Below are 47,744 nucleotides of genomic sequence, written 5' to 3'. Positions count from 1 at the left end.
CGCCTACAGGTTCACTTTTTATGGCAATGAGAATGTCGCCGATTTAAATCATCCTGTATTTTCCGTCGAGTTGAATAATTCTGGTCTGGAAACGAAAACTTATACAGATTCACAACTGGTCGATATCTGGGACAGGATCACCAGAACGTTCAGGTATCGAACTGGCTCTGCTACGGGAAACACCAGGTAGTAGATGTATTTTTCCGGGATCCGCTCGCTGCTTGCTACCGACGTCGATCATAAAGGTGCCTATGCCGTCGGGGACGCCGGTAAGGAAAACGGCCTTTCTGTAGCGATGAAGTTCACGTTACGCTCAATTATCAAATTGGCCGGGGAGGTCGCCTGATGCGGGTAAGACATTTATGGCTGGGATTAATGGTTGTTGTATTTATTCTCTGTACAGTTTTCTGGTTACTCACCCGTCCGTGGCCGGTAGCCTCTTTAACGGCAAAGGAAAAACAAATGACGGATAAGCTTTTTGAACAGACCAGACCCCAGTGTCTTGGTCGCTATCTTTTTGATGTGCCCGTTTCATTTAACAATGCTGCGATGGGTCAGGTAAAGATTAATGAAATGAGAATTACCAGCAAGCGGTTGTCTCCTCCGGCGTTTGCGCAACGTATCCGGTTACGAGAACAGGAGTTAAACAATAGTCCTACGGGTAGGTCGATAGACCAGCCTTACCTGAAGCAGGTGTACCGGAGAAATGACAATATCGTCATTTTTGATCGTAATAAAAACGGCAGTGTTCCGGGCTTTGGGCGAATTCTGGAAGGCCATTTGTACAGTAACGGAGTAGCATTCATTATTACAAGTGAAATTACTGATTTATCCAATCCCAAATATAAAAAAGACAGATGGGATTATTTAAACAGCGGCTCGAAAGAAATCGATTTAAACGATAAGCCTCAGAAGCTTGCAGAAATGCAAAGCCTGCTGTCAAGGTTGAAGGGAAGGAAGGATGAGGAAGTCCCAACGCAGTCCGGCGTCTGTATACCAGAAGGTTTTATTACTGATACAAATACGACCTCGCAAGATGATATTACATTAATATATAAGCCAGTTGATTTTGAGATTATCGTTAACAGTAACAATACTCTTGGTAAAGATAACACATTACTGGAACGAGGTAATGAAATAAATGCCGCCCTCATCAGGGTTGGTGCTCATACCCTTAAGAAAGGCACTGTAAAGTTGCCAGGTATAGATGCTGAAGAGTGGCTGATGAAAGGTAATCAGGATATTTATCATCCTGAAGAGAAGCGAGTTCCTTACTATACGTTCCAGTTTTACGGTAACGAAAAAATGGGTGATTTGAAACATCCGGTATTTTCTGTTGAGTTACATAATTCTGGTAAGGAAACGAGAAACTATACAGATTCACAACTGGTCGATATCTGGGACAGGATCACCAGAACGTTCAGGTATCGAACTGGCTCAGCTACGGGAAACACCAGACAGTAAATGTAGGTTAGAAAAGAGGCAGGTCTAGACATATTTCTAATACTGGTTCTTATGTTGGGATAACCACCTGCTGCCCGTGCTGCTGAGTTACACGATCCCAAAAATTCAAACTGCACTCCCTGATGCTTAACTGGAGTGAAGAACAAGGGGTTGCACTGGAGTTTGACATGTCACAAGGAGTGAATTCATGAGCAACAATCTTAAGATAAGATTCAGCCATAACCACCACCAGCTGGCGGTGAAGGGGTGTGACGCAGAGCTCGATGTGCTGGCGTTTGAAGGCGATGAAGCCCTGAGCCGGCCGTTCAGCTGCCGTATTGAGTTCACCAGCGCTGACCATGCCATCAGCAAAGAGATAATGCTGATGAAAGCGGCCTCTCTAACGCTGCAGGCCCCGGTTGACCAGAGTTACGGCATCAAAATGCAGCAACCCTTGCGGGTGATCCAGGGAGTAGTGACCGGTTTTGAACGTCTGGGTACCTCTAAAGATGAAACTTGCTATGCCCTGACGCTATCACCGCGCTTGGCGCTGCTGCAGCACTGTTCCCATAACGCGATTTACTTGGATATGTCGGTGCCACAGATCGTCGAGAAAATTCTGCGGGAACGCCATGGTATGCGCGGTCAGGACTTCCTCTTTTCATTGAGCCGTGAGTATCCGCGCCGCGAGCAGGTCATGCAGTATGGCGAGGATGACCTGCATTTTATTAGTCGTCTGCTCGGCGAGACGGGGATCTGGTTCCGTTTTAGCGCGGATACACGGCTGCATATCGATGTCGTCGAATTTTGCGACAGCCGCCAACAGTACCAGCAAGCTATCACGTTGCCCTCGGTACCCCCTTCAGGACAGCATGCTAACGGGACCGATGCGGTATGGGCGATGCAATGCCGTCATCAAGTGGCGGTGCAACAGGTGTCTACCCGCGACTACAACTATCGGCAGGCCAACCAACCGTTAGACACTGTGGTCAATATTTCCGCGCAAGATCCCACCACCTATGGGGAGGCTTATCATTATGCCGATAACTTTCTGCAAGCGGGTGACCCCATCCCCAGAAAGCCTGTCACTGAAACGGGGGCCTTCTATGCCCGTCTGCGGCATGAACGTTATCTCAACTAGCAGACTTGCGTCTCAGCGCTCACCAGCAGCCCTGCCTTGAGTCCGGGACAGGTGCTGAAGGTGACCGGCGGCAATGAGGTAGACCCCGTATTTGCTGAAGGGACCCTGATCACGACACTCAGTTGCAGTGCCCGTCGAGACCGAGATTTCCAAGTCAGGTTAACTGGGATCCCTGACAGTATCTTGTACAGTTTTCGCCCTGTGCCTGGCGCACATCCGGTGATGGCGGGGACTTTGCCCGCCCGTATTACCAGTACCACTGTAAACGACCCCTATGGACATATCGATAAACAGGGACGCTACCGTATCAGCCTGCAGTTTGACCGTGAAGAGCGGCAGGCAGGTTTTGAGAGCCTGTGGGTGCGTCTTGCCAGACCTTATGCGGGCGATACCTTCGGTCTGCACCTGCCGCTATTGGCAGGCACCGAAGTGGCTATCGCTTTTGAGAACGGCCATCCGGACCGCCCCTATATCAGCAGTGTGCTCCACGATTCGGCCCATCAGGATCTGGTGACTATCCAAAACTATAAGCGCAACGTGTTACGCACCCCGGCGAATAACAAAATCCGCCTCGACGACGAGCGCGGGAAGGAGCATATCAAGGTCAGCACCGAGTACGGCGGCAAGAGTCAGCTGAATCTCGGTCATCTGGTGGATGCTGAAAAGCAGCAGCGCGGCGAGGGTTTTGAGCTCAGAACCGATAGCCACGGCACACTTCGCGCCCAGCAGGGGATTTTTATTACCGCCGACGGCCAACAGAACGCACAGGGAAAAGTGCTGGAGATGGCTCCAGCGATCAGCCTACTCAAAGGCGCAAATAATCAGAATATTGAGTGGGGGAAGATCAGTGCTACCCATCGCAACCCGGTACCGGATCCGCAGCCACTCGATCGATTGATCACGTCCGCAAGTGATCTTCAGGATCCGGTTTTACTGATGTCTGCGCCAAAAGGTATCGCCGCGGTGACCCCAGAAACAGTATTACTCAAAGGAGGGAACGGCGCTTTTGTGCAGAGTCTGGGGGAGCTAAATCTGAGTGCCGCTCAGCGTTGCTCCATTAACGCCCGTCAGGCCGTGTCGATATTGGCACAACAAGAAGGTCTGAGATTGATATCAGGGAAGGGGCCGCTAGCCGTGGAATCTCATGGTGACAGCTTAGCGCTAACATCACTCAATGATATTACCGTCCAATCTGCCCAAGGACACCTGCAGCTCACAGCAAAGAATGGGATCACCTTAGGGTGCGGAGGGGCTTATATCAGGATCACCCCACAAGGGGAGATTGAAATTCATGGGCCGAGGCTGCTCAGTCTCAAAGGCAATCACCGCTTCCAACAGCCAGCCAGTGAAATGTTTCCTCTTCCGGAACTTCCGTCATCAGTATGTCAAGAGTGCCTGAAAAAAGCCCAAGCATTGGCGCAGGGATTTGTTCCGAGGGGGAATGTATGACAGCACAATGGATTAAAGAGGTCACAGTGAGCTGCCGCGCCTCAGGAAATGATTATCTCGACCTCATTGTTGATCAGGCAGGTCTGGATTTTAGTGTGATCACCACTGTTAATGCTTTGTCTGTGCAATGGCAATCCCTATATCAAGGACTTCCGGAGCAGTTTATTGTCGATGATGCTCCGCTACTGGTGCGGATCAACGTGGAAGATCCGTTACAGGTTCAGTGGCTTCAGGAAATCAGTCAGCAGGTAACCGAGAGTGCCCCTCTACTACTGCTATGTTCGCTATGGTCGTTTTCCGGACTGGCAAACTGGCTGACGGCCTGTGTGGATATCCTCCATGAGGGGCGGGGCGGTATTTTTCGGTTTTATGATACTCGCCTGTTTCCGCTGCTGTTTACTCATATCCTCACTGATGAACAGCAGCACGCTTTATTGCAGCCGGTGCTATTTTGGGCATGGCGGGATATGGATGGCAACAGCGCAGGCATCAAAGGTATGGCAACTGCTCAGTTACGTGGCGCCCTACCTAAAAAAATAGAACTTAATGATGCACAGTTTGAGGACCTGATGTGCATCTGTGATGTGATGATGCTGCTCTCACATCGGTCACCTCCTGAAGGGAAGTACTCGTGCCGGCAGAGACTTTTTGCCGACTGTTATCAGGGCATGCTCGAGGCTACCAAGCAAGGGATTATCACAGGTGATGCCCGTGAAGCATGGGTAATAAAAAAATGGCAATCTGAAGATCCGTCGCAGTAAATGTTTTTAGGGTAAACAGAGTTCATACGGAAACGCTTGATGGAGGCGTGGTCAGGCCCTAGATGCTGCGGAAAGCTTGTTGCCGATATGGCTATGCTAACGCTTTAGGGTAAAGACGACTTCAATTTCCCTAAGCATTCACGGGGGGATAGGACAGATATCTTTCTTAAATTCTGTGGTGAGTTGCTCTCACAAGGAGTGTCAGATGCACTATTCACGACTATTCCCGCTGTTGGCGGGGCTACTGCTTATCAATATGGTTCCGAGGGTGCAGGCCGGTACCATTAGAGCAATTAATCATACCAAATGGGCGATTAACACTTTCAGCGTCGATGGTCAGCCTGGCTACGACATTATTGGTCCCTTTCAGGGCGGCGGCGGTTGCTGTTACAGCGGACCGGCTATCTGGAAACCGGGTATGACTGTTCGTATTGACTGGGAGACCGGTGAAGGAGGATCAAAAGGATTTCCAGGGTTTGCGGATTATAAAAAATACAAAGCTTGGGAAACAAAAATGAAAGCTAATAATCGTCAGCATAGCAAAAACGTTCCTGTGCCCGATTATAATGGAGAGGAGACCTGCGGGATCACCGTACATTTTCTGCCCTGTGATGAAGTGAAAGTTACTACCAGTTGCTGGTCTCCAAGAAATCCTAACTATCCGATAAAAGAGCCACTTAGGATGGAGGAGCCGCAAAGCTGCCCAACATAACCTCTCTTACTTCCCACACTTACATCTCACAAGGAGTGTCAGATGAGCTATTTACGACTATTCCCGCTGTTGGCGGGACTACTGCTTATCAATGTGGTACCGAGGGTGCAGGCCGGGACCATGGATGCGATTAATCACACTAAATGGGCGATTAACTCTTTCAGCGTTGATGGTCAGCCTGGCTACGACATTATTGGTCCCTTTCAGGGCGGCGGCGGCGGCTGTTGTTATAGCCCGCCTGCTGTTTGGAAACCGGGTATGACTGTTCGTATTGATTGGGAGACCGGTGTTGGAGATATGGAGGGTTTTCCGGGGTTTGATAAGAGAGCTGAATATCTCGCCTGGGTAAAGAAAATGGAAGCACAGAGCAGGCAGTTTAGTAAAAACGTTCCTGTACCCGATTACAACGGAGAGAAGACCTGCGGGATCACCGTGCATTTTCTGCCCTGTGATGAAGTGAAAGTCACCACCAGTTGTTACACCTATGGCAGCCCCTCTTACCCAATAAAAGAGCCGGTCAGGATGGAGGAGCCGCAAAGCTGCCCAACATAACCTCTCTTACTTCCCACACTTACATCTCACAAGGAGTGTCAGATGAGCTATTTACGACTACTCCCGCTGTTGGCGGGACTACTGCTTATCAATGTGGTACCGAGGGTGCAGGCCGGGACCATGGATGCGATTAATCATACCAAATGGGCGATTAACTCTTTCAGCGTCGATGGTCAGCCTGGCTACGATATTATCGGCCCCTTTCAGGGCGGCGGCGGCGGCTGTTGTTATAGCCCGCCTGCTATTTGGAAACCGGGTATGACTGTTCGTATTGATTGGGAGACCGGTGTTGGAGATATGGAAGGCTTTCCAGGTTTTGGCGATGATGAAAAATATCTTGCTTGGGCTAAAAAGATGAAGGCACAGAGCAGACAGTTTAGCAAAAATGTATCTGTACCCGATTACAATGGAGAGAAGACCTGCGGGATCACCGTGCATTTTCTGCCCTGCGATGAAGTGAAAGTCACCACCAGTTGTTACACCTATGGCAGCCCCTCTTACCCAATAAAAGAGCCGGTCAGGATGGAGGAGCCGCAAAGCTGCCCAACATAACCTCTCTTACTTCCCACACTTACATCTCACAAGGAGTGTCAGATGAACTCTTCACGACTATTCCCGCTACTGGCGGGGCTACTGCTTATCAATGTGGTACCGAGGGTGCAGGCCGGGACCATGGATGCGATTAATCATACTAAATGGGCGATTAACTCTTTCAGCGTCGATGGTCAGCCTGGCTACGATATTATCGGCCCCTTTCAGGGCGGCGGCGGCGGCTGTTGTTATAGCCCGCCAGCTGTTTGGAAACCGGGTATGACTGTTCGTATTGATTGGGAGACCGGTGAAGGAGGATCAAAAGGATTTCCAGGGTTTGCGGATTATAAAAAATACAAAGCTTGGGAAACAAAAATGAAAGCTAATAATCGCCAGCATAGCAAAAACGTTCCTGTACCCGATTACAACGGAGAGAAGACCTGCGGGATCACCGTGCATTTTCTGCCCTGCGATGCAGTGAAAGTCACCACCAGTTGTTACACCTATGGCAGCCCCGCTTACCCAATAAAAGAGCCGATCAGGATGGAGGAGCCGCAAAGCTGCCCAACATAGCCTCTTCTACTTCACACACTTACATCTCACAAGGAGTGTCAGATGAGCTATTTACGACTATTCCCGCTGTTGGCGGGACTACTGCTTATCAATGTGGTACCAAGGGTGCAGGCCGGGACCATGGATGCGATTAATCACACTAAATGGGCGATTAACTCTTTCAGCGTTGATGGTCAGCCTGGCTACGACATTATTGGTCCCTTTCAGGGCGGCGGCGGCTGTTGTTATAGCCCGCCTGCTATTTGGAAACCGGGTATGACTGTTCGTATTGATTGGGAAAGAGGGGTTGCTTTTGCCAGTGATATACCTGAAATGCCTGAACCTGTTTTTCCCGAATATAAAAATGGAGACAAAAAAATCTGGGCTAAAAAAGTTTCTGAATACGAAGTACAAAGAAGGGAATGGTATAAAAAGGTCAAATTATTAAGTCGGCAGTTAACTAAAAGCGTTCCTGTACCCGACTATAGCGGAGAGAAGACCTGCGGGATTACCGTGCATTTTCTGCCCTGTGATGAAGTGAAAGTCACCACCAGTTGTTACACCTATGGCAGCCCCTCTTACCCAATAAAAGAGCCGGTCAGGATGGAGGAGCCGAAACGCTGCCCAACATAACCTCTTCTACTTCCCATATTTACATCTCACAAGGAGTGTCAGATGAACTCTTCACGACTATTCCCGCTGTTGGCGGGACTACTGCTTCTCAGTGTGGTTCCGAGAGTACAGGCCGGTACCATTAGAGCAATTAATCATACTAAATGGGCAATCAACTCTTTCAGCGTTGATGGTCAGCCTGGCTACGACAGTATTGGTCCCTTTCAGGGCGGCGGCGGCGGTTGTTGTTACAGCGGACCGGCTATCTGGAAACCGGGTATGACCGTGCGTGTTGATTGGGAGACCGGTGTTGGATATTCGATGGATTTTCCGGGATATGGGGATAGGGAAAAATATCTTTTATGGAAACAGGGCATTGATGCTCAGAAGCGTCAGCACAGTATAAACGTATCCGTACCTGACTACAACGGTGAGGAGACCTGCGGGATCACCGTACATTTTCTACCCTGTGATGAAGTGAAAGTCACTACCAGTTGCTGGTCTCCAAGAAATCCTAACTATCCGATAAAAGAGCCTATTAGGATGGAGGAGCCGCAAAGCTGCCCAACATAACCTCTTCTACTTCCCACATTTACATCTCACAAGGAGTGTCAGATGAACTCTTCACGACTATTCCCGCTGTTGGCGGGGCTACTGCTTATTAGTGTGGTTCCGAGGGTGCAGGCCGGGACCATGGATGCAATTAATCACACTAAATGGGCGATTAACTCTTTCAGCGTCGATGGTCAGCCTGGCTACGATATTATCGGCCCCTTTCAGGGCGGCGGCGGCGGCTGTTGTTATAGCCCGCCAGCTGTTTGGAAACCGGGTATGACTGTTCGTATTGATTGGGAGACCGGTGTTGGGTATTCAATGGATTTTCCAGGATATGAGGATAGAGAAAAATATCTTTTATGGAAACAAGACATTGATGCTCAGAAGCGTCAGCACAGTAAAAACGTGCCCGTACCTGATTACAACGGAGAGAAGACCTGCGGGATCACCGTGCATTTTCTGCCCTGCGATGAAGTGAAAGTCACCACCAGTTGTTACACCTATGGCAGCCCCTCTTACCCAATAAAAGAGCCGGTCAGGATGGAGGAGCCGCAAAGCTGCCCAACATAACCTCTCTTACTTCCCACACTTACATCTCACAAGGAGTGTCAGATGAGCTATTTACGACTATTCCCGCTGTTGGCGGGACTACTGCTTATCAGTGTGGTACCGAGGGTGCAGGCCGGTACCATTAGAGCAATTAATCATACCAAATGGGCGATTAACTCTTTCAGCGTCGATGGTCAGCCTGGCTACGATATTATCGGCCCCTTTCAGGGCGGCGGCGGCGGTTGCTGTTACAGCGGACCGGCTGTCTGGAAACCGGGTATGACTGTTCGTATTGACTGGGAGACCGGTGAAGGAGGATCAAAAGGATTTCCAGGGTTTGCGGATTATAAAAAATACAAAGCTTGGGAAACAAAAATGAAAGCTAATAATCGTCAGCATAGCAAAAACGTTCCTGTGCCCGATTATAATGGAGAGGAGACCTGCGGGATCACCGTACATTTTCTGCCCTGTGATGAAGTGAAAGTTACTACCAGTTGCTGGTCTCCAAGAAATCCTAACTATCCAATAAAAGAGCCTATTAGGATGGAGGAGCCAAAAGTATGTCCAAAATAACAGAAATGGCTTCAGTTTGGCTGCCACCGACTTTTCCTCCACAAGGGAGATTACCCTCGGAGGCCGCAGTCAGGGAAAATTGCTATCAGCAAAGCAGTGATGAACGGCGTTATCATGATGAACTGTGCTTGGCAGCCGGACGTCGGGTGGGACCGCCTTGCTGTAAAACACTACATATCAGCTTGTTCTTCGACGGCACTGGCAATAACTTACATAACGACCAGTATCTCTCTGCGGTCAAACACCCAAGCAATATTGCTCGGCTGTTTAGGGCGGCTATCGGCAGCGGTACGGCCGGAGGAGTGCCGACTGCGGTGCAAGAGAGTCTGATGGATAACCCTACTGACGGTGAAGGCAAATATTTTAAGTTTTATATCCCTGGGGTCGGTACACCATTTCCGGAAGTCAACGACTTGGATTATTCGACGATGGGATTGGCCGCCGCTGCCAAAGGAGAAGAGCGGATTAACTGGGCACTGCTACGCATTATTGATGTGCTGATGCGTACCAGCAAAGACCCAGTAAATAACAGTATTAAGCTCTCAGAGGGAGAAAGTCGCACTTCGATTAAGGCGATGGCCACCCGTTGGAATTCGCTCTGGCAGGGTGGTAGTTGTCACCGTTTTGAGGAATTCCAACGTTTACTTAAACTCTTGGCATCATCATTAATGCCACTGCTGACCCAGCCAGAACCAGGTAAACCGCGGCTGCTGGGTATTCGTCTGTATATATACGGATTTTCCCGAGGGGCTGCCGCGGCCCGAACTTTTGTCCGTTGGCTCAGTGAACTGTTGCCACCGCCTTTGAAAGAAGGGGATATTCCCCCGCAGTATCTGGAGATTGGTGAACAGAAATTACAATTGCCGCTCAGTGTCGAGTTTTTGGGATTACTGGATACGGTGGCTTCGGTCGGTATTGCCCACACGCTCCCCTTGGCGAACGGTCATATGTCTTGGGCCAGTGATACCATGGAGTTGCCAGACGATACCCTCTATCCACAGCTAATAAAAAAATGTGTTCATTTAGTGGCTGCCCATGAACAGCGGCTGAGCTTTCCTCTGGATTCAGTGCGGCGAGGAGAGGGCAGCTACCCCGCTGGGACAACCGAGGTGATCTATCCGGGAATGCATTCAGATACCGGCGGTGGCTATCCACCGGCTGACCAAGGGAAAGGGAACGGCCCTGATGATAGTCTACTTCTGTCACAAATCACCTTGCATGATCTCTATGCTGCCGGATTTGCTGCAGGGGCTCCACTGAAAGTTCCACAGGATGTTCTTCCAGAATTTTCTAGAAACGATTGGCGAGTTATTCCCTTCGATCTGATTACACAATTTTTAGTGTCAGGTCTTCTCATAAACCGCTTTAACGCCTAGCGTGAACTGACCCTTAACCTAGCCACGGCCGACAAAATCAGTGCAGCGGAGGCTATGGATTATCTACCGCTGCGTGCTACCAGCCCCTTGGAAACGATAGTGGAGGAGCAGTTAGGCTGGATAACCGGCTGGCGTATTGAACGCTATGCAAATTGGTCGTTGCTGGAAGCGGGTTTCTACCAGCGAGCCACTAATACCGACGCTCAGCCAGCAGACCGGCAAGCAGCGAAAAAAGCACGCGATAAAAAACAACTTGAAATTGAAAGGTTACGCCGCCAACAACTGGCAGAAACACCGGCAGACAAAGTGAATGACCTGCTGCTGCTTCCCGGCGTCAAAGATTTCGACCCAGATATGGCGAAGACGCAGCTGTATGAGGCTGCCAAGGAGTTTGCACAGGACTACCACAACGGTTACCGCACTCCGGAAAACCTTATCCAGGTGCTGGATATAGTTCTGCAACAACTGGTTTTTCTCATTAACTCTGACGATGAACCAGAAGAATACCGGCGGATGAAGCGTGAGGGGGAACGGCGGGTCAAGACGCTGTTTCCTGAAGGCGGCGAGCAGAGTAACGCACAACAGGCATCTGGGCGAGTAAGGGCCCTTTTCGATGAACAGGTCCATGATTCACGGGCTTGGTTTATGTATGCAACGCTGAACTCTCGTGAGATGTGGACCGGCTATTTTCGCTACCGGATGATTTATTTTGCTGCCAATACCAATAAATCCCTGTCACCGGTCGTGATAGCCGGCGACCTGGTCGGCATCACCCCAGTCAGTAGCGAAGTGGTGCTGAGTTTTACCCAAAGAAACACACCAGTAGCTTTAGACGGTCTGGTGACGAGTCGGCTAGAGATGCAGGTACGGGACGCCGTTACCGGACAACTGTTGGCGGAGTGGCCGGGGAGTATGGAGCAGCGTGCATTTACCCACTCGCCGGGGCTGGTTGTTGCCGCACACAAACAGCAGAGGGCAGACCAGCAATTGAGACTTGCCCGTGCAGCTATTCCAGATAACTGGCTTGGACAGGATACCAAGCAATCTGTCTGATCAGGGAGGAGAAACCATGAAGAGTGTTATCCGTAAAGGGGACAGTTTACGTGAATACGGGGGGCGGGTATTAGCTGGCCATTATGACTGCTTCGGTAAAGGTATAGCCTGTAAGGGAGACCCGGTTAGCTGTAATCAACATGGTCTGACAACGATTGCTGAAGGCAGCTCATTAACCCTGATGGATGGTCAACCGGTGGCACTGCATGGTCACCGATGTGTGTGCGGCTGCACACTGGTCAGTTCATTTCCTGACTGTAGGATCGAACTGTGAGAGCCGAACCGCAATTCCCGCGCTACAAAACGGCTCGTCCTCCCAAAAAAACGTTCTGGTTGGCGGTCGGGATGGGTGTCATGTTGATAACCGGCAGCCTAATGGCCCTGCTCGCCGCAGGGCCTACGCCTGTGCTGGTACTGACGGCCGGAGTTCTGGCAGGTGTGATGGTGGCCGCTACAGGAGGGTTACTTCATCTGCTCTGGTATCGGGCAAGCACTCACAATGCTGAACTGCACTCGCATTTGGTGACCCGTAGCCAACAACAGTGGTGGCAGCAACATCAGCAATCTTTTGGCCTGCAAGCAGGGGTACTTTTGGGGCCAGCGGGTCGCTATCCGGCGGACTGGATCAGGGTCTTGAACCGAGAGATACCTCCTCAACAGGGAAATACTCAAGGGGAAAACAGGCTGATCGTGCCACTCGTGTCAGTGCCTGATATCCGTGTACGGGAAAGTCGTTTGGCTGAACTGCTGGTAAGTGAATGGTACGAACAATATCAGGCGCTGCCTTTGACTTCACCCCTTAGCTGTTATTGGGAAGGTACAGACAGTGCCTGGCAGGCATTCAGGGAGAAGATGCGGGCTCTTTTTCCTCAAGTGACTCTGCCCTTCCAGCCCGACCCTTGGCAAGGGGAAGTCAGTTTAGCAGAGATAAGCCATCAGCTTACCGAAGCCCGTCTCGGGGAAACGGTACTGATTGCTGGATGCTGCGTAGCGGATCACCCACCCGGGCAGAAACTCCCCGCGGGAGAGGCTGCCGTACTCTGGCAGGCTGGGCCTCAGGGTGTCGTACGATTGACCCGCGGTGAGACATTTTCCACGCAAATGGGAGACTCATTACCCGACGTCTCCGCCAGGCTTTTGAAACAGAATACACTGACGCAGCCTCCTGATATTTGCGCTCTGTTCAGCTTAGCTGGGCTTGAGAGCCTAGGGGAGTATGGATGGGATCTTCGCCCACATATACAGGATGTTTACTGGGGAGAGATTGGGGGTATGGAGGCCTTGGTCGCTCTGTCGCTGGCAGCATTCGGCGCAGAACACTTTCAACAGCCCTGTAGCTGGATTGCCCGCAACCCGACAACGACTTTTGCACTAGGGATAGTGAAACCTGATGGATACTCAATACAAACCTAAATCTGCTGAAATATCGGTAGCGGCTACCGCCATACTCTGTGTTGCTGTGACGACATTGCTGGTGGTTATGGGGACCTTAGCGTGGTGGTTTTGGGTCATGCAACACACCACAGAATGGTCCGCTGTACAGTCACTGATCATTGCTGGATGCATCGTCTGGCTGGCATTACTCAGTCTGTTGATCATGGGCTTTATCGCCTCCCGTTTGTTGATCAGAGATAAGCTGAATATTCCTTTATCTCGCCGAGGAAAATCTGTTCAACCTGCCGGAAAGAAAGCTGCCATTGTCTCGCTAAAAAAACATCTGCGTCGCCGCTATAACCTCATGTGGCGCAGGAAGGTGAAGTTGTTGCTGATCACCGGTGATGACAGCGCTATCGAACAACTGGTTCCCGGCCTCGCTGCCCAACAATGGCTGGAAGGTCAAGGCACGGTGTTGATTTACGGTGGCAGCCTGCAAGCAGAGCTTATCCGTGAAAAGTTTTTTGCTTTACGCAGATTACGCTCTGGGCGGCCACTGGATGGGATTGTGCGCGTACTTATGACCGGAGCCACGTATGACCAGCAAACCAGTGATCACGATTTACGCAGTTTGGAGAAGGTCAGCGAATGGCTGAGGTATTCGCCACCGGTCTGGCTGTGGCAGCTATGTCACAGTGACTGGGGGCAGGCGCAACGCAGTGAGCAGGCAGTCGGCGTAAGCTTTTCTCGCCGTGCTCAAGCGACGGAGATTAGCCAACAACTGCAACGTCTGTTACCGGGACTGTGCCGTCAGGGGATCTGTCAACTGGCGGAAAATAACCGTTATGATTTCCTGCTTCGCCTTGGACAACAGCTGAAAAATGACGGTGTTAGCCAATATGTCCGACAACTTACTCCGTGGCTATATGGGTCACAACCCCATATTTGGCTGCGAGGCTTAATGTTCAGTTTAGCCACACCCGCGGAGCGGGGGACTGAGGTCAGTGCCGGTCAGGAACAACCGTCATCCGATTTTCATCCCCATCCTCATCGCCTGGGTTTGTCCCCTGTCTGGCAGGGGATCATTGATGACTGCGGGCGGATTTCTGGCAAACCGCCGCTGACAGGGCGCAGGCAGGTGATGGCCGCCACAGTGTTCACCCTTGTTGGCATCTGGACACTGGGCATGTTGGTCTCCTTCGTCCTTAACCGTCATCTTATCGCTACCGTGGCACAACACGTTGGCGAGCTAAGCGCCCAGCCGCAGGTCTCGGACAGCCAGTTATCTGCGCTCTATGAGTTACGCAATGATGCTGGCCGGTTACACACTCAGATCACCCAAGGTACACCCTGGTATCAGCGTTTTGGCCTTAATCACCATCAGCCGCTACTTAATGCGATGCTCCCCTGGTATGCCGGCGCGGCAAATCGGCTGATCCGTGATCCCGCCAAACAGGCATTAGAACAACACCTCAGCGAGTTAGTGAATACTGAACCGGAGAGTGTACAGCGACAGCAACGGGTTAAGCTGGGATATGAACAACTCAAGGCATTACTGATGATGTCATCACCAGACAACGCCGATGCCGCTTTTTTTGCGCGCACCATGCTCAGCGTACAGCCACAGCGCCCAGGGATCTCTACCGGGTTATGGCAAAGCCTGGCACCCGATCTGTGGGCTTTCTATATGTCAGAGTTACCCCGTCAAGCTCAGTGGAAAATCCAAGCAGACAGCGCGCTGATCGCCCAAAGTCGGCAACTGCTATTGCAGCAAATGGGTCGGCGTAATGCAGAAGCCACGCTCTACCAGAGTCTACTCAAATCAGTCAGGCTTAATTTTGCGGACGTCTCTCTTGAAGATATAACTGCCGGGACCGATGCCCGTCGTTTGTTTACCACTGATCGGACCGTGCCGGGAATGTTCACTCGCCAAGCTTGGGAAGGGGGTGTGCAGCAGGCAATAGCAAAAGCGGCCAGTTCTCGGCGTGATCAAATAGACTGGGTGCTGAGTGACAACCGTCAGTCTGTTTCCGCAGAGTTATCACCGGAAACCCTTAAAGCTCGACTGACCGAGCGTTATTTTACCGACTTTGCCGCCAGTTGGCTGGAATTCCTCAACGGTCTGCGGTGGGTACCGGCTAATACTATCGCGGATGTCACTGACCAACTGACGCTGATGAGTGATAGTCGTCAGTCACCGTTGATAGCACTGATGAATACCGTTGCCTGGCAGGGGCAGAGCGGGCAGCAAGCAAAACGCTTGTCTGAATCGCTGGTAGACTCGGCGAAACAACTGGTGTCCCGTAATGATGAGATGATGATCGATCAGTCTGCTCAAGGTCCACAGGGCCCCTTGGACGAGACCTTCGGACCGCTACTGTCTCTGATGGGAAGAAATACGGCAGTCGCGGTGATGTCCGCAGACAGTAGCCTGAGTCTACAGACCTACCTGACCCGTATCACCCAGGTCCGGCTGCGGCTACAACAGGTTGCCGCTGCGGCCGATCCACGGCAAATGATGCAGACCTTGGCACAAACTGTTTTTCGCGGAAACAGCGTTGATCTCACCGATACCCGGCAGTACGGCAGCCTGATCGCTGCCAGCCTCGGGGAGGAGTGGAGTGGTTTTGGTGGTACGGTGTTTATCCAACCGCTGACCCAAGCATGGGAAACGGTGCTACAACCCTCCGCGGCCAGCCTCAACAATAAATGGAAACGTTCGGTGGTGGCGAACTGGCAAAGTGCCTTTGACGGTCGTTTCCCGTTTACGGCCAGTAATAGTGAGGTCTCACTGCCAATGCTGGCAGAGTTTATCCGTAAAGATAGCGGCCGGATCGAGCGCTTTTTGTCTACTGAGCTCGGCGGTGTTTTACAAAAAGAGGGCAGCCAGTGGGTCGTGGATAACGTCAACAGCCAAGGACTGACCTTTAATCCCGCCTTCTTACGGGCGATTAATCAACTGAGTCAGTTATCCGACATTTTATTTACCGACGGCAGTCAAGGGTTCAGCTTTGAACTACAACCGCGGGCGGTGGGCGGGGTGACAGAGACGCAGTTAGTGATCGACGGACAGACATTACGCTATTACAACCAGTTAGCAGAGTGGCAGTCGTTCCGCTGGCCAGGAGAAAGCTACAAACCGGGAACCATGCTGACTTGGACGACAACCCGCACCGGGACACGCCTGTTTGGCGACTATAACGGCAGTTGGGGCTTTATACGCTGGTTGGAACAGGGTAAACGACAACAGATCGATCGCAGTCAGTGGATGATGAGCTTTACCGCAGCGGATGGCAGCACACTGCAATGGGTGCTGAGAACCCAATTGGGGAACGGGCCACTGGCTTTACTGGGCTTGCGGGACTTCCGGCTACCGGACGCTATCTTCAGCGTTGACCTGCAGCCTCCTGAACCTGTGAGTAATAACCAAAATCTCGACATCGATGAGAGTTAACCAAGTAGGTTCCCTAACACCCTCACTGGCCGAGAAAAATGGCAGCGATAAGAGACGTGGCGGTGAAGCACCTTGAGTGTCTTCCTCGCCGCCGTTGCCCGGGGGCATTAGCCCAACGTCGTATAACGACTATCACGGTAACTGTAACTGAGAATTCTCCTCTGTCGTGACGTACCACAGCCTGTGGGCGATTACGGCTGAATGTTTGCCCAATATGCGTTTATCCCGTCAGAGACAGGACCCACTGACGTTCTTTCACTCAACTTTCCTACCGAGACATTATGGACGATTTAACCCTGCGTTATTATGACGCTGAAATGCGCTATCTGCTGGAAGCGGGCGAGGAATTTGCCCGTGCTCACCCTGAACAAGCGGCGATGCTTAATCTGGATAAACAAGATGCCCGTGACCCTTATGTTGAGCGGCTATTTGAGGGATTCGCCTTTCTGATGGGCAGGTTGCGGCAAAAGCTCGACGATGATCTTCCTGAACTCACGGAAGGGCTGGTCAGCCTATTATGGCCCCATTATCTGCGCACTATTCCATCGATGTCAGTGGTGGAGTTCACGGCAGATTGGCATGAAATGAAAGAGGCGATGTCGGTAGAAAAGGGGTTTGAAGTCCTATCACGGCCCATTGGTGAAGCTCAGACCCGCTGTTGTTACACCACAACGAAAGCTATTCCTCTTCACCCTCTGTCCTTGGCGCAGGCTGTCCTGACCACCGATCCCGAGGGCCGGTCAGTGATCAGATTACGTTTCAACTGCAGCCCACTGGCAGATTGGCGGCGTATCGATGTCAGCCATATCGCTTTCTATTTTAATGCCGATGCGCCGCTGGCGTGTGCGATGCATGAGGCCTTTACCCTGAATGTTGACCATATCAATCTGCGTCTGCCAGGGGAGGAAGACCGTCGTCCGCTGGATGGCTATTTTATGACCCGTGGATTTGATGACGATGACGGCCTGTGGCCGAAAGGCAGCAACAGTTTCAGTGGCTATCAGTTACTGCTCGAATACTTTACCTTCCGCGAAAAATTTATGTTTATCACCTTGCGCGGTCTCGAGACAGCTGATTTGCCTAGCCAACTGCCGTGGTTTGAGACAGAGATCGTACTCAAGCGGAGGTGGCAGCATGATTTCCGCTTTACGGAAAAACACCTACGACTTCATTGCGTCCCGGTGATCAATTTATTTCCGCTGGAATCTGACCCGCTGACCATTAATTCATTACAAACCGAATATCTGCTGCGACCGATGCGGGTTCAAGATGGGCATACTGAAATCTACTCGGTGAACTCGGTAACGTCTTCCGGTGGTCACCATTATGTGCCTTTTTCCAGTTTCCGCCATAAAGGGGGCATGCAGCGCCAAGATGCGCCGGATTATTATTATCACACCCGTGTCCGCCGTGGTCCTTCTGGCCTGTATAACAGCTGGCTTATCCTAGGCGGTGAAGCTTTTGATCAGCACCGGGTGCCGGCAGGCGAAAGCCTATCACTGACCCTCACCGGCACCCACGGGCAATTGCCGCGGCGTGCCCTACAAAGCACGGTACTCGATACAGTGATGAAAACCAGTTCAGTCAGCATCAGCGTTAAAAATCTTTGCGCACCGACCTTACCCTGTTACCCGCCGGATCAAGATCGTTTCCACTGGCGGGTGCTGAGCCACCTCGGCAGCGGTTTCTTATCAATGATGGATAATGCCGAAGTCCTGCGTGGGACCCTTGGTCTCTATGAGTGGACCCACAGTGAAATGAACCGGCGTCGCCTCGAGGCGATCATTGATGTGGCGCACAGTGAGACCGAAAGATTTGAGCAGGGGTTTCTGCTGCGAGGGGTGCAGATTGAGGTCACTTTGGACAGCCATGGGTTTGCCGGACGGGGGGATATCTGCCTGTTCGGAGAGATGCTCAGCCGCTTTTTTGCCCTCTATACCGATATTTATCTGTTTAATCGATTGATTATCATTCTGCAACCCACCGGAGAGCGCCTCGAATGGCAAGAGAAACACAATCGCCGTATCCCTGGTTAACCCCGCGTTTAGAGGCGGAACTGCCACAGATTAATTTCTACCGTTTTTGTCAGTTGCTGGAAAAACAGCGTCCGGCAGCGCCCGGTTTGGGTGCCACCAGCCATCCGGGGGATGATGCGGTGAGATTTGCTCCCCATCCGGGGATGGGCTTTCCGGTCAGCGAACTTAAAACTATTGAGCACCATGACATCGGCGCTGAAAACATCCCCGTGGTCCGCACCACTTTTCTGGGGTTGTATGGCGTCGATTCACCCCTACCAACTGCCTTTTTGGATGATATTTGCCAAGGTAGGGAAGGGCATGAAGCGATGCAGGGATTTCTGGATATTTTTAACCATCGGTTCCTCACTCAGTTTTATCGTATCTGGCGCAAATACTCTTATCCGGCCACCTTTGAAGCAGGTGGAAAAGATGCGATTTCCGGCGCACTGCTAGGACTGGTGGGTCTCGGCATTCCCGGCACCGCTGAACATATTGCCACCCCAGTGTCGCGTTTTCTGGCTCTGTTGGGAGTATTACGTCAGCCAGGGAAAACTCAGGAAGGTATTCAGGCCATTGTCACGCTGTTGGCACCCTTCACCCAAGTGGTTGTCAGCCCCTATTCATTACGTGCGGTGACACTCCGTCAGCCAGCGGGCTTTTATGGGGAACAGGGATTTCTGTTGGACAATAATACTCCGCTAGGTGATGAGTTATGGGAAGCGAACAGTCAGTTATTGATCGCACTACGCACCGAAGACCCACAGGAGATGATCGGCTGGAAACCGGAAGGGGACTTGTATCAGGATTTTCTGGTGATGGTGAGAGTCTACCTAGGCTGGCGTTTCCGTGCCCGCATAACATTGACCATAAGTACCGCATTACTGGCGCCTCCGCCTCTCGGAGAAGCCCCATTCTGGCTGGGGAGCATAGGCGTCCTTGACGCTGATTTAAACGATATCTGCACCACACTACCGCCCACCTTTACCACCGAGCTTGGTTATTACCGCGGGTTGGATCCCGCGACATCTACAGAAGGAAATGACTGTGTTACTTACCTCTTTGAATAAAGTTACCTACCGTCTTATCCCGTTATTGGCGCTTAGCTTAACGGGGTGTGGACTGACACAAACCGTCACCGAGGGCACTAAATCTACGTTTAATACACTGTTTTATAAGAATATTCGAGTACTGCGTTTGGATATGACTGCCAGGGAAGCCTTGAACACGGATAGCCGAGAGAATAATTCTCTGTCGGAATCGGTGGTCATCCGGGTCTGGCAATTACGGGATCGTAAAGCCTTCGATAAACTGGTCTACCAGCAGCTGATCAGCGAGGGTGAAAGTGCATTAAGCGGTGACCTGCTGGCCAGCCGCGACCTGGTGCTGAAACCTGGGGCAGATGTCAGCCTAACGATGCCCATGGAGGCGAACACAGAATATGTGGCGGTCATCGGGTTATTCCGTGACCCACAGATGAACACGAATCATTGGAAGCAGGTACTAAAACGTAATGAGTTGGAGCCGGACAGACCACGGGTCGTCGAAGCGGGGAACAATGGCTTGAACTTACTGCCCCTTAAAAATGCCTCCCAAGGCAGTGGTGGCTAGCTCAAGTTCACTGCCGCTGCCGAGAAACAGTGGCAGTGATTTTGTCGGTTAGGGGGGATTCGGCGGGGGGAGTGCAGTGCGGGTAGCGCCTATATACCGTGGCATCATTTTTGTATGCATAATTATTTTTTGAGGCCTTGGCACTCATTCTGCCCGTCTTCCCCATTCGCCCTTAAGAGACGTATCCTGAACTCGAGCGTTGTCAGTTTTTTATTTATCTCGACGATATTAGGGCCAAGCTGCTGTCGCGTTACAGGCTTGATAACGGCTAACTGTACTAATACTTGTTATAAAGTAGCTATTTACGCTACTATAGCCGCCAGCACCAGAGACTTTCCGGTGTCTAGGTCTCCTTAGTTAAACGGATATAACAAGCCCCTCCTAAGGGCTAGTTGCAGGTTCGATTCCTGCAGGGGACACCAGTGTGCCTTCCATCACCGTCCACTACCCTCCAAGGATTTCCCGTAATCACTGGCTTCATCATAAATAACTTTCCATAGCCATCCATACACGTCCGTTGACAGCCGCATACTTTCTTGGGTAAAAGTTGGGTAAAATTTTTTACTCGGAATATTTTACCCAATGTTGACCGTTAAGCAGATTGAATCGGCTAAGCCGAAAGAAAAACCTTACCGACTTCTCGATGCTGACGGCCTCTACCTTTACGTCCCAGTCTCAGGCAAGAAGGTTTGGCAGCTTCGCTATCATATGCTGGGTAAAGAAAAGGTCATGACCTTGGGTAAATACCCATTCATTACACTGCAGGATGCGAGAGTAAAAGCCTTTGAGGCGAAGAGAACGCTGGCGCTTGGAGATGATCCGATGCAGGCCGGTCGCCGCGGTCAGGCAGATAATTCCTTCGCCTCAATTTTTGATGAATGGTATAGCAATAAAAAGCAGGTGTGGTCTGAAGGATATGCCTCTGAGTTACTCGGCATGTTCAAAGATGACATATTGCCGATGATCGGAAGCAGGGATATCAATACGATTGAACCGATGGATATTCTTTCAGTGATCCGCCTTTTTGAAAATAGGGGCGCTCACGAACGCGCGAACAAAGCTCGCCGTCGGTGTGGGGAAGTATTCAAATACGCGATTGTTACTGGGCGCGCGAAGTACAACCCATCACCCGATCTGGCCGATGCTATGCGTGGGTACCGAAAGAAGAACTATCCCTACCTGACTGCAGAGCAGATACCGGGTTTCAACCGAGCACTTTCATCCCATACTGGCAGCCAGATCACCATCAGTGCCACTCGACTTCTGCAGTACACAGCGATGCGCACGCTTGAGATGAGGTCGATGCGTTGGAGTAACGTGGACTTTGACAACCGGATGATAACCATTGATGCCGAATTCATGAAAGGAAGGAAAGTCCACTTTGTGCCAATGAGCGATCAGGTTTACTGGCTGCTAAAAAATTTGCACCCAATTACTGAAGTTACTGGCTTGGTCTTTCCAGGTCGGAATGATCGCTCTAAGCCTATTAGTGAGGGCGCTGTCCTGCAGGTTATTAAGCGAATAGGGTATGAGGGTATTTCTTCTGGTCATGGTTTCCGTCATCAGTTCAGTACAATACTGCACGATAATGGCTGGCCGACAGAAGTGATTGAGAAGCAGCTTGCTCACTCTGATGGTAATGCCATCCGTGGCATATATAACCATGCGCAGTATAGTGAGAAAAGGCGAGAAATGATGCAGTGGTGGGCTGACTGGATAGATGACTGCTGCAGGGGTTAATGCTGAGTTGCTCCGTCCTGTAGATACTGCTGAAACTTCTGTACATCTTCGACGCGCCACAGGCTTTTGTGACCTCGCTTTAGTGGTGGCGCCAAATTACCTTTAGCGATCTGGCTATAAAGGTAGGATTTTTTATATCCGGTATTGGCCTCGATAAATTTCATCGTGACCAATGCCCCTGGTTCTACGTGCATAGCATTCTCCTTTACCCAACCCGCAGGCACGACGATGCCGCCGGTGACCGGTGCGGGAATAGGGTGGGTTGATTTATTGTTCGTGATGAACTCTTGATAGGTTCCTGCATCCGGTTATTACCGTTGCGGATATGGTTGTCTTTCTGGTGACTACTTCGATTTGATAATGCCGGTCACGGTAGCCGACTGAATACACGACATGGTGATACTTATTGCCAGTTCCGTACTTCAATCGGTGCTTATCAATTGCTTTACTGGCTACCACGATATGCACTGGCTCGGTATCACCGCGGATAACCTCGCGCATCATATACCCCTCTAATCACCCAAGTCAGGGGTTGGAGGTATTGCTTTTACTCCACGCAATTTTCTCGCGCCAGCCCACCAAACAACATGACGAAGGATAATCCCGAAAGCCTTCCTGCATCTAACCCCATCAATTTCTACCACCTCACAAAAGAAAGGGCCATTTGCTAACCATAGCTTGTGCCTATTTCGGTGGGCGCTATAGATTTTTCCATCACATCCATTTTCACGGGGAATCCACTCTCCATTTCTAATTTGGCCTATAACCAACTTGGTATTTTTCAGATACCTCATAAAACTAAACATCATGTATTCCTTCTTACTTCACCACACACAAGCTCATGCTTAGGCTGAATATCTTTCATAGCCTCTATCTGATGCTCGCATTGTGATTGGGTGGGGTAGATTGTTTCAGTGAGGGGAGTTGCCTGGTTACCGGAGATAATGAGGATGACGTATACGGCGAGTATCATGCGGGTGGCTCCTTGAGAAATATAATCCAGTGCGTTTTATCCCCTTTACCGGTGCGCTGCCAGATAGTCGGTACCTGGTCGGTTAGGGCGATGACTTGCTTCACAGGTACCTGTGTTTCATTCCATTTGAAAATCAGCGTTCCGTGTGGCCGCAACACCCGAAAAGCTTCGCGAAAACCATCAGTAATATCCTGCTGCCAGTTATCCTTATCCAGCGCCCCATATTTTTTCCGCATCCATCCATTTTCACCAGCCCGAACAAGGTGGGGTGGGTCAAAAACGACTTGAGCGAATGAATTATCAGGAAAAGGAAGGTTACGGAAATCGGCGATAATGTCAGGGGATATATTCAGTGCGCGTCCATCGCATAGGGTGTGTTGCTCGGCTCGGATGTCGCAAAATGTTGCCCGTGCATCAGATTTATTAAACCAGAACATTCGAGAGCCGCAGCACATATCCAGTACTGGCGTATCCATCACTTCCTCCTGTACGCATCCCACAGAGCAATGCGGAACGCTATTCGTTTAATGAAAGCAGGGTAGTTACCTGCCAGTATGCGAGAGGTTATCTGGGTCATGATTGTTCCAGTCCGTTGAGGCGCTTGATTTCCTCCCAATAGTGGTACCTTGCAAGGTCCGCGTTGATATCCAGAAGCCCATCGGGACTTACTTGGCTCCAGTCAGGCAACTTAATCACCGTCACTGGCGGGGCGGTGTAAAGCGGAATTGCCTCTTCGTGCTCAGCATCACATTGAATTAATGTTTCACCATCAGTGCCGAAAGGTCTTGCATACTTTGCTTCAGCCGTCAGGGATGCGAGGGCGATTTCAAACACACCCGGCGTCATTTTTTCTATGTCGAATTTGTTGGGATTAACAGGCTCATTTCCGCCCATAGATTCTTGCGCAGCTAGGATAAATTCAATCAATTCCTGGCGTTGTTCTTCGGTTATTGGTTTCACTTTCCCCTCCAATAAGTAACCCTCCGGATAGGGAGGGTGATTAATCGCCAAAGCCACCGCGGCCTTGAGTGTTTGCAGTCGGAATGATGATTCCCGGAATTCCACCGTTCTGTGCAGCCCTGTGCCACCCCTCGGCGACCTTTTCCCGCTTCTTGTCCACAATCCATTGTGGGGCCGGCGGTCGTATTGATGTCTCCAAATGCGCAATCCGTTGCAGTGTTCGAGGCACCATCTGATTAAGCTGTGGGTGCTCTTGCCCATTATTCGCAGCCTCGACCGCATCCATGCAGCCCATGACAATCCGTTGTCTGACCAGCCATTCCTTGCGTTCACGCTCTGCCATCCGGAGGACATTGCGAGTTTCGATGTCTCGATACCTTTCTGGCAGGCGTGACAATACCGCCGATTCTTCCGGTGACAGGTTCATGATGTGGCCTTATTTGGTTAGAGTGGGGAGGGGGATTACTGGCTTATGATATTTGTGCCACTGAACGTGGCAGGACTTGCATAACCACTTGACATCTAATGGCTTGCCGTAATCGCAATGATGCGCTTCGGGCCTGCATTTTTGTTTGCAGTTTTCACAACAATCAGGCCTAGATAATCTTCCAGACCTCAGGGCATTTCCGACTTTGATATGCGCCATTCGCTTATGCGGATTTCTGAGGACAAAATCCCTTTTTGCCTTATTTGAAGCCTTCATACCTGAAGTAGTCTTTTGGTAATCCATTCGGGCTTTTACTCTGTGTGGTAAGTTGGCCCGCAGACGATCGTATTTTTTTAAGCACTCCTTGCATGAGGCAGTCAGTCCGTCTTTGGAGGCGCTTCTTATCTGAAAGCCCTCAAGGGGCTTGTGCTCACCGCATCGCGTACAAGTTTTCATGCCTGCCTCCTTGATTAAAATGGAATGTCGAAATCGTCATCGAAGTCCATCGGAGGCTCGCTGCTAGGTGGCAGGTTATTTGTCTGCGCTCGGCTGCCTCCACTGGATTGCCGGTTAGTTGGTGGCTGGCTACGCCCAGACTGCTGATTTCCTGACGGTGCGCCTGAGTTATCCTGCCGACCTCCTAGCATCTGCATCGTACCGCCTACACCCACACGAATCTCTGTGGTGTACCGGTCAGCTCCTGATTGGTCCTGCCACTTTCGGGTTTGCAGCTTACCTTCCAGGTAAACCTCCGATCCCTTACGCAGATACTCTCCAGCCACTTCTGCCGGCTTCCCGCTGATAACTACGCGGTGCCATTCCGTTAGTTCCTTCTGCTCTCCGGTCTGCTTATCACGCCACTGCTCGGATGTTGCCACTGACAGGTTGGCGAAGCAGGTTCCGGATGGTGAGTAGCGTAATTCCGGGTCCTGACCCAGCCGGCCAACGAGTGTCATTCTGTTTATGCCTTTACTTGCCATTTATGCTGCCGCCTTAAAGTCTGATTTTCTGAGTTTGAAGATTTCGACAACCTTCTGCTGATGCTGCTTTGATTCACCAACCGCGGCCCAGGCGGTTCGATAAAGCTCGGTCAACTGTGCTTCATTGGTCGCGAGGGAGGCTTCATTGCTGAACGTGGACACAGCATCATCGGGGTTCATTGCTGTTGGGTGATGCACTTCACTATCCGCATCCACAGCCGTTTCCTCCGTGGGAATACAGAAAGTCTGGAATGCAGCATATTTGTAGGCGATCGACATGGCCTTGTTCGTTGCTTTGTCTCCGCTATCCATAGCTTCGCCATAAGTAGTCACCGTGTGAATGCTGCCATCCTCGACGCCAACGAAGTCGAACTCGGCCTTTACCACCACATAAAACAGCAGGCCTCCATTTTTAGTGGCTCGTTCGGTGACCGTTCTGTCAACGATGCGCGGCAGGATAAGCAGTCCATTCCGCACAAGGGCCGGAGCTAGAGCGTTATAGACTTGGTCGATACCCCGAAACATAAATCGTTGCTGCTGGTTTTCTCTGTCCTTACTGATGCCTTTCTCAGCCATTTCCTTGGCTACGGCGCTGATCGCTTTGTACACACTCATGAATAGTCCCCCGCAAATTCCTGCCAACTGATAGCCGGATTCTGGCGTTCCGTTGCCAAGTCGATTTGCTCCTGCTGGATGGCTTCCATTTCCTCGCCGACCAGCTCTTTCATTTCTGCTATGAAGTCCGTGTCATTGCTACGCCACATGGTCAAGCCTCCGCATTGAGTCCACATACTCAGCCAGAACGTCAAAATCCATCTGGCCACACAGTTCCGCCTGCTGCTCCCGGCTCAGCGTTTCAATCTGGCAATCCTCAAGAGAAACGCTGACCTTTCCGGGGCGCATGGCTCCGCGCGTCTGTGCGTCCGAGCATTCGATTTTTAGATTCAGGCTCATTTTGACCTCCGGAAGTCTCTGACCATTTCCACAAAGCCGGCTGGCGTATTTGGATAGAAGTGAACCGATCCGCTGAATGCGATTACCAGTTCGGCGCCCTGGATAATGTATTTCATGCGAAAGCCTCCGGCCCCGGACGGGCAGCATCGTTGACGAACTTCTGGATGCGCTCCAGTTGGGTAGTGGTGAATGATTTAACGTGGTTTAACAGGTTGGTAGCAGCGCCAATGACGCCGCCGATGGTGGTAGCCATTAGCGATACTCCGTTGTGATTAGTAGTTGACGTTCAGGTGCGGTATTTCACCGTCTTTAATAGCTCTAAATGCGCGGATAGCCTGTTCACGGCTAAGGCCAACGACACTTTCCAGTGCGCCAACCGATTCAGAGCCAATGCGCTTACGGTGGTTTTCATTTGCGGTGCGTCGGGCCAGTTCATCAGCCTTGCGCTTTTCTTCAGCTAGTCGCACCTGCTCAGCTTGGGCGGCTTTGCGGCGCTCGGCTTCGATAGCTTCCTGTTTGTCACGCTCAGCACGTTTCTGGTCGTCAATTCGTTGCTGCTCTGCACGTTGCTCCGCAGCGATACGTTCCTGCTTTTCCTTCTCGGCGGCGGCCTGTAAATCGAGCTTTTCACGCTCTACCTGCTCACGTTCACGCTGGGCCTTTTCCTCAGCTTCACGCTTCACGCGCTCTTCAGCTTCCCGGGCGATACGTTGCTCATGCTCAATGCGTTGCTGCTCTGCCAGTCGGGCGGCTTCTTCTCGTTTACGGTCGAAGTTGTCGTTCATCAGCAGGGCGATTTCATGATCGGACTCAAGCTTTTCAGCCGCTGCTTTATCGAATGCTTCGTTCATTTCCAGCGCTTCGGTGTGGGCGGCGACCAGTGCTTCCTCTGCCTTGATACGTTCCTGCTCAGCTTCCCAGTCGGTCACCGGCTGCCGAATTTCGATAGCCAGTTCATCCAGTGCCTCGCGGATTTTCCGGCGGCTGGCATCAACCAGGGCAGGGCGCTTCTTCATCTCAGCAACCAGTGTTTTACCGGCATCATCAATCGCTACCTTTGAGCTGCGAACGGTAGCCGCCATGCTGATGTAGGCTTTGCGACCTTTGGCGGTGTTGATGTCACCAACGACTGACTTTGCTTTTGCGCGGATTTCTTCAATCAGCCGGTCGGTGTAGTCATCACTGATAAACGCCGCTTCCAGTTCGCCGGCCGTCTTTGGCAGGCTGTACAGCTGTAACTCTGTGCTTTCCATAATCCTCTCCTGAATGTGGTCATATAACCGCCCACTCAGTGAATGAGCGCTGATATGACAGGCATAAAAAAGCCCCTGCATAAGCAGAGGCGAAATTTAATCAGAACAGGTCTTCCACTCCTGTTTATCGGGCAGTATTACCCACATAGCCCACTCTTAAATGAGCTATAGGGGGTTACTAATCCTCGAAGTATTCCATCACAGTATGAACAACGAGAATAACCATTGATAAGCAGGCCAGAATGCCAAGGCCTAAACAAATTTCCATGCTTCCCTAGCTTAGTTATTCAGTGACTCTATCTATTCAAAAAGCTATTCATGAATACTTTGCACACCTTGTGCCACAAGGGATAAGTGGCTGTTGGTATCTATTCATGGCAATAAAAAAGGCCGCGTTAGCGACCTGTCTTACTTCTTAACCATATGCAGTACGGGCCATCTTCAGTGTCATGAATCGAACCAATGAACCACCCTTCGCCATCTGGCCGTGTTGGAGTCCAGCCTGAAATATTCGCATCTAGATCACCATCAGCATATTTCTCTGCAAATTCTGATGCGTTGTGATCGTATTCGAGCCCAAGTACGAAAACCTCAAGTTTATTTTTAGCTAGCCATGCCTCAAACTCTCCCGGGGCGCCATATTCATTTCCGTTAGCCGGTTCAAAGAAATCAGGGTGCGTCCAAAAACCAAGATCATCGCGCTGCACATCTAAAGCATTCATACTCACCTCACACTAAAGGAATAGACCGGCCTCTGACCTTTTGACGACCGGTGCACGTTATCCGGTCACTCTTGGTGCGGTGGCCGGCTGAATAAATTGCTACGTCTGGCATACACTGAGATACCTGATCCGGACGGTTGCGCCAGTTCGGTGCTTTCAGTGCCCGCTCAATGCGATCAACTGGTTTAAGCTGCATTGCTTCGGCTGCCTTGCGGGCGTTGAACTCTGCCATTCTGCGTCTCTGTCTGTTCATTGTTCTCTCCAAATGAATGTTTTGGTGATGTGCTGGTTTCTTGCTTCATTCCGTGCTCAAGCGGCTTGGCGAGTCTTGCTTGCATCCGTCTTAATTAAGCGCACTTGCAGCGCTACTCAGGTGGCTTAGCTTGCTTCTCATGTCGCGCACCCAGCCACATCCCAAAACACTCATGCTCTGGCCTGTGTATTCACAGGAACCTTGTTTTTAAATAGCAGCCTGACTTCATGTCCGGCGCGGTAGGTAGTCCGTTTACCGCATCGATGTTTCGTTTCGATGACTTAAGAATACTTGTAGTATTTATTCATGTAAATACCTTGAGTATTCTTTTGTGGCGTGATTATCCTATCTATATGAATACTTTGAATATTTATTTTTCACTCGACCGGGTCGGTCATCAGGAGGGGAGGGCTTTGCGGATTACGGGCACAAAAAACCCGGCGCGGTGGCTGCTTATTTGCTATTTGTTATCTTTAGCTTCTTTAGCCGATGGAAATAAACCTCTGATAATACCTAGAAATGCCGCAAATATATTTAGTGTGACAGCAGTCGTGATCGCTATCATTACGTCATCGGGAAAGATGGTGTAACCAAATATGCGAGAGAACCCATAACAAAAAAGCAAGATTGACCAACCATAGAGGGTCTTCCTAACCACTTTATAGGCTTTATCTCCAAATTTTTCACGTAGAGCTCTATCTGCTTTTCTGTCCTCTACCGCCTCATTAAGCATCAGGTCTTTTTCGCTTGAGGTTTCCTCTCTACGTGCTTCTCCGGCCGGTGTTTCAGGGGGTTCTTCAATAGGGGATTTATCACCTTGAGGAAGGGCTGCATCTGGTGGCAGCCCTATTTGGCTCAAAATATCTTGATTTGGCAGATCGGACATTAAAGTACCTAATGCTTAGTTTTGCTTCTGAGGGTGGATATAGTTAGCCATTTCCTCAGCGGTAATGATTGAACCATTCCCGCCGCCACCAATATCCCAAGCAGCACCCTCCGCATGTGTCATTGCTGATAACTGAATTCCCGTGAACCCACCATAAACTTCAGTGATTTTATCAATCATGTCCACAGCGGTTTTGTCATTAGTATCAACATCCGGCGTAATCAATCTTACCCCTTTCCCATCAGGAGCGGGGACTGCGCGAGTAAGCTTACTGGTTACTGGGTGATACCCATAACTTTTCAACTCATGATAGAGCGACGTGATTACTGGGCCATGACGCCAGCGCGCAAAACTATCATCAATAATTGGCTTTCCGTCATACAACTTCAGAAACCATGATTGGGTATAAAAAAGTAATTTCTGGATTTTCATTGGGGTTAAATCAGGAATTTTTCCCTGTTTTGCCCGCTCGATAAAGGCATTAGCAACCGCATTTGCAGAATACGCCATTTAGTGCCTCCTTTACTTTAGGTAATCACTCAGTCGGCGTGACTGAATCTTTTTATAATGCGTGAAAATACTACTCTACATAAAGCATAAAGTACACAAGATTAACTGTACATAAATCAGTATGTGATTTATTAATCATTATAATACAATATGTTACGGGTAAAATCCTTTCGTTCACCCAAACCTCACTCTATCTCACATCATCCCAGCCTGAGCACACAGAACTGATGCCATAGACAGGGCATATCCTGCGTACAGGTATGCTTTCTTCTTACTGCCGGCCGCATACATCAGGCTGGTTATACCTGCGAAAGCTGATGGTATGGCTATCATAGTCAAAATGCTCATGTGGGCTCCTAAGAGAAACGCATCTTCGCTTCTACTGCTACGCCGATTATCTTGCAGTTCCCGTTGATAGGAATCATAGGCCACGCCGGATTCAAACCTTTCAGGTATTTCTGCCCGCCATCGATAATCAGCTTCTTGAACGTGGCTTCATTGGAGTCAACCAGCTTGGCGATCACCATACTGCCGTTGATAGCATCTTTGCCGGTATCAAACAGCACATACATGCCTTCAGGGACGCTCAGGCCGGTTGGCGCAGTCATAGAGTCACCTTCGACTTTCAGCCAGAACGCATCACCCTGAATGTGGGCATCTGATTCAAGCCATTCGCTGATCTCATTGATGGAGTAGGCTTCTATGGCCTCAGCCCAACAGCCAGCCTGTACTGAGCTGAGGACAGGGTAACTCTTGCCGGGGGCGTATGCAGTCAGGTTGCTGACGTTGCTCTCAAAAGCAGCAGCGTAGCGGCCAACTTCTTTAGCCAGCTTGGGGCTGATCTCTGAAACCTGAACCTGCAAAATCCTTGCAAAGTCAGTAACCACAGGAACGTTTAACGCAATTCGTCCGTTGATGTAATGACCGACGGCGCCCTGAGAGATGCCCATCTCATCAGCAATCGTGTATTGAGTAACTTTTAGTTGTTTCTTTTTTGACTCATACAAGGCCTTCAGACGCATTGCATCTTCAAGCTGTTCTGTCGTCAGGGTCTTTTTAGGTTCCATGATCGCATTGTAATACCAACAGTAATCAATAATGAAATACCTGGGATATTTACTTTAATGAATACTCATAGTATTCTTTTGGGGTATCCAAGGAGGTCTCTATGAACAAAATGACTTTAGAGGATTACGCCAAGATTCATGGTCAGGCTAAGACCGCGAAAGATTTTGGCGTTATCCAGTGCGCTATCAGTAAAGCGATTCGGACAGGACGAAATATTTTTGTGACCGTCCTGAACGATGGTTCAGTTAAAGCTGAAGAACTGAAGCCTTTCCCAAGCACCAGAAAGTAAGCATCACCCGCTCTTTAACAGCCTGCCACCCTCGGAATACCAGGGACCAATCTAAGTGACAGCATCCGCTGATCACTCAATCACACACAAGGATTATTTGATATGGAACATGCAAAAACACGCAATATGACTATCGCGTTTGTCAGCCGTCATCTGGTGGAATCAGCGCATCGGGCCTTGGTTAAGACCAAGCAGACGGTGGTGGCAAAACTTCTCGGAGTGGCCGACTCAACCGTTCTACGCCGCGCAGAAAAATACCCTGAACTGATGGAGCAGCTCGCAGCCTCTGGCGTCGAGGATTTTGTCATGAAGGGAGAAAAGAAAATCCCGCTGGAGCAGTACAGATGGTTACTGACTGTAGCGATGGAGTTCAGCAAGTATCAGCTTGAGATCACCGGAAATGAAAACGCCCCGAACTGCGCGAACAGTTTCGAGGCGTAAAGCGAATTACTGGATCAATTCACAGGAGTAATTATACATGAAGCCGATCGCATTACAACGATTTGAGCAGTTGAAAGAGGCCAGTAGAGCGGCCTTTTGTCGTACCTATACACCAACGGCGGCTGTGAAACTCCGCCAGGCGCTTAACAAAGCACTGAAACGGAGAAGCAGTCATGAGTAACGTTGCATACGCTAATTTTACGACTCGAAAGAGCCACAACGATCAACCGAATTCAGTCGGTAAGGGGTTTGCCTTGCTGCACCGGAAAATCATGGAGACACCATTCTACAAGGATGCTGAGGCCTCTCACTTATGGGTTCACTTATTGCTGCGGGCCAATTACGAGCCTGCAGTCATTCAGACTGAGTACGGCGATGTGATGTGTCAGCGTGGTGAGTTCCTGACGGGAAGAAATACCTTGGCAGAAGAAACGGGATTAACCTCAGATCGGGTCAAATCTCTACTGCGAAAGTTTAAAAATCTCGGGATGATTTCGACGAAATCTACCAACAGATTTACAGTAATTCAGGTCGTGAAATACGACGAATATCAGCAATTTTCATGTCCAGCAGATGTCCAGCAGATGTCCAAGCGGAACCCAGACGCAGCAAGGGCTGACGAGGAGAAGTGTCCAGCAGATGTCCAGCGATTGTCCACAGATAAAGAATATACTAATAAATCTAATACTAACGTATTAGATATGTCATCTGGAGATGACCAATCGCCTCGCAAGAAAGCTAAGCCGATCCCCTACCAGGCAATCATGGATGCCTACAACGAAGCAGTTGGTGACAGACTGCCAAATGCGGAAGCCATCAACGCCAAAAGACGCAATGCCATCAAGCGAATGCTTGGGGAGTTGAAAGAGCCAACCGTTCAGGCTGCTACGGCATATTTTCACGCTTTCATGGATTCTGCCGGCCGATTTTACTTTGGTGAGAATAACCGAGGCTGGCGGGCGTCATTCGACTACCTGCTGCAAAGCGACACAATCACTAAAACTCGGGAGGGCAGCCTGTGAGCAATGGAATTATGTTACCCCCGCACAGCAATGATGCTGAGCAGTCAGTCATTGGTGGGCTGATGCTTGATGGCGGCGAAGAGCGAACTCAAAAGGTTTTATCGCTACTCAAGCCAGAAAGTTTCTACAGCAAGATTCATGGAAACTTATTCGATGTTATCCGCGATCTGACCAAGCGTAACCAGCCAGCAGACCTAATTACCATTTCCGAGGAGCTGACAAAGCGCGGGCTACTGGACAGTTGCGGCGGTATCGGGTATCTCGCTGACATGTGCAAAAACACCCCATCGGCAGCCAATATCGTCAGCTACGCCATGGTTATCCGTGAGCACGCCATGGAGCGGTTTGCTATCCAGAAACTGGCGCAGGCTACAGAAATGCTTTATGCCCGAACCACTCAAAGCGCAGTCGAAAAGTTGGAGGCAGTCAGTAGCCTAGCAAGTCAGATCTCCGACTATGCAAAGACCGGCAACCGCCGTGGGCTGAGAACCTTCACAGACGTGATGGGCGATTGGGTAACTGACTTAGAGAAGCGTTTCGATCCTCAGGGAGAGCAGCGTGGCCTAAGCTCCGGCATCCCGTCCCTAGACCGGATGTTATCGCCGAAAGGTCTGGTTAAAGGGTCGCTATTCGTCATTGGTGCAAGGCCAAAAATGGGTAAAACAACGCTGTATTCCCAAATGGCGATTAACTGCGCCGTCAAGGAGCAGAAGCCCGCATTGATGTTCAGCCTTGAGATGCCATCAGATCAGATTCTGGAAAAGTTGGTCGGACAGAAATCCGGCGTTAACCCGAATATTTTCTACGTTCCGGCCAATGACGAAGATTCAGATTACGAAGGTGACTATGACGCCGATTTCGATAAGGCGCTGAAAACCGCTCACCGGCTGAGTGAGTTAGACCTGCTGTATATCGATGATACTCCGGGCCTGTCCCTTGCTCACATCGTTGCCGAATGCCGCAAAGTCAAACGCCAAAAGGGGGGGGTGGGCATGGTTTTGGTCGATTATTTGACGCTAATGACTGCTGAGAAAGCCGATCGTAACGACCTGGCTTACGGTTTGATCACCAAGGGGCTTAAAAATCTTGCGAAAGAGCTTGGATGCGTTGTCGTACTCCTGACCCAGCTTAATCGTGAGCTTGAGAAGCGAGTTAATAAGCGTCCACTGCCTAGTGATTCCCGCGATACCGGTCAAATTGAGCAGGATTGTGATTATTGGGTGGGCGTCCACCGAGAAGGGGCTTTTGATGACAGTGTCCCTCCGAGCGAAACAGAGTTAATCCTGAGGCTAAACCGGCACGGCTCTACAGGAACGGTGTTCTGCATGCAACAGAATGGAGCCATTTTCGATATGGATCAGCAGTCAGCCCGCCAAACTAGAGACGCCAGACAGCAGCCATCCGGAAGACCGAAGAAGCCAGCGTTTTAATTAAACCACCGCCGCTTAATGCGGTTTTTTTGTGCCTGAATTTGGAGATACCTATGAACGAAACACGCACCGCAAGAGAGATTATCGACCAGGAATACAGTGAGTTTCCTGAAACCATTCTTCACGCTGAACTATGCCGAGCTACGGCCCGGGCAGACGGTCGCAGCATCCCTAAATCAATGAGAGCATACGCCCGCAACCGTATGAACAAGGTGAAGAGTATCCCGCTACAGAAATGCCTGCGGAATATGGCCTCCAGCCCGTTCCCGGAAACTGAGCTACGCCGCATTAAGGCCTGTGTGGGAAAAATGGAATCAGCGCTTCACCAGACATTCGGCATCAGCCGGTAGCAGTATGGATAAAACGGTTTTCTACCTCAGAGATAACCGGATAAAGCAAAATCTCAAAGACTTCATCGAACAGCTACCTACCGACGACCACCGGCCACTAACGGTAACCATCAACGACTCAAAGCGAACTTTACCGCAGAACGATATGTTCCATGCGTTGTGTGCTGACGTCTCAAATCAGGCGTTATGGCAACGACAGAAATTGGCGCTTATCGACTGGAAGGCATTGTTTGTGTCAGGTCACGCAATGGCAACGGGTTGTCCGGGGATGGTAACGACTGGCCTTGAGGGTGAGTTTTGCAGTATCCGGGAATCAACAGCACGGATGGGCGTAAAACGGATGACAAGCCTGATCGAATACTCAACGGCATGGGCCGCAGGAAACGGAGTAAGACTGCGTGATGTGACTTATCGCGGCGATTACTTCGGGCGCATGTCGTGACTTGCAGAGGAAACAGGACGAATGACACATCAACTGGCATCAATACCCAACATGCTAAAAATCCAGCCTTCAATGACAAAACTGGCTGAGCTACTTCACGTTAACCGCGGCACTATCCGGCGACTCCAGAATGATATCAAGTGTGAGCATCACATCGTCGTTAACGGCGTGCTGATGACCTCAACACGAATCCGGAGGAAGCGTGATGTTTAGCCCAACCCAGCGCGCACTAGATAACCTGATATTCCGGCCTACCAGGTTAAGCCAGAACAAGCGAAAGCGAATCCCAGCCGCCAGTGAGATTAAGTCTTACGACCATGCCTCTGTACTGCTGCGGGCTAAGTGGGACAGAACAAGAATGCGGAGGGTGCATGGTAACTGACTGCACAGCCTGTGGTTTCCCGGCCACTGATAACAAACTCTGCGATACCTGTGAGGAACTGTACAGCGCAAAGAGTCCGAACTTTTATGACCTGGGAGGTGATGATGAAAACAATAATTCATCCGGGGAAGAGAATTAATGATTTAACCGAAGCCAATTACCAGCTACGAAGAAAATTGCTTATTGCCCGTCAGCACCTTTCGTCGGCAAACCATCGATTAGACATGGCTCAGAAAGAGCTATCTGTCAGAAACTACGACATGTCGAGCATCCCACCGATACCAATGACAAAGCAGGTTCTTGGCTGGATAACAGAATTCGGCGTCCCCTGGGAAACACTGTACTGCCCTGAATGCAAAAGCTGGCTCTCTGAGTTGGATAACTCGTTCCCTTACCACCTGGAATGCAGCGTCTGCAAATGCGATGAAAATGGAGGTGATGATGGTCAGGCAGAAGAAGCCGAAACCGAAAACTTGCCGCCACTGTAAATCGAAATACTTCCCCCGCACCACCACTCAAGTCGTCTGCTCAACCTCCTGCGCAATTCAATACAGCAAGCACCAATCAGCCAAACAGGCTGAGCGGCAGGCTATTGCCGATCGGAAAGCGCACCGGGAACGGAAAGCAGACCTGAAGCCGTTAAGCCACTGGGTGAACATGACTCAGCGGGCGTTTAACGACTTCATTCGGGCGCGGGACGGGGAGGTATGTATCAGTTGCGGCAGCAGGTCGGCGGTCAGCTATCACGCCGGGCACTTCCGGACTACGGCAAAGGCCAGTCAGCTCAGATTCAACGAGGATAACTGCCATAGCCAATGTTCATCCTGTAATACCTATCACTCCGGAAATATCGGACCGTACCGCCTCAGCCTGATAGCCAAAATCGGGCCTGAGCGGGTCGAGGCGCTTGAAAACAACAACGAGTCACACCGATACACCAGAGAAGAACTGGAATCGCTCAGGGCGCGTTACAGGAAGAAAACCAGAGAGCTGATTAAACAGCGGGAGGGAGTATGAAAGGCTTAGGGATGATTTGTATCGCGTCAGATTTACTAGTGGTGGCCGAAATAGCTCGAAGGTTTGGAATGGAGGCTCCTGTTCCTCTTGGGTGGAAGCTATTACTGGCAGCTCCAATGATTGTTTTTTGGCTGTCAATCCTGCTTTCGTCAGGAGGTGAACAGCAATGATTTGGCTAACCCGAATGCTCAACCACTTCACCCCGATCACCCCGACAGCCCACTACAAAATATCACACAGCTACCCGGCACAGCCTGGCAGTAAGCGGAGGATTAATGAATCTCGAAAACGCCGTTAAATTTCACAGCCCCAAATCTCCGCAATTCACCGACTCCCCACGGGCAACCGCATCAGAGGCATTAACCGGTACTGATGTTATGGGAGCGTTCGGGATGGTACAGAGTCGCTCTGCACTCGGATTCACAGCTTTCAGTGGCAAAATGGATCTGAGTGAGAACGACAAGCGGAAGGCAATTCAGTTACTGACACAACACGGATTAAAGCACTGCGATAAGGTGGCCGCCTTACGCAAACTTGAAACCAAGGTTAAGGGAAAAGTGGTGCAAACACTCGCAACTTTCGCTTTTGCTTCATGGTCACGTTCTGCGGCAACGCCTGGGGCCCGATGCAAAGACTGTCACGGAACCGGTCGTGCATGTGATCGGGAAAAGACAGAGGAGAGCGGGGTATTCACTGAAAAGGAGTGTAACCGGTGTTCCGGGGTAGGTTATTCGAAGCTCCCGGGGAAGTCGGTTTATCGTGGCGTGGCCTATGCTTTATCAGCCGACCAGTGGAAGCGGGGCGTAAGTCAGTTTTACGACTCGCTAATCTCAGAACTGGATAAATCAGAGAATCACGCCAACAGAATGTTGCGGCTCGTTACCACCTCTTTCGAGTGAATTCGATAACCCCAAACGATTGCACTTGACCAATTACACTTTTTTGGGTAAATTTGACACCAATGGTGGGATTTTATGCTTTCCATCCAGTCAAATTCAAAGGGCTCGCAGATTGCGGGCCTTTTTTCGTTTCTGCGATATGACAATTCATCCAGGCTCTGCTACGGCAGGGCCTTTTTTTATGCCCAAATTTCACCCTCTGCCAATCGACGACCCGTTAAACATCCTCTCTGAACTGAAGCGTTAACGGCAGCGGGTGAATCCCCTACACCTCAATCCCCGTTCGGGGGTGACTATGAAGAAACAGACTATGAGCGAAAGGCCGGACACCTGGGCTGCGATGCTCTCATGGCTAGCCACGCACAGGAACGAGGCAGGTTACTCTGTCCTGGCCTTTGTCATGTCGATCCTCGCAACGTCACGGAACAGAAAAGCACGATGGACAGACAGAATCGCCGGCGCACTGATGTGCGGCATTCTCTGTTTCTTCGCCAACCCGACATTAACCGCCATCTGCGCGATATTTCACTGGAATTTCCCGCCTGAACTCTGCTGGCCGGTATCTGCGGCAGTCGGGTACATCGGTGTCGATTCCCTGTTTGCATTTGCCCGCCAGAAATTCGGCCTCAACGACAGCAAGGAGGAAGCAGATGCTGACGGCAACTAATTTCCAGTCCGCCACCGGTATCGGTGATTATCTCCGCGATGTCTGGTTCCCGAATATTAACGCGGCGATGAATAAGTTTGGCATTACCAACCCATACCGCCAGGCACACTTTCTCGCACAGGCCGGACACGAATCAGCAGGGTTTGCGAAGATCGAAGAAGGTTTGAATTATCGCTATGGTGTGCTGCTGGCAATGTTTGGCAACCGAATAAGTCAGGCTGATGCACTGAAATACGGCAGAGTTGATGCCGGTACCAATGCTCACCCGGCTGACCAGCCGATGATAGCCAACATCATCTACGCCAACCGGAACGGGAATGGCGATGTAGCATCGGGTGACGGTTACCGGTTCCGTGGTCGCGGGTTAATTCAGATTACCGGTCGCAGTAATTACCAGGCTCTCGTTAACCAGCTGGGTGTCGATATCATCGCAGACCCTGACCAGTTAACAACGTACGCACTGGCTGCTGAGTCGGCTGCTGCATGGTGGAGTAATCACGGCCTGAACGCCCTGGCTGACAAAGATGATTTACTGGCTATTACCCGAATCATCAACGGCGGCACTAACGGCCTGGACGACAGAACAGCACGACTACTGAAAGCTAAGGGGGTTTTATGCTCTGGCTGACACTGCTCGTAAAATCCAAAGCGTTCTATACCAAGCTCCGCAACAACGCCCACGTCATCATCCCATGCTTATTCATCCTTCTCGTCTGCGTTGCTCTGTGGGGGCTGAATACCAGCAACCACCAGTTAACCGCGACAAACGAGCGACTGGAAAGACTGAGCGACAGCAAAGACGCGCAGATTAATGAGCTGCGGGATAAAAACGATGACCTGGCTGACGGCGTGCAGAAATTAACCGCTGCCATCCAGAAGCAAAACGTAATCATGTCTGATGTGCTCCAGCAGCGGGCAGACGCAGACCAGTACAATAAGGCGCTACAGAGTGAGATTAAAACCTACCTGCTTTCTGACCAGTGCGCTAAGTCTGCCGTTAATCGCGATGCTGTTGACCGGCTGCGCGAAGCAGCAAAAGCAAACGGAGTACCAGACAGTCACAATGCCGTGTCTGCCCATCCCGGCAGAACTGACAGCGCCAATCACTAAACCCGCAATCCCTGACACCTTCACCTATGGCGACAGCGTGATGCTGAATGCTGAGTTATTCGGCTTGCTGAACCAGGCCAATATCGACCGCCAGGCGATCAGGAATATTGAGGCGCAAGAAAAATGAAATTCATCCAGTGGCTGAAAAGCCTTTACACGAAAAAAGAGAGAGAAGAAATGTCAGATCAATCCGTAGTAGAACCAGAAGCAGCTACCCCAGTGGCAACCGAGGCCCCAGCAGCGGCCGAAACTCCAGTGTCAACTGATACCGGATCATCAGGCAGCGGTACCGCCGCTCAGGCAACATCCGAAGCAGATACCACTGCAACCAGCTCACCGCTGGAGCAGGCCAAAGCCAAGTTTGACGCTTTCGTCGAATTTGTTGAGCACGGTCTGAAAGTCCTCGGTGAAGACGCCGAAGCCGACCTGGTCGCTCTGAAAGATAAGTTCCTGTAATCAGAACAGAGGTTATTTATGACTGATAGCGAAATCGAAAATGAGATCGTCGCCAAAGGCAAAACAGCCACTCGGGTAACGCCTGGTGATGTTGAGCGCAATGTCAAAAGTGAATTTTATTTCACGGCTGGAGAGGGTGTTCTGGGGCAGAGCAATATGGGTACACAACCTGCAGGTCGCGCTGACAGTCTCAATCGACTCACCTTTTGTGTTCTGGTCTTAGAGAATGGCTTTACAGTGACAGGCGAGAGTGCCTGCGTCAGTTCCGCGAACTTTGATGCGGAGATTGGAAAGAAAATTGCTCGCACAAATGCGATTGCCAAAATCTGGCCATTAATGGGCTACGAACTAAGCCAGAGGCTCAGCGAGCAGTAATCAGAACAGAGGCCATTGCGGTGGCCTCGATTGTGATTACCCGACAAGTAATTTCACTACCCCAAGCCCACTTTAACCGGTGGGCTTTTTTATTGGCGCACCTCACGCGCTTTTAACTCCCGAGCCTTTCAGAAAGTTGAGCCTGAGATCGTCGCTGGCAACATAGCGGCCACTCGGGCGCGGCGTATCTGTGAGACAGGCTCAACTCCCTAAAAGGTACTCGCTATGAAAAATGCATTATCTGTTCTGAACACAACTCAAGCGCCAACAATGAGCAGTCTGGAAATGGTCGATTACATTAATGCTGATCGGAAATCAAAAGCCGAAGCGGAAGGGTTGAAGTTTCCATGTAAGAGATACACCAGACTTCAGCATAAGCATTTTTTAACCAAAGCCCCGAAAGTTTTGGGCGAAGAACACTCAGCCAAATTTTTGGCTCAGTACATTGATAGCACCGGTCGATCACTTCCGAGTTATCAGTTCCCTAAACGTGAAGCCTGCCTGATGGCAATGAGCTATAGCTACGACTTACAGGCTCAGGTGTTTGACCACATGACGGAGCTGGAGGGAAGCAAAGATATTAACCTTCTCGACTTCTCCGGACTGGCTGACATGGCGATTAACGAAATGCAAAATCGCGTGGCCGCAGCGGAGCGGTTTTCGTTTGAAGAACACGGCCAGACTGGAAGTGCATTAATGACCCGCCGCAAGAAAGAGAAGAAGGCCATCAAAAAGGCAGAGCAGATCGTTCGCGACCTGATTCAGTTCAGGCTATCTGACCTTGGCGACTTCCCTGACGGAGAGCCAGCATGACACCGATTGACTTCATTCATCGCAACGTCATCAGTGAATTAATCAAGCAGGGCTACGAGGAGACGGTAGCCCGTCAATGTGCAAATAAAGCTGTCGACCATTACCGCTGCTCCTCTGCAACCAAGAAGGGAAGCATGTTCGATGACTGTCTGAGTATGGCTAAGGCGTGGGCCACTAAATTGCAGCCGAAGAAAAAATCGAAGTAGTGAACCGAGAGCCACTTTCACAACGGCTCTCTGCATCACCGCTGCAAATGATAGTATGAGTCATCTATCACCATGAGGTAGTCACATGTCGATAAATGATGAAATCATAAAAGCACTAGCTGCTGGGGAAGGCGTAGAGGGTGCTAGCTCTGATGGTGCATTCATCCTAACCGTTCTCAAGCCTATCTATCAGGATGGTCAAAGACAAGTAGTGCTGGACAAAATCAAGCATTTGCAAAATAGCTTGGGGATCGTCTTTCCAGATAACTATGTCGAGATACTTGAGCAAGACTAGCCGCCATTAGGCGGTTTTTTTATTAGATTAACTATGAAAAAGTTGGTTTGGTATTCATCTGTTTTTCAGGTGATGTTCTTGCTTGGTATTCATGTGCGCCTCAGAGAGGCAACACACTTGTCTTGCAGGTTCTTCATCGCATCGGGTGGTATAGGCGCAGTCATCATTTGCCTGTACGTCATACATTCTGGTGTGGTTTTATCGTGGGACCGCTGATAAGAGCATCCACTTAGTCCGGCAGATAAGAGTAGTAATAAAATTAATCTGGTCAAATCAACCTCCTCAGTTACGAGGAAGTATAGCGGCTGAGCCACCAAAGAAGTGCTCAGCCTGCCAATAATTTCCCACCGAATCACTATCTTGTGGAAAAATTATTTTTTTTGAAAATATTTCGATATCGTCTGGCATCTAAAAAAGCTGAAACTCCAAAAGACACTGCAACAAAAAACAAAATAATTGCACTCGTTAACAGCAGTAAGTTACTCATTTTTATTCTTAAAATTATTGTTTGGGACATTATCTATACAGTGACCTGAGTCACAGCTCAATACAGTAAATCGAGTACTTAGCACATTTTTGATAAAGATCAATTTTTGACGTTATTTTAATTACCTGCACCTAACAGCTCCCGCATGGCTGCTGCTTAACGTAATCAACAAGGAATAGAAATGGCACCCAAAAAAATGGGTCGCCCCTCTGAATACTTACCGGAGGTAGGCGACGATATCTGTAATCTGCTTATGTCCGGTGAAAGCCTGCGCTCTATCTGTGAAAGGCCAGGAATGCCTAATCGGACAACTGTGTTCAGATGGATTCAGAGTTTCGATGACTTCCGCAACCAATACGCACGCGCGCGCGAAGTCCAAGCTGACGTTCTGGCCGAAGAAATCATTGAAATCGCAGACGACAGCAGCGGTGACGTCATTGTCGATGAAGACGGCCGTGAGCAAACTAACCATGAGCGTGTTGCCCGTTCCCGCCTGCGCGTCGATGCCCGCAAGTGGTACGCATCTAAACTGGCACCGAAGAAATACGGTGACCGCATTCAACATGAGCAAACTATTCAGATCACCGACTTGTCCGATGCTGAACTGGACAGAAAACTTCAGGAGTTAACCAATGCACAATCTCAGCCGGGAGCAGAAGATTGAGCTGGTAAAGCTTCTTGAGGAAAAGAAACGGCGCTCTGACGTCTACCGGTATAAATCCTTCTATCAAACACGCCACCCATGGCAGAAGCGTTTCATCGCAAGCACCAAAGAATACTCCCAGTCAGCACTAATCGCCGCAAACCGAGTCGGCAAAACTGAAACCGCGACCTATATCGATGCCATTCACGCCATGGGTGATTACCCGGATGGCTGGAATGGTCACAAGTTCGATCACCCGCCACTGATTTGGGTGCTCGGCTATTCCGGTGAGAAGTGTCGCGACCTTCTGCAGACACCAATCATCGGCAGAAAGACTGATGACGGATGGGTAGGCGGATTGATACCGGGTGACCTGATTGTCAGTGTCGAGGCGATGACCGGTACGCCCAATGCGGTTCGGTCGGTTTATATCAAGCATAAGTCCGGCGGTACCGCCAAGATCCAGTTCTGGTCCTACTCACAGGGCCAGCATGCCCTGATGGGTGATAGTGTCGACTGGTTCCATATCGATGAAGAACCCAAAGATCCTGACATATTCCCGCAGGTGCTGACTCGTACCGCAACCGGCGATAAGGGTAATGGTGGGCGCGGCATCCTGACCTTTACACCAGAGAACGGACGAACCGATCTGGTTATCGGATTCATGGATACGCCAAGCCCAGCGCAAACCTGCATGAACGTGGGCTGGGATGATGCGCCACACTTGAGTGAAAAAGTTAAAGCCGAACTACTTGCCTCGTTCCCAGCGCATCAGCGTGACATGCGAACGAAAGGCATTCCGATGCTGGGCCACGGCCGTATTTACGATATCGCGGATAACGAAATCACCTGCCAGCCTTTCCAGTGCCCGGACCACTTCTTCGTGATAGACGGTCAGGACTTTGGTTGGGATCACCCGCAAGCACATATTCAGCTATGGGAAGACCGTGACGCTGATGTGATTTACATCGCACAGGTCTGGAAAGGTAGGCAGAAGAAAGCCGATGAAGCTTGGCGACTGGTAAAACCTTGGGCGCAAGACGTTCCGGTTGCATGGCCTCACGATGGTCATCAGCACGAAAAGGGCGGCGGCCAGCAACTGAAAGAACAGTATCGAGCCGAAGGCTTCCGGATGCTGGAAGAGCACGCAACGTGGCCGGATGGCGGTAATAAAGTTGAGCCAGGTATTCACGAAATCCGTGAACGCATGATTGACGGTAAGTTCAAGGTGTTCAGTACCTGTGTTGATTTCTTTGAAGAGTTCCGACAATACCATCGTGACGAGCTCGGGAAGATAGTAAAAACGAACGACGACGTACTCGATGCAGTCCGCTATGCCTACATGATGCGCCGCTCTGCCCGGCAGATGTACCAAATCAAATCCCCTCGCAAGAAACAGCGATTCGCTAAAACAGAATACAACTTATTCGGGTGACCTCTATGGCCTCAATCGTTAAGTCCGTTGGATCCGTCCTCGGCATGAATTCCGGCACAACTGCGGTTAATGTTCCTGCCCAAGTAAGTCAGGATGCCACCATTTCACAGGCTGATGACTTGCTTCGTCAACGACAGCGCAAAGGTGTGAATGCAAACCTGAGCAATGGAACAACCGGTTCGGCCAATGTAGCCGCAACAAGCTCAGGGCAGAAAACTCTGCTGGGTGGTTAATATGACCGATGACAATGATGACTTGATTAGCCAGATATTCCGCGATCAGCAGTCGATGGAGACCAGCCGTTCAACTTGGGAAAACCACTGGCAGGAAGTTGCCGAGCGATGCCTACCGCGTGGTGCGGACTTCAAAGGTGAAGTTCGTGACGGACAGAAGAAGTCAGAAAAGGCTATCGACTCAACCCCGATACTGGCGCTGGAACGATTCGCTGCGGCTGTTGAATCAGTCGTTACGCCAAGAACGCAGCAATGGCACACGCTCAACAACGAGCAGTTTGCTGATGATCCGGAAGTGCAGGAGTATTTCGAAGCCTGTACCAAAGTGCTGTTCCGTCTCCGGTACTCACCATTGGCTAACTTTGCCAACCAGATGAGTGAGAACTACGTCAGCATTGGCGCATTCGGTAACGGCTGTGTCTACGTCGACAGCATGCCCGGTAAGGGTCCTCGATACATCTGCTATCACATGCGGGAAATTTACTTCGAGGAAAACTATCAGGGAGTGGTCGATCTGGTTCACCGTAAGTTCAAGCTCAGTGCCCGCCAGGCCGTGCAGCAATTCGGAAAGGAGAATCTGCCCCAGAGCATCCAGCGCGCCTCAGAAAGCTCACCGCTTACCAAGTTCGAGTTTATTCATCGTGTGTGTCCGAATGATGAAATTAAGTTCACAGATAGTGGTGAGCCGAAACGAGATCACACTGGCATGCCGTGGGCGTCGTATTACCTGACCAAAGAAGGCCGGACCATTGTCGAGCAAAGCGGCTACCACACGATGCCGTATTGTATTGCCCGCTATTACAAATCACCGGGGGAAACATATGGTCGCGGTCCGGGCATGACGGCTCTCCCTGACATCAAAGTCCTGAACGAGATGAACAAGGAAACGCTGATGGGCGCACAGCTCGCAAACCGGCCACCGGTCCTCGTTGCAGACGATGGTGTGCTGGATAACTTCAGCATGATCCCCGGCAGCATTAACTCCGGACTAGTTACATCTTCAGGAAGCCCGAAAGCGTTACCATTCCAGACCGGCGCGCAACCATCGCTTGGCCTTGAGATGATGGACCAGAAGCGCCAGCTAATTAATGATGTGTTCCTTGTCACGCTGTTCCAGATTCTGGTTCAGAATCCGCAGATGACAGCGACAGAGGCGATGCTTCGGGCTCAGGAAAAAGGCCAGCTACTCGCACCAACCATGGGGCGAATCATGTCAGAGCAACTGGGGCCGATGATTCTGCGTGAAGTGGATATCTGTGCCAGAAACGGATTATTCCCTGATCCACCACAGCAATTGATTGATGCCGGTGCAGAGTACGACATCGAGTATCAATCTCCACTGGTCAGGATTCAGCGGGCAGAGGAAGGCTCAGGCATTCTCCAGACTCTGCAGGCTGCTACATCGCTGGCGCAGTTCGACCAGTCGGTATTGCAGATCATCAAAACTGGCGATGCGTTGCGTGACCTGGCCGATATCAACGGAATGCCGAAGTCATTGCTGCTCACCGAATCAGAAGAGCAAGACATGAAGGCAGCGCAGGTTCAGCAACAGCAGATGGCAAATCTGGTACAGGCCGCGCCGAATATCGCCACCGCCGCGGATAAGATGGCCTCTGCACAGCAGAAAGCAAACTCACCACTCCCGTCACCGCAGTAAGGTAACCATGAGCACATCTCTTATCAGGTTAAATCTGAGGCGTTCTCGCGCCTTCAGGAAAGTTTTTGGCGAAAGCGGTAAGCGAACTAAAGAGCAGGAGATCGTGCTGAAAGTATTGGCCGACTTCTGCCGAGTGAAGGAATCCAGCGTCACTGTGTCGCCCGTCAGTAAGCAGGTCGACCCACTGGCCACCTGTGTTGCTGAAGGTCGCCGCGAGGTTATGAACCGCATCATTCATTTCATCAGCCTCCCACAGGAAGAGCTGATCCGAATCATTCAAGAGGCAGAGAAAGACAATGTTTAAGTTATCGGATTACTTCAACGTCCTTATGGACCAAGCAGGGGAAGGTGATGCCGCTGCCGGTGGTGAAGCGACTTTAACTGGTGGTACAGACCAGGCACCTACTGACAATTCGGCACTGCTGGGTGGTGATGCTGTAGGAGCAGAGTCAGAGCCATTCCTCAAAGAACTGCCTAGTGAAGGTGACGCTGAAGGATGGGGCAGTCTTTGGTCCAAACTCGGCCGCCCTGAAAGTGCAGAAGGTTACGAGCTGCCAGTACCAGAAGGTGATGACGGCGCTTTCGCACAGCAAACCGCAGCGTGGATGCATGAAGCAGGTCTGACCAAATCCCAAGCACAGGCGCTGGCCGGTAAGTGGAATGAACACCAGGCATCTCAACTCGAAGCGCAAACCCAGCAGCGTGAACAGCAGCAGGGCGAGCACTTGGCATCCATCCGCAAAGAGTGGGGTGCGAACTTTGACGCCAACGCGGCAATTGTCCGTCAGGCGGAAAAGGCTTTCGCGCCTCCTGAATTCTCCCAAATGCTGCGTGAATCTGGTCTGGGTAACCACCCAGCTGTCGTCAGCATGTTTTTAAAAATCGGCCAGTCGCTTTCCGAAGCGAAGGCAATCAAAGGCGATCCGGCTTCAAGTGGGCCGAAATCAACTCAGGAAGTCTTCTACGGAAGCAACTAAGGAAAATAACCAATGGCTACTATTGGCAATACTGCATTAACTCTGGGTGACTGGGCCAAGCGTCAAGACCCAGACATGAAGCAGGCTCGCATCATTGAGATGCTGAACCAGAACAACCCGATCCTGTTGGACATGCCGTTCATCGAATCGAACGCACCGACCCATCACCGCACCACCGTGCGTACCTCACTCCCTGCAGCACAATGGCGCCGCATTAATCAGGGCGTGGGTAAAGGCAAATCAACCACGGCTCAGGTAGATGAGGCTGTTGCCATTCTGGAAACCTATTCCGAAGTGGATAAAGAACTGGCTGACCTGAACGGTAATACCGGCGCATTCCGCCTGTCAGAGGCTCAAGCCTTCTTGGAGGGTATGAACCAGCAGATGGCTTCCACCTTGTTCTACGGAGACAAAGCCAAAGACCCTGCGTCGTTCAATGGTCTGGCAACCCGTTACTCGGAACTCGGCGCTGAGAATGGTAAGAACATCATCAATGCTGGCGGCACCGGTAGCAACCTGACCTCAATCTATCTGGTTGGCTGGGGTGAAAGCACTGTACACGGCCTGTTCCCGAAAGGTTCAAAGGCCGGGCTAAGCCATTCAGATCTGGGCGAGCAGACTCTGTTCGATGACTCAAAAGGCCAGTATCAGGGTTACCGTGATCACTTCCAGTGGAAAACCGGCTTGGCCGTGAAGGACTGGCGTTACGTGGTGCGCATCGCGAATATCGATGTCACCAAAATGATGGATGAGAAATCCAACGGTAAGTTCTCGCACGACTTGGTGCGCATGCTGATTGCTGCAACCCACATCCTGCCGAGCAAGAATGCGAAGCTGGGACTGTATATGAACCGCACTTTGGGCGGGTTCTTCGATATGCAGGCCGTCGAAAAACCGTCACTGGGCCTGAACGTTGTGCAGGATACCCAAGGCACCCCGTGGACCAACTTCCGCGGCATCCCATTCCGTGAAACTGACGCCATCATTGATGGTGAAACCGCCGTATCCTAAGGGGAAATATAATGGCAATTCTTGATGCAGCGCTGATGTTCTCCAATGCGCAGGCGGTTACAGCAACC

62 protein-coding genes, 1 tRNA gene and 2 pseudogenes are annotated in these 47,744 nt (G+C 50.7%); 49 read left to right on the top strand and 16 right to left on the bottom strand.

What is annotated here, in order from left to right; all coding sequences use genetic code 11:
- From DW47_RS17925 to DW47_RS0114435, 21 genes and pseudogenes are all read left to right on the top strand, one after another.
- Window positions 1-190: T6SS immunity protein Tli4 family protein (locus tag DW47_RS17925; RefSeq protein ID WP_420911408.1), on the top strand; the 190-nt coding region annotated here is incomplete at its 5' end.
- Window positions 191-462: 272 nt separating this feature from the next.
- Entirely contained in the window at window positions 463-1,464 is a 1,002-nt protein-coding gene (locus DW47_RS0114530) for a T6SS immunity protein Tli4 family protein (protein ID WP_038027625.1), read from the top strand.
- Between the two features lie 187 nt (window positions 1,465-1,651).
- Window positions 1,652-4,033: pseudogene (locus DW47_RS16565) on the top strand (type VI secretion system Vgr family protein).
- The gene (locus DW47_RS0114520; protein ID WP_029687144.1) at window positions 4,030-4,794 is read left to right on the top strand and encodes a toxin Tle1 chaperone Tla1; all 765 of its coding nucleotides are present in this window, start codon (window positions 4,030-4,032) and stop codon (window positions 4,792-4,794) included. Before DW47_RS16565 ends, DW47_RS0114520 begins: the two are co-directional and overlap by 4 nt.
- A gap of 205 nt (window positions 4,795-4,999) precedes the next feature.
- A complete protein-coding gene (locus DW47_RS0114515; RefSeq protein WP_029687143.1) occupies window positions 5,000-5,506 on the top strand; it encodes a Tli1a family immunity protein in 507 nt (168 codons plus the stop codon).
- A 42-nt stretch (window positions 5,507-5,548) separates the two neighbouring features.
- On the top strand, window positions 5,549-6,058 hold the full coding sequence (locus DW47_RS0114510; RefSeq protein ID WP_029687142.1) for a Tli1a family immunity protein: 510 nt from the start codon (window positions 5,549-5,551) through the stop codon (window positions 6,056-6,058).
- Window positions 6,059-6,100: 42 nt separating this feature from the next.
- Window positions 6,101-6,610, top strand: a complete 510-nt coding sequence (locus tag DW47_RS0114505; protein ID WP_029687141.1) for a Tli1a family immunity protein — start codon at window positions 6,101-6,103, stop codon at window positions 6,608-6,610.
- A 42-nt stretch (window positions 6,611-6,652) separates the two neighbouring features.
- Window positions 6,653-7,162 carry a Tli1a family immunity protein gene (locus DW47_RS0114500; RefSeq protein ID WP_029687140.1) on the top strand — a complete coding sequence of 170 codons (510 nt, stop codon included), beginning with the start codon at window positions 6,653-6,655 and terminating at the stop codon, window positions 7,160-7,162.
- Window positions 7,163-7,204: 42 nt separating this feature from the next.
- The gene (locus tag DW47_RS0114495) at window positions 7,205-7,774 is read left to right on the top strand and encodes a Tli1a family immunity protein (protein ID WP_029687139.1); all 570 of its coding nucleotides are present in this window, start codon (window positions 7,205-7,207) and stop codon (window positions 7,772-7,774) included.
- 42 nt (window positions 7,775-7,816) lie between these two features.
- The gene (locus tag DW47_RS0114490; protein ID WP_029687138.1) at window positions 7,817-8,326 is read left to right on the top strand and encodes a Tli1a family immunity protein; all 510 of its coding nucleotides are present in this window, start codon (window positions 7,817-7,819) and stop codon (window positions 8,324-8,326) included.
- Between the two features lie 42 nt (window positions 8,327-8,368).
- A complete protein-coding gene (locus DW47_RS0114485) occupies window positions 8,369-8,878 on the top strand; it encodes a Tli1a family immunity protein (RefSeq protein ID WP_029687137.1) in 510 nt (169 codons plus the stop codon).
- Between the two features lie 42 nt (window positions 8,879-8,920).
- Window positions 8,921-9,430: a Tli1a family immunity protein gene (locus DW47_RS0114480; RefSeq protein ID WP_029687136.1), complete on the top strand. Its 510-nt coding sequence runs from the start codon at window positions 8,921-8,923 to the stop codon at window positions 9,428-9,430.
- Window positions 9,418-11,859 (top strand): annotated as a pseudogene (locus DW47_RS16560) (T6SS phospholipase effector Tle1-like catalytic domain-containing protein). Before DW47_RS0114480 ends, DW47_RS16560 begins: the two are co-directional and overlap by 13 nt.
- A gap of 16 nt (window positions 11,860-11,875) precedes the next feature.
- Complete coding sequence (locus DW47_RS0114470; protein ID WP_029687135.1) at window positions 11,876-12,133, top strand: PAAR domain-containing protein; 258 nt, start codon at window positions 11,876-11,878, stop codon at window positions 12,131-12,133.
- Window positions 12,130-13,272: a hypothetical protein gene (locus DW47_RS0114465; RefSeq protein WP_029687134.1), complete on the top strand. Its 1,143-nt coding sequence runs from the start codon at window positions 12,130-12,132 to the stop codon at window positions 13,270-13,272. The genes DW47_RS0114470 and DW47_RS0114465 overlap by 4 nt, the downstream gene beginning before the upstream one ends.
- Window positions 13,250-16,687, top strand: coding sequence for an ImcF-related family protein (locus DW47_RS0114460; protein ID WP_029687133.1), 3,438 nt, complete (start codon window positions 13,250-13,252; stop codon window positions 16,685-16,687). The genes DW47_RS0114465 and DW47_RS0114460 overlap by 23 nt, the downstream gene beginning before the upstream one ends.
- A 281-nt stretch (window positions 16,688-16,968) precedes the next feature.
- Window positions 16,969-18,723 (top strand): type VI secretion system baseplate subunit TssF, encoded by a 1,755-nt coding sequence (gene tssF / locus DW47_RS0114455; RefSeq protein WP_029687132.1) that lies wholly within the window; start codon window positions 16,969-16,971, stop codon window positions 18,721-18,723.
- Entirely contained in the window at window positions 18,687-19,772 is a 1,086-nt protein-coding gene (gene tssG / locus DW47_RS0114450; protein WP_029687131.1) for a type VI secretion system baseplate subunit TssG, read from the top strand. The genes tssF and tssG overlap by 37 nt, the downstream gene beginning before the upstream one ends.
- Entirely contained in the window at window positions 19,750-20,313 is a 564-nt protein-coding gene (gene tssJ, locus DW47_RS0114445; RefSeq protein ID WP_029687130.1) for a type VI secretion system lipoprotein TssJ, read from the top strand. Before tssG ends, tssJ begins: the two co-directional genes overlap by 23 nt.
- Before the next feature lie 347 nt (window positions 20,314-20,660).
- A tRNA-Arg gene (locus tag DW47_RS0114440) sits at window positions 20,661-20,735 on the top strand.
- A 160-nt stretch (window positions 20,736-20,895) separates the two neighbouring features.
- Window positions 20,896-22,053 carry a tyrosine-type recombinase/integrase gene (locus DW47_RS0114435; RefSeq protein WP_029687129.1) on the top strand — a complete coding sequence of 386 codons (1,158 nt, stop codon included), beginning with the start codon at window positions 20,896-20,898 and terminating at the stop codon, window positions 22,051-22,053.
- Here the strand turns inward: DW47_RS0114435 and DW47_RS0114430 are convergent.
- From DW47_RS0114430 to DW47_RS0114330, 16 genes are all read right to left on the bottom strand, one after another.
- Window positions 22,050-22,247 (bottom strand): hypothetical protein, encoded by a 198-nt coding sequence (locus DW47_RS0114430; RefSeq protein ID WP_029687128.1) that lies wholly within the window; start codon window positions 22,245-22,247, stop codon window positions 22,050-22,052. The two genes, DW47_RS0114435 and DW47_RS0114430, sit on opposite strands and share 4 nt — an antisense overlap.
- 73 nt (window positions 22,248-22,320) lie before the next feature.
- Window positions 22,321-22,554, bottom strand: a complete 234-nt coding sequence (locus DW47_RS17125) for a DUF4060 family protein (protein WP_071846659.1) — start codon at window positions 22,552-22,554, stop codon at window positions 22,321-22,323.
- A gap of 468 nt (window positions 22,555-23,022) precedes the next feature.
- On the bottom strand, window positions 23,023-23,502 hold the full coding sequence (locus tag DW47_RS0114415; RefSeq protein ID WP_029687126.1) for a class I SAM-dependent methyltransferase: 480 nt from the start codon (window positions 23,500-23,502) through the stop codon (window positions 23,023-23,025).
- A 97-nt stretch (window positions 23,503-23,599) separates the two neighbouring features.
- Window positions 23,600-23,986 carry a hypothetical protein gene (locus DW47_RS0114405; RefSeq protein ID WP_152473185.1) on the bottom strand — a complete coding sequence of 129 codons (387 nt, stop codon included), beginning with the start codon at window positions 23,984-23,986 and terminating at the stop codon, window positions 23,600-23,602.
- 40 nt (window positions 23,987-24,026) lie between these two features.
- Entirely contained in the window at window positions 24,027-24,413 is a 387-nt protein-coding gene (locus DW47_RS0114400; protein ID WP_029687124.1) for a hypothetical protein, read from the bottom strand.
- A 470-nt stretch (window positions 24,414-24,883) separates the two neighbouring features.
- Window positions 24,884-25,393 carry a single-stranded DNA-binding protein gene (ssb, locus tag DW47_RS0114390; RefSeq protein ID WP_029687122.1) on the bottom strand — a complete coding sequence of 170 codons (510 nt, stop codon included), beginning with the start codon at window positions 25,391-25,393 and terminating at the stop codon, window positions 24,884-24,886.
- A complete protein-coding gene (locus DW47_RS0114385) occupies window positions 25,394-26,008 on the bottom strand; it encodes an ERF family protein (protein ID WP_029687121.1) in 615 nt (204 codons plus the stop codon).
- Window positions 26,005-26,157 carry a hypothetical protein gene (locus DW47_RS17550; RefSeq protein WP_161606718.1) on the bottom strand — a complete coding sequence of 51 codons (153 nt, stop codon included), beginning with the start codon at window positions 26,155-26,157 and terminating at the stop codon, window positions 26,005-26,007. The genes DW47_RS0114385 and DW47_RS17550 overlap by 4 nt, the downstream gene beginning before the upstream one ends.
- Entirely contained in the window at window positions 26,147-26,347 is a 201-nt protein-coding gene (locus tag DW47_RS0114375; RefSeq protein WP_029687120.1) for a hypothetical protein, read from the bottom strand. The genes DW47_RS17550 and DW47_RS0114375 overlap by 11 nt, the downstream gene beginning before the upstream one ends.
- 112 nt (window positions 26,348-26,459) lie before the next feature.
- Window positions 26,460-26,600 (bottom strand): hypothetical protein, encoded by a 141-nt coding sequence (locus DW47_RS17545; protein WP_161606717.1) that lies wholly within the window; start codon window positions 26,598-26,600, stop codon window positions 26,460-26,462.
- A gap of 19 nt (window positions 26,601-26,619) precedes the next feature.
- Window positions 26,620-27,600, bottom strand: a complete 981-nt coding sequence (locus tag DW47_RS0114360) for a hypothetical protein (RefSeq protein ID WP_029687119.1) — start codon at window positions 27,598-27,600, stop codon at window positions 26,620-26,622.
- A gap of 395 nt (window positions 27,601-27,995) precedes the next feature.
- The gene (locus tag DW47_RS0114355; RefSeq protein WP_029687118.1) at window positions 27,996-28,322 is read right to left on the bottom strand and encodes a hypothetical protein; all 327 of its coding nucleotides are present in this window, start codon (window positions 28,320-28,322) and stop codon (window positions 27,996-27,998) included.
- Window positions 28,323-28,329: 7 nt separating this feature from the next.
- Window positions 28,330-28,554: a transcriptional antitermination N peptide gene (locus DW47_RS17940; RefSeq protein ID WP_029687117.1), complete on the bottom strand. Its 225-nt coding sequence runs from the start codon at window positions 28,552-28,554 to the stop codon at window positions 28,330-28,332.
- A gap of 481 nt (window positions 28,555-29,035) precedes the next feature.
- Entirely contained in the window at window positions 29,036-29,461 is a 426-nt protein-coding gene (locus tag DW47_RS17595; RefSeq protein WP_029687115.1) for a hypothetical protein, read from the bottom strand.
- A 15-nt stretch (window positions 29,462-29,476) separates the two neighbouring features.
- Window positions 29,477-29,971, bottom strand: coding sequence for a Panacea domain-containing protein (locus DW47_RS0114340; protein ID WP_029687114.1), 495 nt, complete (start codon window positions 29,969-29,971; stop codon window positions 29,477-29,479).
- Between the two features lie 356 nt (window positions 29,972-30,327).
- Window positions 30,328-31,038: a LexA family protein gene (locus DW47_RS0114330; RefSeq protein ID WP_029687113.1), complete on the bottom strand. Its 711-nt coding sequence runs from the start codon at window positions 31,036-31,038 to the stop codon at window positions 30,328-30,330.
- A gap of 101 nt (window positions 31,039-31,139) precedes the next feature.
- Between DW47_RS0114330 and DW47_RS0114325 the strand changes: the two genes are divergently transcribed.
- The 28 genes from DW47_RS0114325 (at window position 31,140) to DW47_RS0114190 (ending at window position 47,676) form a co-directional block, all read left to right on the top strand.
- Window positions 31,140-31,328 (top strand): Cro/CI family transcriptional regulator, encoded by a 189-nt coding sequence (locus DW47_RS0114325; RefSeq protein ID WP_029687112.1) that lies wholly within the window; start codon window positions 31,140-31,142, stop codon window positions 31,326-31,328.
- Window positions 31,329-31,430: 102 nt separating this feature from the next.
- Window positions 31,431-31,769, top strand: coding sequence for a hypothetical protein (locus DW47_RS0114320; protein ID WP_029687111.1), 339 nt, complete (start codon window positions 31,431-31,433; stop codon window positions 31,767-31,769).
- A 37-nt stretch (window positions 31,770-31,806) separates the two neighbouring features.
- Window positions 31,807-31,950: a hypothetical protein gene (locus DW47_RS17540; protein ID WP_161606716.1), complete on the top strand. Its 144-nt coding sequence runs from the start codon at window positions 31,807-31,809 to the stop codon at window positions 31,948-31,950.
- On the top strand, window positions 31,943-32,791 hold the full coding sequence (locus tag DW47_RS17765; protein ID WP_071846658.1) for a hypothetical protein: 849 nt from the start codon (window positions 31,943-31,945) through the stop codon (window positions 32,789-32,791). The genes DW47_RS17540 and DW47_RS17765 overlap by 8 nt, the downstream gene beginning before the upstream one ends.
- Entirely contained in the window at window positions 32,788-34,221 is a 1,434-nt protein-coding gene (locus tag DW47_RS0114305) for a DnaB-like helicase C-terminal domain-containing protein (RefSeq protein ID WP_029687109.1), read from the top strand. The genes DW47_RS17765 and DW47_RS0114305 overlap by 4 nt, the downstream gene beginning before the upstream one ends.
- A gap of 53 nt (window positions 34,222-34,274) precedes the next feature.
- Window positions 34,275-34,571 (top strand): hypothetical protein, encoded by a 297-nt coding sequence (locus DW47_RS0114300; RefSeq protein ID WP_029687108.1) that lies wholly within the window; start codon window positions 34,275-34,277, stop codon window positions 34,569-34,571.
- A 4-nt stretch (window positions 34,572-34,575) separates the two neighbouring features.
- On the top strand, window positions 34,576-35,013 hold the full coding sequence (locus DW47_RS0114295) for a recombination protein NinB (RefSeq protein ID WP_029687107.1): 438 nt from the start codon (window positions 34,576-34,578) through the stop codon (window positions 35,011-35,013).
- Between the two features lie 21 nt (window positions 35,014-35,034).
- Window positions 35,035-35,226: a hypothetical protein gene (locus tag DW47_RS17920; protein WP_029687106.1), complete on the top strand. Its 192-nt coding sequence runs from the start codon at window positions 35,035-35,037 to the stop codon at window positions 35,224-35,226.
- Window positions 35,219-35,395, top strand: a complete 177-nt coding sequence (locus DW47_RS17450) for a NinE family protein (protein WP_029687105.1) — start codon at window positions 35,219-35,221, stop codon at window positions 35,393-35,395. Before DW47_RS17920 ends, DW47_RS17450 begins: the two co-directional genes overlap by 8 nt.
- Before the next feature lie 86 nt (window positions 35,396-35,481).
- Window positions 35,482-35,883 carry an SH3 domain-containing protein gene (locus DW47_RS17120; RefSeq protein WP_241430775.1) on the top strand — a complete coding sequence of 134 codons (402 nt, stop codon included), beginning with the start codon at window positions 35,482-35,484 and terminating at the stop codon, window positions 35,881-35,883.
- On the top strand, window positions 35,825-36,412 hold the full coding sequence (locus DW47_RS0114275) for a recombination protein NinG (protein WP_241430773.1): 588 nt from the start codon (window positions 35,825-35,827) through the stop codon (window positions 36,410-36,412). The genes DW47_RS17120 and DW47_RS0114275 overlap by 59 nt, the downstream gene beginning before the upstream one ends.
- Window positions 36,413-36,687: 275 nt before the next feature.
- Entirely contained in the window at window positions 36,688-37,311 is a 624-nt protein-coding gene (locus tag DW47_RS0114265) for an antitermination protein Q (protein ID WP_029687103.1), read from the top strand.
- Window positions 37,312-37,606: 295 nt separating this feature from the next.
- Window positions 37,607-37,978: a phage holin, lambda family gene (locus DW47_RS0114260; RefSeq protein ID WP_029687102.1), complete on the top strand. Its 372-nt coding sequence runs from the start codon at window positions 37,607-37,609 to the stop codon at window positions 37,976-37,978.
- Window positions 37,962-38,606 carry a glycoside hydrolase family 19 protein gene (locus DW47_RS0114255; protein ID WP_029687101.1) on the top strand — a complete coding sequence of 215 codons (645 nt, stop codon included), beginning with the start codon at window positions 37,962-37,964 and terminating at the stop codon, window positions 38,604-38,606. The genes DW47_RS0114260 and DW47_RS0114255 overlap by 17 nt, the downstream gene beginning before the upstream one ends.
- Window positions 38,594-39,088, top strand: coding sequence for a hypothetical protein (locus tag DW47_RS0114250; RefSeq protein WP_051150981.1), 495 nt, complete (start codon window positions 38,594-38,596; stop codon window positions 39,086-39,088). Before DW47_RS0114255 ends, DW47_RS0114250 begins: the two co-directional genes overlap by 13 nt.
- Window positions 39,042-39,215 (top strand): Rz1-like lysis system protein LysC, encoded by a 174-nt coding sequence (gene lysC / locus DW47_RS17115; protein ID WP_241430771.1) that lies wholly within the window; start codon window positions 39,042-39,044, stop codon window positions 39,213-39,215. Before DW47_RS0114250 ends, lysC begins: the two co-directional genes overlap by 47 nt.
- A gap of 50 nt (window positions 39,216-39,265) precedes the next feature.
- Window positions 39,266-39,544, top strand: a complete 279-nt coding sequence (locus DW47_RS0114240) for a hypothetical protein (protein ID WP_152473184.1) — start codon at window positions 39,266-39,268, stop codon at window positions 39,542-39,544.
- A gap of 18 nt (window positions 39,545-39,562) precedes the next feature.
- On the top strand, window positions 39,563-39,919 hold the full coding sequence (locus tag DW47_RS0114235) for a Gp49 family protein (RefSeq protein WP_029687098.1): 357 nt from the start codon (window positions 39,563-39,565) through the stop codon (window positions 39,917-39,919).
- A gap of 225 nt (window positions 39,920-40,144) precedes the next feature.
- Window positions 40,145-40,732, top strand: a complete 588-nt coding sequence (locus DW47_RS0114230; protein ID WP_029687097.1) for a Rha family transcriptional regulator — start codon at window positions 40,145-40,147, stop codon at window positions 40,730-40,732.
- Window positions 40,729-40,938, top strand: coding sequence for a hypothetical protein (locus tag DW47_RS0114225; protein WP_029687096.1), 210 nt, complete (start codon window positions 40,729-40,731; stop codon window positions 40,936-40,938). The genes DW47_RS0114230 and DW47_RS0114225 overlap by 4 nt, the downstream gene beginning before the upstream one ends.
- A gap of 85 nt (window positions 40,939-41,023) precedes the next feature.
- A complete protein-coding gene (locus tag DW47_RS0114220) occupies window positions 41,024-41,233 on the top strand; it encodes a hypothetical protein (protein ID WP_029687095.1) in 210 nt (69 codons plus the stop codon).
- 668 nt (window positions 41,234-41,901) lie between these two features.
- Window positions 41,902-42,384 (top strand): terminase small subunit-like protein, encoded by a 483-nt coding sequence (locus DW47_RS0114215; RefSeq protein WP_029687094.1) that lies wholly within the window; start codon window positions 41,902-41,904, stop codon window positions 42,382-42,384.
- Window positions 42,353-43,798 carry a phage terminase large subunit family protein gene (locus tag DW47_RS0114210; protein ID WP_051150980.1) on the top strand — a complete coding sequence of 482 codons (1,446 nt, stop codon included), beginning with the start codon at window positions 42,353-42,355 and terminating at the stop codon, window positions 43,796-43,798. The genes DW47_RS0114215 and DW47_RS0114210 overlap by 32 nt, the downstream gene beginning before the upstream one ends.
- A 5-nt stretch (window positions 43,799-43,803) precedes the next feature.
- Window positions 43,804-44,031, top strand: a complete 228-nt coding sequence (locus DW47_RS16555; RefSeq protein ID WP_152473183.1) for a hypothetical protein — start codon at window positions 43,804-43,806, stop codon at window positions 44,029-44,031.
- A 1-nt stretch (window position 44,032) separates the two neighbouring features.
- Window positions 44,033-45,688: a portal protein gene (locus DW47_RS0114205; protein ID WP_029687092.1), complete on the top strand. Its 1,656-nt coding sequence runs from the start codon at window positions 44,033-44,035 to the stop codon at window positions 45,686-45,688.
- Between the two features lie 7 nt (window positions 45,689-45,695).
- Window positions 45,696-45,992: a Bbp19 family protein gene (locus tag DW47_RS0114200; RefSeq protein ID WP_029687091.1), complete on the top strand. Its 297-nt coding sequence runs from the start codon at window positions 45,696-45,698 to the stop codon at window positions 45,990-45,992.
- Window positions 45,985-46,665, top strand: a complete 681-nt coding sequence (locus DW47_RS16745) for a hypothetical protein (protein WP_051150979.1) — start codon at window positions 45,985-45,987, stop codon at window positions 46,663-46,665. The genes DW47_RS0114200 and DW47_RS16745 overlap by 8 nt, the downstream gene beginning before the upstream one ends.
- A gap of 12 nt (window positions 46,666-46,677) precedes the next feature.
- Window positions 46,678-47,676: a major capsid protein gene (locus DW47_RS0114190; protein WP_029687089.1), complete on the top strand. Its 999-nt coding sequence runs from the start codon at window positions 46,678-46,680 to the stop codon at window positions 47,674-47,676.
- Window positions 47,677-47,744: the final 68 nt, after the last annotated feature.

The sequence above is a fragment of the Tatumella saanichensis genome (genome assembly GCF_000439375.1).
GTDB classification, from domain to species: Bacteria; Pseudomonadota; Gammaproteobacteria; order Enterobacterales; family Enterobacteriaceae; genus Tatumella; species Tatumella saanichensis.
The sequence above is the reverse complement of the archived record's forward strand: the minus strand, read 5'-3'. Positions and strand labels throughout refer to the sequence as shown.

Bases quoted from the DNA above. Each gene is read 5' to 3' on its own strand.
- DW47_RS17550 (WP_161606718.1), bottom strand. From the start codon at position 26,157: ATGTGGCGTAGCAATGACACGGACTTCATAGCAGAAATGAAAGAGCTG.
- DW47_RS0114330 (WP_029687113.1), bottom strand. From the start codon at position 31,038: ATGGAACCTAAAAAGACCCTGACGACAGAACAGCTTGAAGATGCAATG.
- DW47_RS0114260 (WP_029687102.1), top strand. From the start codon at position 37,607: ATGAAGAAACAGACTATGAGCGAAAGGCCGGACACCTGGGCTGCGATG.
- DW47_RS0114255 (WP_029687101.1), top strand. From the start codon at position 37,962: ATGCTGACGGCAACTAATTTCCAGTCCGCCACCGGTATCGGTGATTAT.
- DW47_RS16555 (WP_152473183.1), top strand. From the start codon at position 43,804: ATGGCCTCAATCGTTAAGTCCGTTGGATCCGTCCTCGGCATGAATTCC.
- DW47_RS0114200 (WP_029687091.1), top strand. From the start codon at position 45,696: ATGAGCACATCTCTTATCAGGTTAAATCTGAGGCGTTCTCGCGCCTTC.
- DW47_RS0114375 (WP_029687120.1), bottom strand. From the start codon at position 26,347: ATGAGCCTGAATCTAAAAATCGAATGCTCGGACGCACAGACGCGCGGA.
- DW47_RS0114415 (WP_029687126.1), bottom strand. From the start codon at position 23,502: ATGGATACGCCAGTACTGGATATGTGCTGCGGCTCTCGAATGTTCTGG.
- DW47_RS0114295 (WP_029687107.1), top strand. From the start codon at position 34,576: ATGGATAAAACGGTTTTCTACCTCAGAGATAACCGGATAAAGCAAAAT.
- DW47_RS17120 (WP_241430775.1), top strand. From the start codon at position 35,482: ATGACCTGGGAGGTGATGATGAAAACAATAATTCATCCGGGGAAGAGA.
- DW47_RS0114515 (WP_029687143.1), top strand. From the start codon at position 5,000: ATGCACTATTCACGACTATTCCCGCTGTTGGCGGGGCTACTGCTTATC.
- DW47_RS17125 (WP_071846659.1), bottom strand. From the start codon at position 22,554: ATGCGCGAGGTTATCCGCGGTGATACCGAGCCAGTGCATATCGTGGTA.
- DW47_RS0114530 (WP_038027625.1), top strand. From the start codon at position 463: ATGACGGATAAGCTTTTTGAACAGACCAGACCCCAGTGTCTTGGTCGC.
- DW47_RS0114490 (WP_029687138.1), top strand. From the start codon at position 7,817: ATGAACTCTTCACGACTATTCCCGCTGTTGGCGGGACTACTGCTTCTC.
- DW47_RS0114500 (WP_029687140.1), top strand. From the start codon at position 6,653: ATGAACTCTTCACGACTATTCCCGCTACTGGCGGGGCTACTGCTTATC.
- DW47_RS0114225 (WP_029687096.1), top strand. From the start codon at position 40,729: ATGACACCGATTGACTTCATTCATCGCAACGTCATCAGTGAATTAATC.
- DW47_RS17940 (WP_029687117.1), bottom strand. From the start codon at position 28,554: ATGGCAGAGTTCAACGCCCGCAAGGCAGCCGAAGCAATGCAGCTTAAA.
- DW47_RS0114205 (WP_029687092.1), top strand. From the start codon at position 44,033: ATGACCGATGACAATGATGACTTGATTAGCCAGATATTCCGCGATCAG.
- DW47_RS0114220 (WP_029687095.1), top strand. From the start codon at position 41,024: ATGTCGATAAATGATGAAATCATAAAAGCACTAGCTGCTGGGGAAGGC.
- DW47_RS0114400 (WP_029687124.1), bottom strand. From the start codon at position 24,413: ATGAACCTGTCACCGGAAGAATCGGCGGTATTGTCACGCCTGCCAGAA.
- DW47_RS0114520 (WP_029687144.1), top strand. From the start codon at position 4,030: ATGACAGCACAATGGATTAAAGAGGTCACAGTGAGCTGCCGCGCCTCA.
- DW47_RS17540 (WP_161606716.1), top strand. From the start codon at position 31,807: ATGAAGCCGATCGCATTACAACGATTTGAGCAGTTGAAAGAGGCCAGT.
- DW47_RS17595 (WP_029687115.1), bottom strand. From the start codon at position 29,461: ATGTCCGATCTGCCAAATCAAGATATTTTGAGCCAAATAGGGCTGCCA.
- DW47_RS17765 (WP_071846658.1), top strand. From the start codon at position 31,943: ATGAGTAACGTTGCATACGCTAATTTTACGACTCGAAAGAGCCACAAC.
- DW47_RS17920 (WP_029687106.1), top strand. From the start codon at position 35,035: ATGACACATCAACTGGCATCAATACCCAACATGCTAAAAATCCAGCCT.
- DW47_RS0114325 (WP_029687112.1), top strand. From the start codon at position 31,140: ATGAACAAAATGACTTTAGAGGATTACGCCAAGATTCATGGTCAGGCT.
- tssF (WP_029687132.1), top strand. From the start codon at position 16,969: ATGGACGATTTAACCCTGCGTTATTATGACGCTGAAATGCGCTATCTG.
- DW47_RS17450 (WP_029687105.1), top strand. From the start codon at position 35,219: ATGTTTAGCCCAACCCAGCGCGCACTAGATAACCTGATATTCCGGCCT.
- DW47_RS0114320 (WP_029687111.1), top strand. From the start codon at position 31,431: ATGGAACATGCAAAAACACGCAATATGACTATCGCGTTTGTCAGCCGT.
- DW47_RS0114355 (WP_029687118.1), bottom strand. From the start codon at position 28,322: ATGAATGCTTTAGATGTGCAGCGCGATGATCTTGGTTTTTGGACGCAC.
- DW47_RS0114300 (WP_029687108.1), top strand. From the start codon at position 34,275: ATGAACGAAACACGCACCGCAAGAGAGATTATCGACCAGGAATACAGT.
- DW47_RS0114435 (WP_029687129.1), top strand. From the start codon at position 20,896: ATGTTGACCGTTAAGCAGATTGAATCGGCTAAGCCGAAAGAAAAACCT.
- DW47_RS0114275 (WP_241430773.1), top strand. From the start codon at position 35,825: ATGGAGGTGATGATGGTCAGGCAGAAGAAGCCGAAACCGAAAACTTGC.
- DW47_RS0114360 (WP_029687119.1), bottom strand. From the start codon at position 27,600: ATGGAAAGCACAGAGTTACAGCTGTACAGCCTGCCAAAGACGGCCGGC.
- DW47_RS0114480 (WP_029687136.1), top strand. From the start codon at position 8,921: ATGAGCTATTTACGACTATTCCCGCTGTTGGCGGGACTACTGCTTATC.
- DW47_RS0114385 (WP_029687121.1), bottom strand. From the start codon at position 26,008: ATGAGTGTGTACAAAGCGATCAGCGCCGTAGCCAAGGAAATGGCTGAG.
- DW47_RS16745 (WP_051150979.1), top strand. From the start codon at position 45,985: ATGTTTAAGTTATCGGATTACTTCAACGTCCTTATGGACCAAGCAGGG.
- lysC (WP_241430771.1), top strand. From the start codon at position 39,042: ATGCCGTGTCTGCCCATCCCGGCAGAACTGACAGCGCCAATCACTAAA.
- DW47_RS0114470 (WP_029687135.1), top strand. From the start codon at position 11,876: ATGAAGAGTGTTATCCGTAAAGGGGACAGTTTACGTGAATACGGGGGG.
- DW47_RS0114235 (WP_029687098.1), top strand. From the start codon at position 39,563: ATGACTGATAGCGAAATCGAAAATGAGATCGTCGCCAAAGGCAAAACA.
- DW47_RS0114265 (WP_029687103.1), top strand. From the start codon at position 36,688: ATGAATCTCGAAAACGCCGTTAAATTTCACAGCCCCAAATCTCCGCAA.
- DW47_RS0114250 (WP_051150981.1), top strand. From the start codon at position 38,594: ATGCTCTGGCTGACACTGCTCGTAAAATCCAAAGCGTTCTATACCAAG.
- DW47_RS0114430 (WP_029687128.1), bottom strand. From the start codon at position 22,247: ATGCACGTAGAACCAGGGGCATTGGTCACGATGAAATTTATCGAGGCC.
- DW47_RS0114240 (WP_152473184.1), top strand. From the start codon at position 39,266: ATGTCAGATCAATCCGTAGTAGAACCAGAAGCAGCTACCCCAGTGGCA.
- DW47_RS0114190 (WP_029687089.1), top strand. From the start codon at position 46,678: ATGGCTACTATTGGCAATACTGCATTAACTCTGGGTGACTGGGCCAAG.
- DW47_RS0114215 (WP_029687094.1), top strand. From the start codon at position 41,902: ATGGCACCCAAAAAAATGGGTCGCCCCTCTGAATACTTACCGGAGGTA.
- DW47_RS17545 (WP_161606717.1), bottom strand. From the start codon at position 26,600: ATGGCTACCACCATCGGCGGCGTCATTGGCGCTGCTACCAACCTGTTA.
- DW47_RS0114230 (WP_029687097.1), top strand. From the start codon at position 40,145: ATGAAAAATGCATTATCTGTTCTGAACACAACTCAAGCGCCAACAATG.
- DW47_RS0114505 (WP_029687141.1), top strand. From the start codon at position 6,101: ATGAGCTATTTACGACTACTCCCGCTGTTGGCGGGACTACTGCTTATC.
- tssG (WP_029687131.1), top strand. From the start codon at position 18,687: ATGGCAAGAGAAACACAATCGCCGTATCCCTGGTTAACCCCGCGTTTA.
- DW47_RS0114340 (WP_029687114.1), bottom strand. From the start codon at position 29,971: ATGGCGTATTCTGCAAATGCGGTTGCTAATGCCTTTATCGAGCGGGCA.
- ssb (WP_029687122.1), bottom strand. From the start codon at position 25,393: ATGGCAAGTAAAGGCATAAACAGAATGACACTCGTTGGCCGGCTGGGT.
- DW47_RS0114510 (WP_029687142.1), top strand. From the start codon at position 5,549: ATGAGCTATTTACGACTATTCCCGCTGTTGGCGGGACTACTGCTTATC.
- DW47_RS0114485 (WP_029687137.1), top strand. From the start codon at position 8,369: ATGAACTCTTCACGACTATTCCCGCTGTTGGCGGGGCTACTGCTTATT.
- DW47_RS0114460 (WP_029687133.1), top strand. From the start codon at position 13,250: ATGGATACTCAATACAAACCTAAATCTGCTGAAATATCGGTAGCGGCT.
- DW47_RS0114495 (WP_029687139.1), top strand. From the start codon at position 7,205: ATGAGCTATTTACGACTATTCCCGCTGTTGGCGGGACTACTGCTTATC.
- DW47_RS0114210 (WP_051150980.1), top strand. From the start codon at position 42,353: ATGCACAATCTCAGCCGGGAGCAGAAGATTGAGCTGGTAAAGCTTCTT.